Origin of the sequence: Bradyrhizobium sp., from assembly GCF_035273305.1 — a bacterium.
GTDB lineage: Bacteria > Pseudomonadota > Alphaproteobacteria > Rhizobiales > Xanthobacteraceae > Bradyrhizobium.
Window position 1 is genome coordinate 1 of record NZ_DATEPI010000104.1, and the last position, 57406, is coordinate 57406.

53 protein-coding genes and 2 tRNA genes (1 of these 55 cut by a window edge) are annotated in these 57406 nt (G+C 60.8%); 27 read left to right on the forward strand and 28 right to left on the reverse strand.

Annotated elements, in window-relative coordinates; all coding sequences use genetic code 11:
* Together VJV58_RS06740 and VJV58_RS06745 are read right to left on the reverse strand one after the other, a co-directional pair.
* The coding region (locus tag VJV58_RS06740) for an epoxyqueuosine reductase (protein WP_324136562.1) at positions 1-604 on the reverse strand (604 nt) is incomplete at its 3' end.
* A complete protein-coding gene (locus VJV58_RS06745) occupies positions 553-1245 on the reverse strand; it encodes a glutathione S-transferase family protein (RefSeq protein WP_324136563.1) in 693 nt (230 codons plus the stop codon). The genes VJV58_RS06745 and VJV58_RS06740, both read right to left, overlap by 52 nt.
* A gap of 210 nt (positions 1246-1455) precedes the next feature.
* Here VJV58_RS06745 and VJV58_RS06750 point away from each other — a divergent pair, with 210 nt between their 5' ends.
* Positions 1456-2262 carry an undecaprenyl-diphosphate phosphatase gene (locus tag VJV58_RS06750; RefSeq protein WP_324136564.1) on the forward strand — a complete coding sequence of 269 codons (807 nt, stop codon included), beginning with the start codon at positions 1456-1458 and terminating at the stop codon, positions 2260-2262.
* A gap of 36 nt (positions 2263-2298) precedes the next feature.
* Here the strand turns inward: VJV58_RS06750 and VJV58_RS06755 are convergent, their stop codons facing one another.
* Positions 2299-3267: a complex I NDUFA9 subunit family protein gene (locus VJV58_RS06755; RefSeq protein ID WP_324136565.1), complete on the reverse strand. Its 969-nt coding sequence runs from the start codon at positions 3265-3267 to the stop codon at positions 2299-2301.
* Positions 3268-3415: 148 nt separating this feature from the next.
* Between VJV58_RS06755 and VJV58_RS06760 the strand changes: the two genes are divergently transcribed.
* The 8 genes from VJV58_RS06760 to ptsN all read left to right on the forward strand — a co-directional run bounded on the left by VJV58_RS06760 (position 3416) and on the right by ptsN (position 10188).
* Positions 3416-3502 (forward strand) — tRNA-Leu (locus VJV58_RS06760).
* Between the two features lie 106 nt (positions 3503-3608).
* Complete coding sequence (locus VJV58_RS06765) at positions 3609-4223, forward strand: ribonuclease D (RefSeq protein ID WP_324136566.1); 615 nt, start codon at positions 3609-3611, stop codon at positions 4221-4223.
* A 132-nt stretch (positions 4224-4355) separates the two neighbouring features.
* Positions 4356-5105, forward strand: coding sequence for an LPS export ABC transporter periplasmic protein LptC (gene lptC / locus VJV58_RS06770; RefSeq protein ID WP_324136567.1), 750 nt, complete (start codon positions 4356-4358; stop codon positions 5103-5105).
* Positions 5102-5797, forward strand: a complete 696-nt coding sequence (locus tag VJV58_RS06775) for an LptA/OstA family protein (protein WP_414641429.1) — start codon at positions 5102-5104, stop codon at positions 5795-5797. Before lptC ends, VJV58_RS06775 begins: the two co-directional genes overlap by 4 nt.
* A 313-nt stretch (positions 5798-6110) precedes the next feature.
* Entirely contained in the window at positions 6111-7082 is a 972-nt protein-coding gene (gene lptB / locus VJV58_RS06780) for an LPS export ABC transporter ATP-binding protein (protein ID WP_324136568.1), read from the forward strand.
* Between the two features lie 113 nt (positions 7083-7195).
* On the forward strand, positions 7196-8836 hold the full coding sequence (gene rpoN, locus VJV58_RS06785) for an RNA polymerase factor sigma-54 (protein ID WP_324136569.1): 1641 nt from the start codon (positions 7196-7198) through the stop codon (positions 8834-8836).
* A 58-nt stretch (positions 8837-8894) separates the two neighbouring features.
* A complete protein-coding gene (gene hpf, locus VJV58_RS06790) occupies positions 8895-9509 on the forward strand; it encodes a ribosome hibernation-promoting factor, HPF/YfiA family (RefSeq protein ID WP_324136570.1) in 615 nt (204 codons plus the stop codon).
* A gap of 217 nt (positions 9510-9726) precedes the next feature.
* On the forward strand, positions 9727-10188 hold the full coding sequence (gene ptsN / locus VJV58_RS06795; RefSeq protein ID WP_324136571.1) for a PTS IIA-like nitrogen regulatory protein PtsN: 462 nt from the start codon (positions 9727-9729) through the stop codon (positions 10186-10188).
* Between the two features lie 308 nt (positions 10189-10496).
* Here ptsN and VJV58_RS06800 read toward each other — a convergent pair whose 3' ends face one another.
* From VJV58_RS06800 to VJV58_RS06840, 9 genes are all read right to left on the reverse strand, one after another.
* Entirely contained in the window at positions 10497-10763 is a 267-nt protein-coding gene (locus tag VJV58_RS06800; protein WP_324136572.1) for a DUF1150 domain-containing protein, read from the reverse strand.
* 50 nt (positions 10764-10813) lie between these two features.
* A complete protein-coding gene (locus VJV58_RS06805) occupies positions 10814-11239 on the reverse strand; it encodes an Hsp20 family protein (RefSeq protein WP_324136573.1) in 426 nt (141 codons plus the stop codon).
* Between the two features lie 163 nt (positions 11240-11402).
* Positions 11403-12482, reverse strand: a complete 1080-nt coding sequence (locus VJV58_RS06810; protein ID WP_324136574.1) for a sn-glycerol-3-phosphate import ATP-binding protein UgpC — start codon at positions 12480-12482, stop codon at positions 11403-11405.
* An 85-nt stretch (positions 12483-12567) separates the two neighbouring features.
* Positions 12568-13416, reverse strand: a complete 849-nt coding sequence (gene ugpE, locus VJV58_RS06815; RefSeq protein ID WP_324136575.1) for a sn-glycerol-3-phosphate ABC transporter permease UgpE — start codon at positions 13414-13416, stop codon at positions 12568-12570.
* Positions 13416-14297, reverse strand: a complete 882-nt coding sequence (gene ugpA / locus VJV58_RS06820) for a sn-glycerol-3-phosphate ABC transporter permease UgpA (protein ID WP_324136576.1) — start codon at positions 14295-14297, stop codon at positions 13416-13418. The genes ugpE and ugpA overlap by 1 nt, the downstream gene beginning before the upstream one ends.
* A 69-nt stretch (positions 14298-14366) precedes the next feature.
* Positions 14367-15680, reverse strand: a complete 1314-nt coding sequence (ugpB, locus tag VJV58_RS06825; protein WP_324136577.1) for a sn-glycerol-3-phosphate ABC transporter substrate-binding protein UgpB — start codon at positions 15678-15680, stop codon at positions 14367-14369.
* 281 nt (positions 15681-15961) lie between these two features.
* On the reverse strand, positions 15962-17167 hold the full coding sequence (locus tag VJV58_RS06830) for a CaiB/BaiF CoA-transferase family protein (protein ID WP_324136578.1): 1206 nt from the start codon (positions 17165-17167) through the stop codon (positions 15962-15964).
* A gap of 164 nt (positions 17168-17331) precedes the next feature.
* Positions 17332-17407, reverse strand: a tRNA-Ala gene (locus VJV58_RS06835).
* Between the two features lie 63 nt (positions 17408-17470).
* Positions 17471-17896: a TIGR02300 family protein gene (locus VJV58_RS06840; protein ID WP_324136579.1), complete on the reverse strand. Its 426-nt coding sequence runs from the start codon at positions 17894-17896 to the stop codon at positions 17471-17473.
* A gap of 110 nt (positions 17897-18006) precedes the next feature.
* Between VJV58_RS06840 and aroA the strand changes: the two genes are divergently transcribed.
* From aroA to VJV58_RS06895, 11 genes are all read left to right on the forward strand, one after another.
* Positions 18007-19377, forward strand: coding sequence for a 3-phosphoshikimate 1-carboxyvinyltransferase (gene aroA, locus VJV58_RS06845; protein ID WP_324136580.1), 1371 nt, complete (start codon positions 18007-18009; stop codon positions 19375-19377).
* Entirely contained in the window at positions 19374-20012 is a 639-nt protein-coding gene (gene cmk, locus VJV58_RS06850) for a (d)CMP kinase (protein ID WP_324136581.1), read from the forward strand. The genes aroA and cmk overlap by 4 nt, the downstream gene beginning before the upstream one ends.
* A gap of 235 nt (positions 20013-20247) precedes the next feature.
* A complete protein-coding gene (rpsA, locus tag VJV58_RS06855; protein WP_324136582.1) occupies positions 20248-21948 on the forward strand; it encodes a 30S ribosomal protein S1 in 1701 nt (566 codons plus the stop codon).
* 191 nt (positions 21949-22139) lie between these two features.
* Positions 22140-23120, forward strand: coding sequence for a signal peptide peptidase SppA (sppA, locus tag VJV58_RS06860; protein ID WP_324136583.1), 981 nt, complete (start codon positions 22140-22142; stop codon positions 23118-23120).
* Between the two features lie 170 nt (positions 23121-23290).
* Positions 23291-23596, forward strand: a complete 306-nt coding sequence (locus VJV58_RS06865; protein ID WP_324136622.1) for an integration host factor subunit beta — start codon at positions 23291-23293, stop codon at positions 23594-23596.
* Between the two features lie 82 nt (positions 23597-23678).
* Positions 23679-24071 carry a LapA family protein gene (locus VJV58_RS06870; protein WP_324136584.1) on the forward strand — a complete coding sequence of 131 codons (393 nt, stop codon included), beginning with the start codon at positions 23679-23681 and terminating at the stop codon, positions 24069-24071.
* A 62-nt stretch (positions 24072-24133) separates the two neighbouring features.
* A complete protein-coding gene (locus VJV58_RS06875; RefSeq protein WP_324136585.1) occupies positions 24134-24793 on the forward strand; it encodes a phosphoribosylanthranilate isomerase in 660 nt (219 codons plus the stop codon).
* Positions 24790-26007 (forward strand): tryptophan synthase subunit beta, encoded by a 1218-nt coding sequence (trpB, locus tag VJV58_RS06880; RefSeq protein WP_324136586.1) that lies wholly within the window; start codon positions 24790-24792, stop codon positions 26005-26007. Before VJV58_RS06875 ends, trpB begins: the two co-directional genes overlap by 4 nt.
* A gap of 85 nt (positions 26008-26092) precedes the next feature.
* Positions 26093-26929, forward strand: coding sequence for a tryptophan synthase subunit alpha (gene trpA / locus VJV58_RS06885; RefSeq protein ID WP_324136587.1), 837 nt, complete (start codon positions 26093-26095; stop codon positions 26927-26929).
* 124 nt (positions 26930-27053) lie between these two features.
* Positions 27054-27998: an acetyl-CoA carboxylase, carboxyltransferase subunit beta gene (accD, locus tag VJV58_RS06890; RefSeq protein ID WP_324136588.1), complete on the forward strand. Its 945-nt coding sequence runs from the start codon at positions 27054-27056 to the stop codon at positions 27996-27998.
* On the forward strand, positions 27995-29338 hold the full coding sequence (locus VJV58_RS06895) for a folylpolyglutamate synthase/dihydrofolate synthase family protein (protein WP_324136589.1): 1344 nt from the start codon (positions 27995-27997) through the stop codon (positions 29336-29338). Before accD ends, VJV58_RS06895 begins: the two co-directional genes overlap by 4 nt.
* A 6-nt stretch (positions 29339-29344) precedes the next feature.
* On the opposite strand, the gene VJV58_RS06900 is transcribed toward VJV58_RS06895, so the two are convergent.
* The 12 genes from VJV58_RS06900 to ubiE form a co-directional block, all read right to left on the reverse strand.
* Positions 29345-30409 carry an ATP-dependent DNA ligase gene (locus VJV58_RS06900; RefSeq protein WP_324136590.1) on the reverse strand — a complete coding sequence of 355 codons (1065 nt, stop codon included), beginning with the start codon at positions 30407-30409 and terminating at the stop codon, positions 29345-29347.
* Between the two features lie 69 nt (positions 30410-30478).
* Complete coding sequence (gene trxA / locus VJV58_RS06905; protein WP_138831901.1) at positions 30479-30799, reverse strand: thioredoxin; 321 nt, start codon at positions 30797-30799, stop codon at positions 30479-30481.
* 99 nt (positions 30800-30898) lie between these two features.
* Positions 30899-34366, reverse strand: coding sequence for a double-strand break repair helicase AddA (gene addA / locus VJV58_RS06910; RefSeq protein WP_324136591.1), 3468 nt, complete (start codon positions 34364-34366; stop codon positions 30899-30901).
* Entirely contained in the window at positions 34360-37509 is a 3150-nt protein-coding gene (addB, locus tag VJV58_RS06915; RefSeq protein WP_324136592.1) for a double-strand break repair protein AddB, read from the reverse strand. The genes addA and addB overlap by 7 nt, the downstream gene beginning before the upstream one ends.
* A gap of 77 nt (positions 37510-37586) precedes the next feature.
* Positions 37587-38309 (reverse strand): nucleotidyltransferase family protein, encoded by a 723-nt coding sequence (locus VJV58_RS06920; RefSeq protein WP_324136593.1) that lies wholly within the window; start codon positions 38307-38309, stop codon positions 37587-37589.
* Between the two features lie 127 nt (positions 38310-38436).
* Positions 38437-38757: a PilZ domain-containing protein gene (locus tag VJV58_RS06925; protein WP_324136594.1), complete on the reverse strand. Its 321-nt coding sequence runs from the start codon at positions 38755-38757 to the stop codon at positions 38437-38439.
* An 87-nt stretch (positions 38758-38844) separates the two neighbouring features.
* Positions 38845-40368 (reverse strand): tRNA (adenosine(37)-N6)-threonylcarbamoyltransferase complex ATPase subunit type 1 TsaE, encoded by a 1524-nt coding sequence (gene tsaE, locus VJV58_RS06930; protein WP_324136595.1) that lies wholly within the window; start codon positions 40366-40368, stop codon positions 38845-38847.
* Complete coding sequence (locus VJV58_RS06935; RefSeq protein ID WP_414641431.1) at positions 40365-42863, reverse strand: ATP-binding protein; 2499 nt, start codon at positions 42861-42863, stop codon at positions 40365-40367. The genes tsaE and VJV58_RS06935 overlap by 4 nt, the downstream gene beginning before the upstream one ends.
* 192 nt (positions 42864-43055) lie before the next feature.
* On the reverse strand, positions 43056-43514 hold the full coding sequence (gene dut / locus VJV58_RS06940; RefSeq protein ID WP_324136597.1) for a dUTP diphosphatase: 459 nt from the start codon (positions 43512-43514) through the stop codon (positions 43056-43058).
* Positions 43511-44947, reverse strand: coding sequence for a bifunctional phosphopantothenoylcysteine decarboxylase/phosphopantothenate--cysteine ligase CoaBC (gene coaBC, locus VJV58_RS06945; RefSeq protein ID WP_324136598.1), 1437 nt, complete (start codon positions 44945-44947; stop codon positions 43511-43513). The genes dut and coaBC overlap by 4 nt, the downstream gene beginning before the upstream one ends.
* Positions 44948-44999: 52 nt before the next feature.
* Positions 45000-46574, reverse strand: coding sequence for a 2-polyprenylphenol 6-hydroxylase (gene ubiB, locus VJV58_RS06950; protein ID WP_324136599.1), 1575 nt, complete (start codon positions 46572-46574; stop codon positions 45000-45002).
* On the reverse strand, positions 46571-47332 hold the full coding sequence (gene ubiE / locus VJV58_RS06955) for a bifunctional demethylmenaquinone methyltransferase/2-methoxy-6-polyprenyl-1,4-benzoquinol methylase UbiE (RefSeq protein ID WP_324136623.1): 762 nt from the start codon (positions 47330-47332) through the stop codon (positions 46571-46573). The genes ubiB and ubiE overlap by 4 nt, the downstream gene beginning before the upstream one ends.
* Before the next feature lie 92 nt (positions 47333-47424).
* Between ubiE and mutM the strand changes: the two genes are divergently transcribed.
* The 3 genes from mutM (at position 47425) to VJV58_RS06970 (ending at position 50989) form a co-directional block, all read left to right on the forward strand.
* Positions 47425-48330, forward strand: coding sequence for a bifunctional DNA-formamidopyrimidine glycosylase/DNA-(apurinic or apyrimidinic site) lyase (mutM, locus tag VJV58_RS06960; protein ID WP_324136600.1), 906 nt, complete (start codon positions 47425-47427; stop codon positions 48328-48330).
* Positions 48331-48349: 19 nt separating this feature from the next.
* The gene (ggt, locus tag VJV58_RS06965; RefSeq protein ID WP_324136601.1) at positions 48350-50029 is read left to right on the forward strand and encodes a gamma-glutamyltransferase; all 1680 of its coding nucleotides are present in this window, start codon (positions 48350-48352) and stop codon (positions 50027-50029) included.
* Between the two features lie 159 nt (positions 50030-50188).
* A complete protein-coding gene (locus VJV58_RS06970) occupies positions 50189-50989 on the forward strand; it encodes a molybdopterin-synthase adenylyltransferase MoeB (RefSeq protein ID WP_324136602.1) in 801 nt (266 codons plus the stop codon).
* A 14-nt stretch (positions 50990-51003) separates the two neighbouring features.
* Here VJV58_RS06970 and VJV58_RS06975 read toward each other — a convergent pair whose 3' ends face one another.
* A complete protein-coding gene (locus VJV58_RS06975) occupies positions 51004-52005 on the reverse strand; it encodes a D-glycerate dehydrogenase (protein ID WP_324136603.1) in 1002 nt (333 codons plus the stop codon).
* Positions 52006-52306: 301 nt separating this feature from the next.
* Here VJV58_RS06975 and VJV58_RS06980 point away from each other — a divergent pair, with 301 nt between their 5' ends.
* The gene (locus VJV58_RS06980) at positions 52307-52834 is read left to right on the forward strand and encodes an SH3 domain-containing protein (protein WP_324136604.1); all 528 of its coding nucleotides are present in this window, start codon (positions 52307-52309) and stop codon (positions 52832-52834) included.
* Positions 52835-52962: 128 nt separating this feature from the next.
* Here VJV58_RS06980 and irrA read toward each other — a convergent pair whose 3' ends face one another.
* Positions 52963-53448 carry an iron response transcriptional regulator IrrA gene (gene irrA / locus VJV58_RS06985; protein WP_324136624.1) on the reverse strand — a complete coding sequence of 162 codons (486 nt, stop codon included), beginning with the start codon at positions 53446-53448 and terminating at the stop codon, positions 52963-52965.
* Positions 53449-53806: 358 nt separating this feature from the next.
* On the opposite strand from irrA, the gene fabA reads away from it, so the two are divergent.
* The 3 genes from fabA (at position 53807) to fabI (ending at position 56542) form a co-directional block, all read left to right on the forward strand.
* Positions 53807-54337: a bifunctional 3-hydroxydecanoyl-ACP dehydratase/trans-2-decenoyl-ACP isomerase gene (fabA, locus tag VJV58_RS06990; protein ID WP_324136605.1), complete on the forward strand. Its 531-nt coding sequence runs from the start codon at positions 53807-53809 to the stop codon at positions 54335-54337.
* Positions 54338-54415: 78 nt separating this feature from the next.
* Positions 54416-55639: a beta-ketoacyl-ACP synthase I gene (gene fabB, locus VJV58_RS06995; RefSeq protein ID WP_324136606.1), complete on the forward strand. Its 1224-nt coding sequence runs from the start codon at positions 54416-54418 to the stop codon at positions 55637-55639.
* A gap of 96 nt (positions 55640-55735) precedes the next feature.
* On the forward strand, positions 55736-56542 hold the full coding sequence (gene fabI / locus VJV58_RS07000; protein ID WP_324136607.1) for an enoyl-ACP reductase FabI: 807 nt from the start codon (positions 55736-55738) through the stop codon (positions 56540-56542).
* Between the two features lies 1 nt (position 56543).
* On the opposite strand, the gene VJV58_RS07005 is transcribed toward fabI, so the two are convergent.
* Complete coding sequence (locus VJV58_RS07005; protein WP_324136608.1) at positions 56544-57140, reverse strand: glutathione S-transferase family protein; 597 nt, start codon at positions 57138-57140, stop codon at positions 56544-56546.
* 22 nt (positions 57141-57162) lie between these two features.
* Positions 57163-57406 carry the 3' portion of a GNAT family N-acetyltransferase gene (locus VJV58_RS07010; protein WP_324136609.1) on the reverse strand. It continues 221 nt past the right edge of the window, so the window shows 244 of its 465 coding nt (coding positions 222-465); its start codon lies off the right edge, out of view — the gene reads right to left on this strand; the stop codon is at positions 57163-57165.

A 57406-nucleotide genomic window follows, 5' to 3' on the forward strand; every position in this document is an offset into this window, starting at 1 on the left:
GTGGCAGCTCGAGGCTGGTGAAAATCGCGCCGAGAAACAGCCATGAACCGAACTCACGCGAGACCAGATTGGTGTGCTTGCCCTGCCAGCCCAAGCCCGCTGCCTGCGCCAGCGGCTTTTCCATCACCGCAGCGGTATCGACGAATATCTTGGCTTCGCCGCCAGAAGTAGCGACCAGCCATCGTGCCAACGCCTTGAGGCGTTTTTTGATGATATCGTGGTAGTCGTCGCCCTTGGCGTAGACCGAGATCGCGCCGCGAGTCTTTTGCGCGAGAATCGCCAGCGGATTTTCATCCGGCCCATAATTGACACCCAGCATAATGATCGAGCGCACATCAGGCCAGAGCAGGCGCGGATCGGCGCGGCGCTCAGGGCGATCAGCAAGCCAGTCCATATCGCCATGTGCGCCGAGTTCGAGAAAAGCGTGAAACCACTGACCAGCATCCGTGATCGCATCCGGCCCAGTGATCCCGAAGCTATCGAAACCGAGCGCGCGCGCTTCGCTCGCCAGCGCGGCTTTCAGCTCGGTAGCGCTAAACTTGATAGCGGAGTTCAGAAGTCCAGGTCCACGTAGGTGCGCGACGCCGGCACCCCGGCCAGCCATTCGCTCAGCAGGGGGCGGAACGACGGCCGGGATTTCACCCGGGCGTACCAGGCCTTTGCTGCTTCGTCTTCGATCCATGGCACATCGCCTAGATAATCGATCGCGGAAAGATGGGCCGCGGCGGCGAGATCCGCATAGGTCAGGCGGTCGCCAGCCAGAAAGTTCCGGGTTCGCGCCAGCCATCCGATATAGGCAAGATGATAGCGCACATTTGCCTTTGCCGCTCTCATCACCTCCGCTGCCGGCGCACCGCCGCCATCCTGCTCGCTCATGAATCGCTTGTAGATTCGCTCCGTGACCAGCGGGTTGGAGGCTTCCTGATAGAATTTCTCATTGAACCAGGCCATCAACCGGCGCACCTCGATGCGCTCGCCCATGCTGGTTGGCAACAGCCGCCGCTCTCCCATCTCGCGTCCGTGGGCCTCATCGAGATATTCAATAATGACGCCCGCGCCGGGAATCGCCGAGCGGCCGTCCGCTGTCAGCACCGGAGTAGTGCCCGCCGGGTTGAGCGTCAGAAAAGTTTTGCGTCGTTCCCAAACCCGCTCTTCCACCAGTCGCAATTCGAGGCCGTGTTCGCCAAGCGCCAGCCGGATAAAGCGTGAAAGCGGACAGAACGAATGATGAAACAGTGTGTACATGAGCCCTTGTTATTTGTGCGCTGCTTAAGAAATCATCACCGCCTTAATACGTCAGGCAAACGCATAAACCACCCAAGCAGCGCGCCAAACTACCGAAGCGCGCGAGCGAGGCAACCTGTGTTTTCGCGTTTTTTACGATTGCCGCAGAGATGCGAATAGGCCAGAAGGATTCTGGCTTTGGGGCGGAATCGATCAGAACGGATCATTGTGATGATGTCTGACGCATTGCGGGCGGTGGTCCTCGGTATCGTCGAGGGTGTCACCGAGTTCCTTCCAGTGTCTTCGACGGGACACCTGTTGCTTGCGGAAAGGTTCTTTAATCTCGGCGAGGGCAGTTTCTGGAACAGCTTCACGATCTTGATTCAGCTCGGCGCAATTCTGGCCATTCTTGTGCTCTACTTCGGGCGATTGTGGCGGATCGCGCTCGGCGCGTTCTCCAATTCCGACGATCGGCGATTCGTCTTGGGTGTGCTGGTCGCGTTCCTTCCGGCGGTCATCGTCGGCCTGATTGCCGGGAAGTACATCAAGGAACTTCTGTTCAATCCGTGGGTGGTTTGTTTTTCGCTGATCGTTGGCGGCGCCGTATTGCTGTGGGTTGATCAGCTCGATCACAAGCCGCATGAATACGATGCGACCAAATTTCCGTTGCCGATGTATCTGGTCATCGGGGTCGCGCAGTGCGTGGCGATGATTCCCGGCGTCTCGCGATCCGGCGCCAGCATCGTGGCTGCGATGTTGTTGGGCGCTGACAAACGCGCGGCAGCAGAGTTTTCATTCTTTCTCGCGATCCCAACCATGATCGGTGCGTTCGTCTACGAGTTCTACAAGAACCGGGCTGACATCAACCTCGACCACGCCGGCGTCATCGCGATCGGTTTTGTGGTGTCGTTCATCACTGCGATGATTGTGGTCAAGACCTTCCTGACCTACGTCACCCGCCATGGTTTCGTGCTGTTTGCGTGGTGGCGCGTCATTGTCGGCACGCTCGGCCTGGTCGCGCTGGCGATGGGACGCTAACACCCGCTCCAGATTACTCGGTGTCCGCGCGCAGGTCTAAGTGCGCCTGTTCGCGAACTGCCCCGTCTTGCGGAATCGCCATAGATATTGCGGAGCGATCGCTTCCAGCGAATCCGGCGCGATTCCCAGGCCTTCCAGCGTCAGGCCGCTGGCCTTGGCGGCATCCGACACGACATTGTCGGTGCGCAGCAGTGCTACCTGATCCGGTGTTAGCTTGAGAGGTCCCGGCGCGAACTGCAGAATGAATGCCTGCAACTTTGCGAGGCCAAACGGCAGTGAGATCAGCATGCGTCGGCGTTCGATGGTGGAAAGAATGATTTGCATGATCTCGCGCATGGTCAGCACTTCCGGACCGCCGAGTTCGTAAGTGGCGCCAGCTTTGGTCTTGCCGTCGACGGCATCGGCGATCGCGGTCGCGACATCGCCTACATAGACCGGCTGCATTCGGGTCATACCGCCACCGATCAGCGGCAAGGCTGGCGATACCCGTGCCAGTGCTGCGAAACGGTTGGTGAACTGGTCCTCGGGCCCGAATACCACCGATGGCCGGAAGATGGTGGCGGAGGGCGTGGCCGACAGCACCGCTTTTTCGCCTGCCGCTTTCGTGCGCCCATAACCCGATGGTGACTTCTCGTCCGCTCCAATGGCCGAAACATGCACCATGTCGGCGCCGACGGCCGCCGCGACGCGGGCTACCGCGCCGGCGCCCCGAGCTTGAACCGCCTCGAAACTTTGAGCGCCGCTCTCGGCCAGAATACCGACCAGATTGATGGCCGCATACGAACCCCGCATCGCGGCCTCGACCGAGGTCGGATAACGCAAATTGCACTGCACGGCGTGAATCTGGCCGACCCGACCGAGGGGCTGCAAATGGCCAGCTAGTTCCGGTCGGCGCACTGCCACCCGGATGCGGTAATCGCGCTTCGCCAGCGCGCGCACCACGTGTCGGCCCAGGAAACCCGATCCTCCGAAAACCGTGACCAGCGTGTCCAGATTCGATGCCATGGCGCCTGTTCCTAAGGGTCAAATTCGATCGGTCGTGCAGATATTTGGCGGTTTCGCGATACGCCATCATGCTGATGCTGTACAGCGCATTTGCCTCGCAGCGTGCCAATTTGACAAGCGCGCAACCGATCCGTACTAACCCGCCCGGGCCCAGGTGGCGGAATTGGTAGACGCGCTGGCTTCAGGTGCCAGTGGCTTCACGGCCGTGAAGGTTCGAGTCCTTTCCTGGGCACCAACTATCGTTGGATGCTCTCCCATCACCGATCAGGGTTCACCGGCTGCTCGCCTGTTCGAACTTTGGGCGGTAGTTTGGTCGGCAGCGATTCGAAGAGGTTCTGACGATGACCGTGCGCCTGCATCGAGGCGATCTGCCGGATCTGACCCGCTACACCAGTTCGGTGGCGATCGATACCGAGACCATGGGCTTGCAGCCACACCGGGACCGGCTCTGTGTCGTGCAGTTGTCGAACGGTGACGGAAGCGCCGACGTCGTGCAGATCCCAAAGGATCAAGCCAACGCGCCGAATTTGAAAGCACTGTTGGCCGATCCGAAGATCATGAAGATATTTCATTTCGCGCGGTTCGATGTCGCCGTGCTCTACAACGCTTTCGGCATCATGCCGCGCCCCTTGTACTGCACTAAGATCGCCTCGCGGCTGTCGCGCACCTACACCGATCGCCACGGCCTGAAAGACCTGGCGCGCGAAGTTCTCAACATTGATTTATCGAAGCAGCAACAATCGAGCGATTGGGGTTCGCAGTCGCTGAGCGAAGCACAGTTGGCCTATGCAGCATCCGACGTGCTGCATCTGCATGCGCTTCGCGAGCGGCTCGACGCCATGCTGGCGCGGGAGGGCCGGCTGCAACTCGCGCAAGCCTGTTTCGAATTTCTGCCGACGCGCGCCAAACTGGATCTGCTGGGCTGGGAAGCCGAAGACATTTTCTCGCATTCTTGAGATTGGAGCGGACCCTAGCAGCGCGCCCGCCCCGTTTCGGTCACACTCTAACGGCGGGTGCGGGCTGCACAATCCGCCTGCACCGGCTACAATAGGGCCGGGCATGCGCACCCCCATTGTTTTGGAGCAGCGGTGAATTCGGTTCGGAACCCCGCCTATCAGGCCGGCATGGAGGCGCGGTTTGCCATTGCCTCGCGCCACAGCCGCATGGTTCGGCTGCTCCGTATCGCCGTTCCCGGCACGGTGATCCTGGCATTGGCGGTCATTATAGCGGTTTCGATTTTCAATCCGTTCCGAATGTTGCTGCCCAAGCTGCCGGTTGACATGGGAAACCTCGTGGTCTCCGGCACCAAGATCACAATGGAATCGCCGCATTTATCCGGATACACGCCCGATCAGCGGCCGTACGAAGTTTGGGCAAAAACCGCGACGCAGGATGTGACGGCGCCCGATCACGTCGATCTCAAGGCTTTGCGGGCCAAAGTGTTGATGGCCGATCAGACAACCACGGTGACGCTCGATGCCCGCGACGGCTCTATGGATACCAAGCAACAGCTGCTTCAGCTGCATAAGGACATCTTTCTTCAATCCTCGGCCGGTTATGAAGCGCGGCTCTCTCAAGCATTTGTCGATATGGCAAAGGGCACCATCACTTCGGAGGAGCATGTCGATGTCAAACTGCTCAACGGCACACTCACCGCCGACAAGCTAAGGATCACCGGAGGCGGTGAGGTGGTGACCTTCGAGGGTAATGTGGTCATGAATTTGGATAATCTGAATGCATCCGACCAGCCCGGCAGTCCTGCTGCGGCCTCCGAATCCGCTTCAGACTATTCGGACAAGAACCGGTCTTCTTCGGTCAAGAGCAGCAACGCGAAATGAATTGCAGACGCAGCACTCTCAGCCGGATCGTAGGCGCTGTGATTGCCGCCGCGTTCACGATCGCCATGGGCGCGTCCGGTGACGCAGGTGCGCAAAGCACGATGACGGGCGTGCCGAATGCCATGCAGGGCTTTTCGCAGAATCGCGATCAACCGATCCAGATCGAAGCAGCGTCGCTTGAAATGCGCGACAAGAAAAAGGAAGCGACATTTTCGGGCAATGTAAAGGTGGTGCAGGGCGACACCACCATGACGTCAAAGAGCCTGGTGGTCTTTTACGATTCAAATTCGCCTTCCGCCCCATCGCCAGCATCAAGCGGCAAAGCGGCGAAATCAGCACCGATGCAGTCCGCAAGCCCGGGACCCGGAGGCAGCTCATCGATTCGCCGGCTGGAAGCGAGGGGCAGCGTCGTGGTGACGCAAAAAGACCAGGTCGTGACCGGAGAGACCGCGGTGTTTGACACCCGGGCCAACCTGATCACGATGCTTGGCGGGATCGTGCTGACCCAATGCAAGAACGTGCTACGCGGTGACCGGCTATTCGTGGACATGACGACCGGTGTGTCGCGGGTAGAATCCGACAGCGGCAAGGTTCAAGGCCTGTTCATACAGTCCGGGCAGGGTTGCGGGTCAGGTTCGTCGGCCTCTGGATCGCCGTTGCCCGGATTTGGCTCTTCAAATAAATCGAAGTGATATCAGCGGCTTGACAAAGTACTGCAGTCCGCAAGGTTGAAGCCTGCGGCATCCACCTGTATTTACGGCACGATCATAAGTGATCGGGAATGCAAATCCGGTTGCGCGTCGGATCGGGCTGTAAATTCTTTAAAACAGCGCGATGTCCTTTCGCCGGCGGCTCCAATCTTTTCCGATCGCGCGCCGAAGGAGTCGGTGACGGAAATCGAGGGTGTTTCGCTGGGCAAGCGACACCCATTGCTTCATGTTGCGCGAGCGAATCGAATCGCCGGGCGGGTGTGAGATCACCCCTGAAAGGCAGAGCGAAGCGAGGATGGTGGATTTACTCGGCATGTTCCGTCGCCGGCCGGCCAAACGCAGTCCGCCAGGATTTGCGCGCTCGCGTGCGGACATCACCTCGGTCCGAGACACGATGGGCGGCGTGCTGACCAGCCCGGTTCGGGACGCGCCTCCAACCGCACGCGAAGCGCCCTTGCCGAAGCCGCAGCCGCCCCGGGGCGGAGAGAGGCCGAAGCCGCGCAAGGCTAATGGAGCCAGCACCGCCTTTCGATCAGCGCAACGACCGGGCTATCTGGCGGTGCATAGTGTTGAAAAAAGTTTCGGAACGCGGCAAGTCGTTCGCGGCGTCAGCATCTATGTCCGTCGCGGCGAGGCGGTCGGTTTGCTTGGGCCGAATGGCGCGGGCAAGACCACCGTATTTTACATGATCACCGGGCTGATCAAGGCGGATCGCGGCGCGATCGAGCTCGATGGCCACGACGTCACCAGACTGCCGATGTACCAGCGTGCCCGGCTCGGAATTGGTTACCTGCCACAGGAAGCTTCGATCTTTCGCGGCCTCACCGTTGAACAAAACATTCGCGCCGTGCTGGAGGTCGTGGAGCCCTCCAAAAAGAAACGCGAGGCCGAGCTTAACTCGCTGCTGGATGAATTCAATATCGCCCGACTGCGCAAGACACCGTCGATCGCACTCTCCGGTGGCGAGCGGCGGCGCGTCGAGATCGCGCGTGCGCTTGCGACCCGGCCCAACTATATGCTGCTCGACGAGCCGTTCGCCGGCATCGATCCGATCGCAGTGGGCGACATTCAGGATCTGGTCCGCCATCTTACCAATCGCGGCATCGGCGTGCTGATCACGGACCATAACGTTCGCGAAACGCTCGGACTGACCGACCGCGCCTATATTGTCTACGCCGGTGAAATTCTGACCGAGGGCAGTCCGGAGGAAATTGTTAACGATCCGGATGTACGCCGCCTTTACCTTGGCGAAGAATTCCGGCTCTAAATGAGACTGGAAAATCGTCTCCACATTTTTCGCGCCGGTCAAGCCGTGTACATCGGCGCTGGACTGAGTTAAGCAAGAATCGGACCAACTTTCAGGTATCGGCTCTTGCCTCCATGGCGCTGACGCAGAGATTAGAGTTCCGGCAATCGCAGTCGCTGGTGATGACGCCGCAATTGATGCAGGCGATCAAGCTGCTGCAACTGTCGAATCTCGACCTGTCGGCATTCGTCGAGGAGGAATTGGAGCGGAATCCGCTGCTGGAACGCGCTGAGGGCCCCGAGCCCGCGGTTGCGGGGGAGCCGGTGCCCGAGCGCGAATTTTCCGACTCCGACCATTCTTCTGGCGACGATGCCGGCACCGAGGGCTCCCAAGGCGGATTGAACTCGGCTGACGGATTCGAAGCGGTCCAGGAAGACTGGCTTGCCCACGACCTCGGCACTCGAGCCGAAATCGAGCAGACCCTCGACACACCGCTCGAGAACGTATTTTCCGAGGAGCCGGCCGAGGCTGCGGCGCGAACCGCCCAGGATGCGGCTCCGACGGCCTACACCGAATGGGGAGGCGGTGCTTCCAACGACGATAGCTACAATCTCGAAGCCTTTGTCGCGGACGAAGTTACGCTCGGCAGCCATCTGGCTGAACAACTGGCGGTGGCTTTCAACGATCCGGCGCGGCGCATGGTCGGTCAGTACCTGATCGATCTCGTGGATGAGGCGGGCTACGTTCCTGCCGATCTCGGGCAGGCTTCCGAGCGGCTTGGCGCCTCGCAACAGGACGTAGAGGCGGTTCTCACGGTGCTGCAGAAATTCGATCCGCCTGGCGTGTGCGCGCGAAATTTGAGCGAATGCCTCGCGATCCAACTTCGCGAACTCGACCGATACGATCCGGCGATGCAGGCGCTGGTCGAAAATCTCGATCTCCTGGCCAAGCGCGACATCGCGGCTTTACGAAAACTGTGCGGGGTCGATGATGACGACATCACCGACATGATCGCTGAAATTCGCCGTCTTGATCCAAAGCCCGGGTTGAAGTTCGGATCGACGCGAACGCAGACCATGGTGCCGGATGTGTATGTGAGGCCGGGACCCGATGGCGGATGGCACGTCGAACTCAACAGCGACACGTTGCCGCGCGTGCTGGTCAACCAGACCTATTACACTGAGTTGTCAAAGACGGTTCGCAAGGACGGCGATAAATCCTATTTCAGCGATTGTCTGCAGAATGCAACTTGGCTTGTGCGAGCGCTCGATCAGCGCGCCCGCACCATCTTGAAGGTCGCGACCGAAATCGTGCGTCAGCAGGATGGCTTCTTCGCGCGCGGTGTCGCGCATTTGCGCCCGCTGAACCTCAAGACTGTGGCCGATGCGATCCAGATGCACGAATCGACGGTGTCCCGGGTCACTGCCAACAAATACATGGCGACCAATCGCGGCAGTTTCGAATTGAAGTATTTCTTCACTGCTTCGATCGCCTCAGCCCACGGCGGCGAAGCTCATTCGGCGGAGGCGGTGCGCCACCAGATCAAACAGCTGATCGACATGGAAGAACCAACGGCGATATTATCGGATGATACCATTGTGGAACGATTGCGTGGATCCGGTATTGATATTGCCCGGCGTACCGTCGCCAAGTACCGCGAAGCCATGCGCATCCCCTCCTCCGTGCAGCGACGCCGTGATAAGCAAAGCATGCTTGGTAATGCACTTTCCGCGCCCGCATCGTCAGACCGGTCCCGCGATACGCAGCCTGCCTGATTGTTCAGCCGGGTCGGGATAGTGTCGGCTCCCATTCTGGTAATCGAGGCAACAGGAAATGAGTCTGCGGATTTCGGGAAAGAGCATCAATCTCGGCGAGGCCCTGCGCGGGCGAGTCAACGAGCGCACCGATGAGGTGTTGCGCAAGTATTTTGATGGCAACTATTCCGGCCACATCACGCTGAGCAAGGATGGTTTCGGTTTTCGTACCGAATGTGCGCTGCATCTGGATTCGGGCATTACGTTGGAGGCCGACTCCAATGCACCCGACGCGTATGCCAGCGCCGATCAGGCGCTGCTGATGATCGAAAAGCGATTGCGGCGCTACAAGAGCAGGCTAAAGGACCGTTCGGCCCGCAAAGCGCACGCCGCTTCGGAAGCGCTTGCGGAGATCAGCGCGCCGGCGCTGGACGCATCAAGCTATGTCATCGAATCGCCAGCCGAAAGCGATGAAGAGATGATCGGCTACGCTCCCGTAATCATCGCGGAGACCAGCACGTCGTTGAAGCGGCTGTCCGTCAGCGAGGCTGTGATGGAACTGGATCTGACCGGCGCGCCCTGCATCGTGTTCCAGCATGGCTCCACTGGCCGGGTGAACGTCATTTACCGGCGTTCGGACGGCAATATTGGCTGGGTCGACCCGCCGGGAGGCAAGCAGGAGGATCAGGCGTGACCGGCATTGACGACCCTTGGGCCCCTCCCTATGGTCCGCGCCCCGAACGGCGCCGCCGTCAAAAGCGGTGCGGCGGGAGTTGGCAGCGGAGCGCGGTTGGAGTAGAAGCCGCGCAACCAAAATCCGGGTGTAACCCGGCCTACCGTCTCATCTTCTTGACGCCGCCCTGCTAAAGCTTATTTCTCATACTGACGGCTAATTCACCTCGGAACGCCCCATGACGATTACCGATCTGGTCGCACCCGAGGCCATTCTGCCCGCGTTGAAAGTCAACACCAAGAAGCAGGCGCTCCAGGAACTTGCCGCGCGCGCATCAGCGCTGACCGGCCAGAACGAACGCGCGATTTTCGAGGTGCTGCTGCAGCGCGAGAAGTTGGGAACCACCGCGGTCGGTTATGGCGTGGCAATACCGCATGGCAAGCTTCCCAAGCTCGAAAAACTGTTCGGCTTTTTTGCGCGACTGGAGCGGCCGATCGATTTCGAGGCGATGGATGGCCAGCCGGTTGATCTCGTGTTCCTGCTGCTGGCGCCTGAAGGGGCCGGCGCCGATCATCTGAAGGCGTTGGCGAGAATAGCGCGGCTGTTGCGCGACCAGGACGTCGCCAAAAAACTGCGCGCGTCCCGCGACGCGCCAGCGATCTATTCAGTGCTCGCGCTACCGCCCGCGAGCGCGGCGTAGACGCGGAATGTCTCCGGCAAATCGATCGCTATGCCATCGGGCAGCGTCACCGGCCCGGTGGCGTTATCGATCCTGTGATCAATTTGTAGTTCGAGCCAGCGGCCGGCGACGGCGCGGGAGCGACTTCAGATCGGAATCAAGCAGGCGCCGATCTCTCGCCCCAAAGAGAAACGCGGGCTCTATTCCGGCCAAGCCAGAACAACAACCCGCGTTCGATATCGTGAATTCTTGATTTAACGTCGCTGATGCAGCGAGCATGCGCTGCGAATCTCAGGCTTGGTTTTAGCGACGCGGCGTACCGGCAGTATTCAGTGAACGCTGACCGCTTGGAGTTCGTTGCTCCATGCGTTTGCGATCGCCGCTTCGCGGCTGTCGGTCAGCATGATCGGAGTGCCATCGGCGGCGTGGAGTGCGAACAGCTTCAGGCCGGGCGCGATCTTCGGCGCCTGCGGAAACAGGACCGGCACATCCTCGGAGCGGATCTGCTTCACGTACGCGATGGAACCCTCGCCCAAGGTCGCCAGCGACTCCGTTGAGACGGCCGCCGGTTCAAAAACAACAGTACCTTCAGTCATGGTCTCGACTCCTCTGTTGGAATAAGCGGTCGAGTCCGCTACTCGTTCCATTATTCATGTTCATTGATAGCGATTGTCTTAACGACCTTTTCCGGCTCAGGCCGGGCCAAATCGATCGACAAAAGCCCGTTTTTCAGGTCCGCGCCCAGCACCTGCATCCCCTCCGCCAGCACGAAAGTGCGCTGGAAATGACGCGCGGCGATGCCGCGGTGGATGTATTGCCGAGCCTTGTCCTCCTGCTGACGGCCCCGGATCACGAGCTGGTTTTCCTCAATGGTTATATCGAGTTGGTCGCGGGTAAATCCGGCGACCGCCAGCGTGATTCGCAGCCGTTCGGGCTGGCCGTTGGCGCGATCACACCTCTCGATATTGTACGGAGGATAGCCGTCGGCGCCTTTGACGACGCGATCGAGCGCTCGCTCGATTTCGTCGAATCCCAGAAGGAACGGACTGGATAACGAAGGAACACGAGTCATTTTTTTACAAAGTCCTCTCGAAGCGACTTTGACAGTCTGGAGCCCTTTCGGCGCTCCTGCCTACGCGGCCCGGCGGCGGCTTAGCCCTCCGGACAAGCCCAATATGGCAATGGCTTAGGCTAGGTTCAAGCGCTGCAACGCACCGTCCGGAACTCGCCCAAAGCTACAGTTTGATCCGGTTTCGACCATCGGCGCTAAATAGGTGCAGCTTGTCGCGAGGTGCGGCGGCGTGGATACGCTCGCCGATCGAGGGGGCGGTGGCGCCGGGAAGCCGAACGATGACTTCGCCGGGGGCCAGCTCGCCCGGTCTGAGGCTCACGGTCGGAGTGTCGCGTTCCTGTGAGCGGATGCCGTAGACGTATGTTTCAGCACCGACCCGCTCGATCGCCTCCACTGTCAGCTGCAATCCCAGACCGCCCGTCGGCTTTTCGCTTGTCAGTAGCAGGTCCTCCGGGCGAATACCGAGGATGCCGTCGTTGCCGGGCGCCTGAAATCCCCCCGCATCGCGTAGCGGCATCAGATTCATCGGCGGCGCGCCGATGAACGAGGCGACAAAGGTCGTCATGGGTTTCTGATAAATCTCAAGCGGATTGCCGATCTGCTCGACACGGCCACCATTCATCACCACCAGGATGTCGGCAAGAGTCATGGCCTCAAGCTGGTCATGCGTGACGTAGATCGAGGTGGTCTGCAGCCGGCGCTGCAATTTGCGGATTTCGACCCGCATCGCAATCCGCAGCTTGGCGTCAAGATTAGACAAAGGCTCATCGAACAGAAACACTTTCGGCTGCCGGACAATGGCGCGTCCCATCGCGACGCGCTGGCGCTGTCCGCCGGAGAGCTGCCGCGGCTTGCGCTCCAGCATCGCGCCAAGTTCGAGGATGCGCGCAGCTTCCTGCACACGCGTGTCGATCTCGGGCCGGGGCATGCGCCGGTTGCGAAGGCCGTACGCCATGTTGTTGTAGACGCTCATATGCGGATAGAGCGCGTAATTCTGGAACACCATCGCGATATCGCGATCGGCCGGCTCGATGCCGTTGACGATACGGCCACCAATATCAATTTCACCGCCGCTAACGGTCTCGAGCCCTGCGACCATACGCAGCAGTGTGGATTTGCCACAGCCGGAGGGACCCACCAGGACGCAAAGCTGGCCATCGCCTACCTCGAAGTCGATACCTTTGATCGCTTCGAAGCCGCCGGGATAGGTCTTGCGGACGTTGCGGAGCGTTACGTTGGCCATGAAATCTCTTTCAAGAGGGCGCTAGCTGCGAGCACGGAGCCGCGGAGAAGTGACGTTTCATTGGCCTTTCCCGTTTCCGCTGCCTTCATTTTTCAGTCTCGACCAGGCCGCGCACGAATAGTTTCTGCATGACGAGAACGATAAACACCGGCGGCAGCATGGCCAATACGGCCGTCGCCATCACGACAGGCCATTCGGTCAGCGCATCGGTGGTGGTGATCATCTTGCGGATGCCGATCTGGATGGTCTGCATGTCGTCGCGCGTGGTGATCAGAAGAGGCCAGAGATATTGGTTCCAGCCGAGGATGAACAGGATCACGAACAGGGCGGCCATGTTGGTGCGCGACAGCGGCAACAGGGTATCCCAGAAGAAGCGGAGCGGTCCGGCGCCGTCGATACGCGAGGCCTCAAGCAATTCATCAGGAACTGTCATGAAGAATTGCCGGAACAGAAGCGTTGCGGTCGCTGAGGCGATGAGCGGCAGCGCAAGGCCCGCGTAACTGTCGAGCAAGTGCAGGTCGGCGACAATCTTGTAGGTTGGATAGATACGCACTTCGACAGGCAGCATCAGCGTGATGAAGATGAGCCAGAAAATCGACATCCGGAACGGAAACCGGAAATAGACGACCGCGTAGGCCGATATGATCGAGATCGCGATCTTGCCGACCGCGATCAGCATCGACATCACAAGCGAGTTGAGCAGCATCGTACTCACCGGCTCGCGCGTCGAGCCGCTCGTGCCGACAAAGATGGTCCTGTAATAGGTCTCCAAAAAATGACCGCCCGGCAACAGCGACATCTGACCGTTGGCAATTACTGCATTGTCCTGTGTGGACGCGATGAAAGCCAGATAAACCGGAAATGCGACGATCGCGATCCCGACCCACAGAATGCCGTGAGCGACATAACGGCGGATGCCCTCGCGCTCGACCATCAGTAGGTCACCTTGCGTTCGACGAACCGGAACTGGACTGCGGTCAACACGATCACGATAGCCATGAGGATGACGGACTGTGCCGCGGAGCTGCCGAGGTTGCCGCCGAGCAGGCCGTCGCCATAGACCTTGTAGACGAGCGTTTCAGTAGCCTTTGCAGGGCCGCCGCGGGTCATCGTGTCGATGATGCCGAAGGTATCGAAGAAGGCGTAAACGATGTTTATGACCAGCAGGAAGAAGATCGTCGGCGACAGCAACGGGAAGATGATGGTCCAGAATCGTCGCATCGGACGCGCTCCGTCGATCGCGGCTGCCTCAATCACGCTCCTGGGGATTGCCTGCAGGCCGGCGAGGAAGAACAGGAAATTGTAGGAGATCTGTTTCCAGGCCGCGGCCAGGATGATCAGCAGCGCAGCCTGATCGCCGTCGAGCAGCGGGTTCCAGTCGATTCCCATCGCGCGAAGACCGTGCGCCAGAATGCCCAGCGACGGATTGAGCATGAACACCCACAGCACCCCGACAACGGGAGGAGCCACCGCATAAGGCCAGATCAGGAGCGTTCGGTAGAATGTGCCGCCGCGAAGTGGCTTGTCGGCCATTACGGCGAGCAGCAGCGCGAGGCTGAGCGAGGCGGCGGCGATCGCGAACGAGAACACGAAGGTCCTGACGATGGTGCTGAAATATTCCGGTTGGCTCAGCAGATCCCGGTAATTCTCAAACCAGACGAAGGTCGTCGAGAGCCCAAAGGCATCCTGCTGCAGGAACGACTGCAGCACCGCCTGCGCGGCAGGCCAGTAAAAGAAGACTAAAACGACCGCGAGCTGCGGCGCGACCAGCGCGTAGGGCAGCAGGCGGGACTGGAAGACGGATTGCTTCTGCATGAGAGCCGGGCGGGTAGCAGGCCGCGGGATGCGGCCTGCCGTATCGTTATTGACTCAATGTATCGGCCCTCAATGTACAGCGGTTTTTTCGAACTGGCGAAGCATCTGGTTGCCGCGCTCCACCGCTGCGTCCAAGGCCTGCTTGGCGGTCTTCTTGCCGGCAAGCGCCTGCTCGATCTCTTCCGACCATACGTCACGCAACTGGACCATGTTGCCAAGTCTCAAGCCGCGAGAATTCTCGGTCGGCTCCTTGTTGGTCAACTCTTTCAGCGGCGTCTCCAGATAGGGCTGCTCCTTGTAGAAGCCTTCCGCCTTGGCCTTTTCATAAGCGGCCTTGGTGATCGGCAGATAGCCCGAAGCCTTGTGGATCTCGACCTGACGGTCCGTGTCGGAGAGGAAAGCCAGGAATTTGGCCACGCCCTTGTATTCGTCCGCCGATTTGCCGCCCATGACCCAGAGCGACGCGCCGCCGATGATCGAGTTCTGCGGCGCGCCCTTCACGTCCGGATAATAGGGCATCGGCGCGTTCGTGAAGTTGAATTTGGCCTGGGTTTTGACGTTGCCAAAGAAGGCGGACGAGGTCAGGAAAAGGGGACATTCACCGGAGGTAAAGCGGCCTTCGCCAGCGTTGGTGCGCCCGGAATAGTCGTAGGTTTTGTCCTTTTGCAGCTCGATCAACGTCTCGAGATGCTTGACCTGGAGGGGCCGGTTGAACTCGAGCACAGTGTCGAATCCATCGAGGCCGTTGGCCTTGGTCGAGAGCGGGACGTTGTGCCACGCCGACAACTGCTCGATGTTGACCCAGGTTGCCCACGCATTGGAGAAACCGCAGGTAGCGTAACCCGCAGCCTTCAGTTTCTTGGCATCGTTGAAAACTTCCGGCCAGGTTTTCGGGATTTCGGTGATGTTGGCTTTCTTCAACGCATCGAGATTGACCCACATCACGGTGGAAGACGAATTGAAGGGGAATGACAGCATCTCGCCCTTTGAGGTCGAGTAGTAGCCGGTGATGGCCGGCAGGTAGGCCTTGGGGTCGAATTTCTGGCCGGTTTCCTGCATCAGTTTATACACCGGCTTTACTGCGCCGGTCGCCGCCATCATGGTCGCAGTGCCGACTTCGAACACCTGCATGATCGCCGGAGCATTGCCAGCCCGGAACGCCGCGATACCAGCGTTCATGGTGTCCGCATAGCCGCCCTTGTACGAAGGAACCACCTTGTAGTCGCTCTGCGAGGCGTTGAAGTCGTTGGCGAGCTTGACGACCACATCGTTGTTGCCGCCGGTCATGGCGTGCCACCACTGAATTTCGGTCACCGCGTGAGCGGGACTGGCGAGCGCGAGTGTGGCCGCCAACGTGGTGGCAAGGCCGAAGTGTCGAAGCATGGTATGAATCCTCCCCGTTGGATTTATGTACCTTAGCGCGATAGCAGCGCTGGATGACGCGCAAATGATCATATTAGACAAAGCAACGGAAGCCAGAAAATAGGCGCAAACGCAGCACCCCGCCGGGTCGATAGTTTGGGAGCATTGCGAGCTCGCGAGCGGATCGAGCCACATTCAAGTGCGGCCCTGTCCACGCGGCGTCCTCGTAGGTGGAAGTTAGATCGCCTTAAGCCAGCCGCGAGGAATAGCGCGGGGTTCGCGGAGGGACGAGAATCTTCGCCTCAGCGTTTCCGTTCACCGCCGCAAACTACGCCATCGGCTACCAGGCTGTCGATTTCGGGCTCGGAGTATCCGAATTCCGTCAGGACCTCGACGGCATGCTCGCTGAATTTCGGCGGAGTGCGGCGCAAGCCAGGTTTGCTGCGCTCAAGCCGGATCGGCGAAGCAACCCCCTTGTACCAATCCTTTGCGATGACATCGCCGCGGTGAACGGCGTGCGGGCTGGTCAGGGCCTGATCGATGGATTGCACCGGCCCGGCCGGCAATCCCGCGGCCAGCAGGCGATCGCAGAGTGGCCCGGCATCGGACTGGCTGAACACGGCGGCGAGTTCGTCACGCAGCGCATCGCGATTGGCAATGCGGTCCTTGTTGCGTGCGAAACGTTTATCGGTGGCGAGTTCAGCCTTGCCGATCTCCTTGCAGAGCTTGCGGAACGTGCCGTCATTGCCGACGCCGATAAAGATGTTGTCGGTGCGGGTGGGAAAGATTGCGTAGGGCACGAGGTTCGGGTGCTCGTTGCCGGTGAGCTCCGGAGGTTTGCCGTGCATGAAATAATTCGCGGCATGCGGATGCATGATGGAAAGGCCCGTTTCGTAGAGCGTGGTTTCGAGAAACTGTCCGAGGCCCGACTTCTGCCGCTCCGCCAATGCCATCAGAATGCCGATAGCTGCGTAAAGGCCGGTTGAAATGTCCACCAGTGGAACGCCGATCCGCATCGGGCCGCTCTGCTGCGATCCCGTCGCCGCAATCATTCCAGTCATCGCCTGAATAATGGCATCATATCCGGGATTGCCGCCGCGCGGACCGTCGCCGCCAAAGCCGGAGATCCGACAATGCACCAGCCGGGGAAACTTCGCCCGCAGCACCTCATTGCCGATTCCCCATTTGTCGAGCGTTCCCGGCTTGAAGTTCTCAATCAGCACGTCGGCGCGTTCCAGCATCTTCATCAGCACGGCGCGACCGGCCTCGGATGCGAGGTCCAGCCCGATCGAACGCTTGTTGCGGTTGATGCCCACGAAATACGCGGCGTCTTCGCCGTGGAATGGCGGCCCCCAGTCGCGCACCTCGTCGCCTGCGGGTGGCTCGACCTTGATGACGTCAGCGCCGTGATCGGCCAAAATCTGCGTGCAGTAAGGACCGCCTAGAACCCGCGTCAGGTCGATCACGCGCAACCCGGTCATCGCGCCGGAGTTAGTTTCAGTCGTCATAGGTGGTTCTTGCAGGGTTGCCGAGCACGATCACGCCATTAAGCATCACACCCGCTTCCGCGCAAATGCTCGGCCATAGGTTGGACGGTGCAATCTCGTCTGATTTCGTTGGGATCGACCGGCGCGTGCCTTGCCGCGCCGAAGCCTGCAAAGCTATCGAAGGCTGGTGGAGCCAGGCGGGATCGAACCGCCGACCTCTTGCATGCCATGCAAGCGCTCTCCCAGCTGAGCTATGGCCCCTTGAACCTGCCGCGCGGCTTGGGACGCGGGCGGGCGCACCCTGAACATAGTTCAGGGACGATCTCAAGTCTCCTCGTCGCCGCCGACGTCGCCAATGATGTCGGTGACGTCCTCGTCGCCTTCCTCTTCATCGGCGATGAAGGTGGAATCGTCGTCGTCCTCGTCTTCGATGGTCTCGTCGATTTCGATATCGTCTTCCGACTCCGGAACCACGGCCTTAACCTTGCCGGTATTCTCCTCGGCATCGGCTTCCTCGAGCGGCACCAACTCCTCTGCCTCAACCGGCTCCGGTGTTGCTTCGGCTGCGGAAGCGGCGGCCGCGGCACTGGCGCGCGCTGCGGCATCGGCGCGCGTGCGCGGCGGCGGTACAGGTGCAATTGGCACCACCTCGCCGGTGTACGGAGAGATCACCGGGTTCTTGTTGAGGTCGTAGAATTTCTTACCCGTTGTCGGGCAAATGCGTTTGGTTCCGAGATCGGATTTGGCCACGTGTGGAATCCTGGGAATTTCTGGAAAACGGTGCTTCACTTGGCTAGTTGCCGCGCCCCTGTCAATAGCGCTTTGCGGGCGAACTGCAGCGGCGTGACGCAGCCGCGCCCATGTGGTACCTGCCGCGCGCAGAGGACACAATCTTGACCCAATCCGACCAGCCGAGGCCGCTTGAAGCTCGCGAAAGCGGTGCCTTGATAGGGCAGGTTCGCATCCCCGGGGACAAGTCCATTTCGCATCGCGCGCTTATTCTGGGCGCCTTGGCGGTGGGTCAAACCACGATTTCGGGCCTGCTCGAGGGCGAAGACGTGCTGAATACCGCGAAAGCGATGCGGGCGTTGGGCGCAAAGGTCGAGCGGACCGGCGATTTCGCCTGGTCGATGCGCGGCGTCGGGGTAGCCGGGTTCGCCGAGCCGCAGGCCCCGCTCGATTTCGGCAATTCAGGCACCGGCTGCAGGCTGGTGATGGGAGCCGTCGCAGGCTGTCCGATCACTGCCGTTTTCGACGGAGATGCCTCCCTGCGCAGCCGACCGATGCGACGGGTGCTGGACCCGCTGGAACTGATGGGCGCGCGGGTCAGATCCAATGGAGACGGCGGGCAATTGCCGCTCACGCTCATTGGTGCGCGCGATCCGCTGCCGATCGTCTACCGCACGCCGGTGGCGTCGGCGCAAATCAAATCGGCTGTGCTGTTGGCCGGACTGGCCGCGCCGGGCACCACCACCGTGATCGAAACCGAGGCCAGCCGCGACCACACGGAACTGATGCTGAGACATTTCGGCGCCGAGATCGTTTCGGCGCGGGAAGGCACGCATGGCCGCAAGATCGTCTTGCGGGGCCAGCCTGAGTTGCACGGGATCGACATCGTAGTACCGGCCGATCCCTCATCGGCCGCATTTTTCATAGTGGCTGCCTTGATTGTCGAGGGCTCCGATCTTGTCCTGTCGGACGTCATGACCAATCCGTTGCGCACTGGGCTGTTCACGACGCTGCGCGAAATGGGCGCCGCGATCGAGCAAACTGAAAAGCGCGGCGATGCCGGCGAGCCAATGGCACGGTTGCGGGTCCGGGCGTCAAAACTGCGCGGCGTGGAAGTGCCCGCCGAACGCGCCCCATCGATGATCGATGAATATCTGGTGCTGGCGGTCGCGGCGGCCTTCGCCGAGGGCACCACGATCATGCGCGGCCTGCATGAATTGCGAGTCAAGGAATCTGACCGACTGGAGGCAACCGCGGATATGCTGCGCGTCAACGGCGTAAAGGCGGAGATCTCCGGTGATGACCTCATTGTAGAAGGCAGGGGCCATGTTCCCGGAGGCGGGCTTGTCGCCACCCACATGGATCACCGCATCGCGATGTCGGCACTGGTGATGGGACTCGGCGCCGACAAGGCGGTCCGGGTCGATGATACCGCTTTCATTGCCACCTCATTTCCGGACTTCATCCCAATGATGCGCTCGCTCGGCGCGGAGTTCTCATGATCATCGCCATCGATGGACCGGCGGCTTCCGGCAAGGGCACACTCGGCAAGCGGCTCGCCCATCACTATGGTTATCGCCACCTCGATACCGGGGTGATCTATCGCGCGGTCGCCAAGGCGCTACTGGATTCTGGCGCCGATCTCACCGATGAGGCGCGAGCGGTCGCAGCCGCCCTGGAGCTCGACCCCGAAAAGTTCGGCGATCCCGTCCTGAAAACCCAGCGGGTGGGCGATGCCGCCTCGGTCGTCTCGGCGATTGCCGAGGTCAGGCGGGTACTGGTTAATTTTCAGCGACAGTTTGCGGCCGATCCACCCGGCGCAGTCCTTGACGGCCGTGATATCGGCACCGTGATCTGCCCGAATGCGGATGTGAAAATTTTCGTGCTGGCCGATCCCAAAGTGCGTGCCCGCCGGCGAACACTGGAGGCGAAAGCGCGGGGCGAGGACGCCGACGAAGCCGAGGTTCTGGCCGATATCCTCAAACGCGACGAACGAGACCAAAACCGGGCCGCATCGCCTTTAAAACCGGCTGCAGATGCTTACTTGCTCGATAACTCGCAGTTGGATATAGAAGGCGGCGTCCGGGCCGCCATCGAAATTGTCGAGGCCGTCCGAGCGGGCCGGCAGCCGGTTTGAAACCGCTGCCGTCATTGGAGGAAAGCCCGCTCCAGGTCTTGAAATCGATATGCCGAGGCGAATTGCCTCGTTCAGGCTCCGGACAAAACTCAACGTATCGAACGTGCAGGCATGCTGCCGGTCCGCGATCGCGATTTTTCGTGGTTAGCGGTTGTTAGGGTTTGCGGACCCTCACACCTCGCGCGCGATACGCCCCTTAACCCGAATGGCCGGCGATACCGCATCTGGAGAACAAATGGCTTCGACTACTTCTTACAATCCTTCCCGCGACGATTTCGCCGCCATGCTGGATGAATCCTTTGCCGGCGGCAATTTGCAGGAAAGCTCGGTTATCAAGGGCAAGGTGGTTGCGATTGAAAAGGACATGGCCGTCATCGACGTCGGCCTGAAAACCGAAGGCCGCGTGGCGCTGCGCGAATTCGCAGGGCCCGGCCGCGAAAGCGAACTCAAGGTTGGTGATGAGGTCGAGGTGTTTCTCGATCGGATCGAGAACGCGCTTGGCGAGGCGGTGTTGTCGCGCGACAAGGCGCGCCGCGAGGAAAGTTGGGGCAAGCTCGAGAAGGCGTTCAACAATAACGAGAAGGTGCACGGCGTCATCTTCAACCAGGTCAAGGGTGGCTTTACCGTCGATCTCGATGGTGCGGTCGCCTTCCTGCCGCGCTCGCAAGTGGATATTCGTCCGATCCGCGACGTCGCTCCGCTGATGAACAATTCGCAGCCGTTCCAGATTCTCAAGATGGATCGCCGTCGCGGTAACATCGTGGTGTCGCGCCGCACGGTTTTGGAAGAAACACGCGCCGAACAGCGCCAGGAACTGGTGCAGAATCTCGAAGAGGGTCAGGTCATCGACGGCGTTGTCAAGAACATCACCGATTACGGTGCGTTCGTTGACCTCGGCGGCATCGACGGCCTGCTGCACGTCACCGATATCGCCTGGCGACGGGTGAACCATCCGACGGAAGTGCTGACGATCGGCCAGACCGTCAAGGTCAAAATCATCAAGATCAATCACGAGACCCACCGCATCTCGCTCGGCATGAAGCAATTGCTGGACGATCCATGGCAGGGCATCGAGGCGAAGTATCCGCTCAATGCGCGCTTTACCGGCCGCGTCACCAACATCACCGATTACGGCGCGTTCGTTGAACTGGAGCCGGGGATCGAAGGGCTGATCCACGTCTCGGAGATGTCGTGGACCAAGAAGAACATGCATCCCGGCAAGATCGTTTCGACTTCTCAGGAAGTCGAAGTACAGGTGCTCGAAGTCGACTCGGTCAAGCGCCGGATTTCGCTCGGCCTCAAGCAGACCATGCGCAACCCGTGGGAAGTTTTCGTCGAAAAATTCCCGGTGGGATCGACCGTGGAGGGCGAGGTCAAGAACAAGACCGAGTTCGGTCTGTTCCTCGGGCTCGAGGGCGATGTCGATGGCATGGTCCATCTTTCGGACCTCGACTGGAAGCTGCCGGGCGAGCAGGTGATCGACAACTTTAAAAAGGGTGACATGGTCAAGGCCGTGGTGCTCGACGTCGATGTCGAAAAGGAGCGCATCTCGCTCGGCGTCAAGCAGCTTGAGGGCGACCCGTTCGCCGAGCCGGGCGATGTCAAGAAGGGTGCGGTCGTAACTTGCGAAGTGCTGGAGGTGAAGGAAGGCGGCATCGACGTAAAGATTGTCGGTACCGACTTCACGACCTTCATCAAGCGTTCCGAGCTGGCGCGCGAGCGCGCCGATCAACGCGCCGAGCGTTTCGCCGTGGGCGAAAAGGTCGATGCGCGGGTGATCCAGTTCGACAAGAAGGCCCGCAAGGTGCAGGTCTCGATCAAGGCGCTGGAAGTCGCTGAAGAGAAAGAGGCGATCGCGCAGTACGGTTCCTCCGATTCGGGAGCGACGCTGGGCGACATTCTTGGCACTGCGCTCAAGCAGCGCACTGACAAGTAAGCCTTGGTTTCTTTGTCTCGATCAATTGGGCCCCGGTTGCGACCGGGGCCTTTTTTGCTGGCCCCGCCGCTGCATCTGCCTCTTGTTTTCTCCACATTGCGCCGCAATTGATGTAAGTGGGAGATCGCCTCTTGGCGGTGTGCAGAGAACACGATGCGATCTCCGGGAGCCGCTCGCGGGAGAATTTTTCTATGTCGCTTGAATCAGATGTGATCGTGGATCGCCGCAGGATTCGCCGCAAGCTGACGTTTTGGCGCGTGATCGCCGCTTTGCTTGCGATTGCCGCGGTGGTTACAGCCGGCGTGCTTGCCATGCCTGGCGCACCTAACACGTTCAGTACGTCCGGCTCGATCGCCCGCGTTCATATCGATGGCCTGATCCGCAGCGATGCCGAGCGCGTCGAGGCCCTGGAACGGCTTGAAAATTCTCGCTCCGCGGCGGTCGTCGTTCATATCAATTCGCCGGGCGGCACAACCGCCGGCTCCGAGCAGCTTTATGACGCGCTGGTGCGACTGAAAACCAAGAAGCCGCTAGTGGTGGTCGTCGAAGGGTTGGCGGCATCGGGCGGCTATATCACGGCGATCGCGGCGGATCATATCGTCGCCCAACAGACATCGCTGGTCGGCTCGATCGGCGTGCTGTTTCAATTTCCGAACTTTACCGATCTTTTGAAAACCGTGGGCGTGAAGGTCGAGGAAGTAAAATCGTCTCCGCTGAAAGCCGCACCCAATGGTTATGAGCCCACCACGCCGGAGGCACGCGCTGCGCTGGATTCGCTGGTGAAAGATTCCTATGCGTGGTTTCGCAGCCTGGTGAAGACGCGGCGCGGCATGGATGACGCGCTGCTCGATAAAGTCGCGGACGGGCGGGTCTTTACGGGCCATCAGGCGCTCGATCTCAAGCTGATCGATCAGCTTGGCGATGAGAAGACCGCGGTAGCATGGCTGGTGGCAGAAAAGGGCGTCAAGGGCGGTCTGCCGGTCCGCGACTATAAGCTCTCGCCGCGGTTCGGCGACCTGACCTTCCTGCGAACGGCGGCTTCGATCACACTCGATGCGCTAGGTTTGGCTTCGGTGGCGCGCCAAATTGAACAGGCCGGCCTGGCGCAAGCCGTCGATCGTTTAAGCCTCGATGGCATGCTGGCATTGTGGCAGCCGCCCGGCAGCAAATGAACCGCCTGGCTGCGGTCTTTCGATCCTCATTGTGCGTGGCGGGGAAGTCACAATCCCCAATCCACCGCTTTGTCACGTATTTTCGGGCCGCCCAAAATTGATTTAGCGTCTTGACAGTTCAAGGCATTTTCACGGAAATGCACCTCCGTACGTTCCGGGTCGCAGTCTCGATGATCAAATCCGAACTTGTTCAGCGTATCGCCGAGCACAACCCGCATCTTTACCAGCGGGATGTCGAGAATATCGTGAACGCTATTCTCGATGAAATCGTCGCAGCCCTGGCGCGCGGCGACCGGGTGGAGTTACGAGGTTTCGGTGCATTCTCGGTCAAGCATCGTCCGGCGCGCGCTGGCCGCAATCCGCGCACCGGCGCGCATGTCCCGGTCGACCAGAAGAGCGTTCCGTTTTTCAAGACGGGCAAGGAAATGCGCGAGCGGCTGAACCGCGACGACGGAGCTCCCGAGTCCGGCGGCTGAAGCCTTTTTGACCGCGCGCCGTCTGCGGTCGTACCGTATTCTGCAGAGCATGCCACCGGTCTCCAGCAACGCGAGAGGGATCATGCGCAAGTTTGTTACCGCTGTGGTCCTGATTCCCCTGGGCCTGATCTTTCTTGTCTTCGCGGTTGCCAATCGTCATTTGGTGACGGTCTCGTTCGATCCGTTCAATTCGGCCGATCCGTCCATTGCGGTCACACTCCCCCTGTTCGTCGTGATCATCGCCGTGGCGATCGCAGGGGTGGTGACGGGCAGCACAGCGACCTGGTTCCGGCAGCGTCATTGGCGCCGCGCTGCACGCCAGCACGAGTCGGATGCGCGCCGTACGCGAGAGCAACTAGCCGAATTGCGCGCTACCGCTGCGGCCGCTAGGTACGATCAGCAGCGTTTATCCGGGCCGATGCCGCAGCGATCCTACGGGTCCGCTGGGCGAGACAAGCAGGGCGCGACGTTGTAGAACGCGCCGCAGGCGCCTCGGCCGTTCCGGCCTGTCGCAATCGCCTTAACCGTGCGTTGACCATGTCCTTGATCGTGAAAATTTGTGGCCTATCCACGCGCGAAACGCTTGCTGCGGCGCTGGATGCCGGCGCCGACATGGTTGGCTTCGTGTTCTTTCCGCCGTCGCCACGGCACCTGAGCCTTCTGGCGGCGCGCGACCTCGGTAACCAGGTACAAGGCCGCGCAGCAAAGGTAGCGCTTACGGTCGATGCCGACGATGCGCTGCTCGGCAACATCGTCGAGGCGCTGCGGCCTGACATTCTACAACTCCACGGCAGGGAACCGGTGACGCGGGTGCGCGACATCAAGCAAAAATTTGGATTGCAGGTGATGAAAGTGATCGCGGTCGAAACCGCGGCCGATCTCGGCGCATTGCCGGGTTACGGTGACGTTGCCGACCGTATCTTGTTTGATGCCCGCGCGCCTGCCGAGGCCACCCGGCCCGGCGGCCTCGGCGCGGCGTTCGACTGGCGCTTGCTCGAACAACTCGAGCTCCAACGGCCGTTCATGGTCTCAGGCGGTCTCGATGCCCGGAATATCGCGGACGCCATTCGCATCACACGCGCCGGCGGCGTAGATGTTTCGTCAGGCGTGGAGCGCTCGCCGGGCATCAAGGATCCCGAGATGATCCGCGCCTTTATTCGCGCGGCCCGTGCAACAAAAGAGCTACTGGTTCGATGAATTCAGCACTGCCCAATTCCTTCCGCAGCGGTCCCGACGAGCGCGGTCATTTCGGCGGCTTCGGCGGCCGTTTTGTCGCCGAAACGCTGATGCCGCTGATCCTCGATCTGGAAAAAGCTTACGCCGAGGCCAAGGAAGATCCGAAATTCCAGGCCGAAATGGACGGCTATCTCAAGCATTATGTCGGCCGACCTTCGCCTTTGTATTTCGCCGAGCGCCTGACCGAGCATCTGGGCGGCGCCAAAATCTATTTCAAGCGCGAGGAGCTGAACCACACCGGCTCGCACAAGGTCAATAACGTGCTCGGCCAGATCATGGTGGCGCGGCGCATGGGCAAAAAGCGCATTATCGCCGAGACCGGCGCCGGCCAGCATGGCGTCGCAACGGCTACACTCTGCGCGCGCTTCGGACTTGATTGCTTCGTGTACATGGGGGCGGTCGATGTGGAGCGGCAGCAGCCGAACGTCATCCGCATGGAAATGCTGGGCGCCAAAGTGATCCCCGTACAGTCGGGTACGCGCACCCTCAAGGACGCCATGAACGAAGCGCTGCGCGATTGGGTCACCAATGTGCACAACACGTTTTACTGCATCGGCACGGTGGCTGGCCCGCATCCCTATCCGATGATGGTGCGTGACTTTCAGTCGGTGATCGGGACCGAGACGCGCGCGCAGATGCAGGAAGAAGAAGGCCGCCTTCCGGATTCGTTGATCGCCTGCATCGGCGGCGGGTCCAATGCGATGGGATTGTTTCATCCCTTCCTTGATGATCCCGGGATTGAAATCTTTGGTGTTGAGGCAGCCGGACACGGGCTGACACAGCTGCACGCCGCCTCCATTGCGGGGGGTCGGCCCGGCGTGCTCCACGGCAATCGGACCTATCTTCTGATGGATGACGACGGCCAGATTCAGGACGCGCATTCGATCTCGGCAGGGCTGGATTATCCGGGCATTGGTCCGGAGCATTCGTGGCTGCATGAAACCGGCCGGGTGACATATCTGTCGGCAACGGATGACGAGGCGTTGGCCGCGTTTCAGTTGCTGTCGCGGTTGGAAGGTATCATTCCGGCTCTGGAGCCGGCGCACGCCATCGCCAAGGTCATGGAGTTGGCGCCGAAACGGCCGAAAGATCATTTGATGGTCGTCAATCTGTCCGGCCGCGGTGACAAGGACATTCCGCAGGTGGCGGACATCTTGCGGGGGAAGAAAGCGTGATATCGAACCGTCGCCGGATATTTCACATCTCACCGCCGGGAACAGGTCGGCTGCGGAGCGGCCGTCCATGGAGCGGCCGTCCATCATGAGCACGCGCATCGATGCCCGCTTTGCTGAATTGAAGAAGCAGGGCCGCTCGGCCTTCATCACCTTCCTGATGGCCGGGGATCCCGATCCCTCGACCTCGCTCGAAATTATCAAGGCACTGCCAAAGGCCGGCGCTGATATTATCGAGATCGGGATGCCTTTTACCGATCCGATGGCGGACGGTCCGGCGATCCAGGCGGCGGGGCTGCGCGCGCTCAAGGCCGGCATGAGCCTGAAAAAGACCCTCGCGATGGTGCGCGAGTTTCGAAATCAGGACGCTACTACGCCCATCGTCCTGATGGGCTATTACAATCCGATTTACATCCATGGCGTCGACAAGTTTCTTCTCGACGCGAATTCGGCAGGGGTGGATGGACTGATCATTGTCGATCTTCCGCCAGAGGAAGACAACGAACTGTGCCTGCCCGCGATGAAGGCGGGACTGAATTTCATCCGGCTGGCGACGCCGACCACAGACGACAAGCGGCTGACTGCGGTGCTCGCCAACACATCAGGGTTTGTGTACTACGTCTCGATCACCGGGATCACCGGCAGCGCCAGCGCTGACACGGCCGAAGTCGGCGAGGCCGTGGCGCGCATCAAGCGGCATACAAACTTGCCGGTTTGTGTCGGCTTCGGCATCAGGACGCCAGCGGCAGCCCGCGCCATCGCGCAAAGTGCGGATGGTGCGGTGGTTGGCACCGCGCTGGTCGACGCCTTGCGAGGGAGCCTCGATTCGGAGGGTCGTGCGACGGCCAAAACCGTCGATGCGGTCGCTGATCTTGTCTCATCATTGGCGCAAGGAGTCCGAGGCGCCAAACAGGCCGCGGAATAAGCCACGATTGCGATGGAAATACCGGTGCTCGGCGGCTTGTTGGCCAGTTCGCGAGCCGCCATATGCTGAGAGCGCGATGCGCTTTAATCTGCAGTAAGCGAATCGATTGCATTCGGAGCGAAACATGAATTGGCTCACCAACGTCGTCCGGCCGAAAATCCGCAACATCCTGCGGCGCGAAACGCCCGAGAACCTTTGGATCAAGTGTCCGGATTCCGGGCAACTCGTGTTCTACAAGGATGTCGAGGCCAACCAGTTCGTGATCCCCGGCTCCAACTACCACATGCGGATGGGCGCGGTGGCGCGACTGAAATCAATCTTTGACAACGAAACCTGGTTCGACGTCGCATTGCCGGAGGTCACCGCCGACCCGCTGAAATTCCGAGATGAACGCCGCTATGCGGACCGCATAAAGGATGCGCGGGCCAGGACAGGACTGAATGACGCGATCAAAGTCGGCTACGGCAAGCTAGAAGGCGCCGCTGTCGTGATCGCGGTGCAGGATTTCGATTTCATGGGCGGCTCTCTGGGCATGGCAGCTGGCGAAGCCATCGTTCGTGGGCTCGAACTCGCGGTCGAGAAGAAGTCTCCGTTCATTGTGTTCGCGGCGTCTGGAGGCGCGCGGATGCAGGAGGGCATCCTGTCGCTGATGCAAATGCCGCGCACGACCGCCGGCGTGCAGATGCTGCGTGAAGCGCAACAACCCTACATCGTGGTGCTGACCAACCCGACCACGGGCGGCGTCACCGCGTCGTATGCCATGCTCGGAGATGTGCAGATCGCCGAACCCGGCGCGCTGATAGGTTTTGCCGGCGCGCGCGTGATCGAACAGACCATTCGCGAAAAATTGCCGGAGGGATTTCAGCGAGCGGAATATCTCAGAGATCATGGAATGGTCGATATGGTGGTGCATCGCCATGAGCTGCGACCAACGCTGGCCCGCCTCTGCCGCTTGTTGACCCGATCGCCGCCGCTGCAAACTGCCGCGAAACCTCCGTCGCAAGCAAAACCGCCTGTGGTCGAGAGCCTATCAAGTGCCGATGTGGCGCAGGCAGCGCCCCAGGCGTGAGTTCGCCTGCGGCAACACCGTCCGGTTCGCTCGAAGCCTTGCTTGCGCGCCTCTCTGCCCTCCACCCCGAGCGCATCGAACTCGGCCTGGAGAGGATGCAACGGCTGCTGGCGCGGCTGGATCATCCAGAGCGCGCTCTGGCGCCGGTGATTCACGTCGCCGGCACCAACGGCAAGGGCTCCACCATCGCTTATCTGCGGGCGATCATGGAAGCGGCGGACCTACGCGTGCACGCCTACACATCGCCTTCGCTGGTCCGGATCAACGAGCGCTATCGATTGGGCCGCCGTGGTCGCGGCAGCCTGGTTAGCGATGATGAACTGTACGCAATGCTCGAACGCTGCGAGCGGGCCAATGCGCGTGAGCCGATTACCATTTTTGAAATTGAAACCGCCGCGGCGCTTTGCTTGTTCGCGCAGCATCCGGCCGATGTAGTGCTGCTGGAAGTTGGGCTCGGCGGGAGGCTTGATGCTACCAATGTCATCGAGAAGCCGCTGGCGAGCGTTATCGCGCCTATCAGCATGGATCATACTGAATTTCTCGGCGAAACGGTGAGCACGATCGCGCATGAAAAGGCCGGGATCATCAAGCGCAATGTGCCGGCGATTTGCGCGGAGCAGCCGCCTGAGGCGATGGCTGTGATTGAACAGCAGGCCAGCCGGATGAAGGCGCCGCTCCATGCCGCGGGGCAGGAGTGGCATGTCAATATCGAGCGGGGGAGGTTGGTGTACCAGGACGACCGAGGATTGATGGATCTGGCGGGGCCCAGATTGTTCGGACGCCATCAGTTCGAAAATGCCGGGCTCGCGATTGCGACACTGCGCGCGCAAGATTCGTTCAGAATTGAAACAACGGCAATCGAGGCTGGCATCGTCAATGCCGAATGGCCGGCGCGGATGCAGCGTCTGGCCTCGGGGGAGCTGTTGAGCCGGGCGCCGCATGGTTGCGAGATCTGGCTGGACGGCGGACATAACACTGCGGGAGGTCGGGTCGCGGCAGCGGCTTTGGGCGATCTTGAAGAGCGGGTATCACGTCCACTCGTTCTCATTGTTGGCATGATGGGCAATAAGGATGCCGGCGCGTTTCTCGCAAATTTCGCCGGGCTTACCCGTCACATCATCGCGGTGCAGATCCCTAACCACGACGGCTCGATGCCGGCAAACCGGCTTGCGGACGCGGCGCGGCAGCTTGGCATGCGGGTAGAAACCGCGGCCAGCGTCGAAGCAGCTTTGTCCTCGGTTGCGAGATTGGCCTACGAGGTGCCGCCGCGCATTCTGATCACGGGCTCGCTGTATCTTGCCGGCCACGTGCTAGCCGCCAACGGCACGCCGCCGGGATAGCTGAGTTCATGCCAACATCTTCATCGGATCGGCGGTTTTCTGCTTAAGCTGATCGAACGTGCACTGGTTGGGACTCTTGTCGGGCCGCCAGCGCAGGATGGAGGTGCCGTGGCGGAATCGATCGCCGCTGAAGTGGTCATAGGCGACCTCGACTACCAGCTTCGGCTTTAGCGGGCACCATTGCGCGGAACGCTCGGTCGACCAGCGGCTCGGGCCACCGGGCGCGTTGCCAGTGAATCCAGGTTTGGCGATCAAAGCTTCGAGTCGTGCCGTTAGCGCAGGTTTTTCCTGCTGCTTGATTGCCGAGCTGAAACCGACATGGTGAAGCAATCCACGATCGTCGTAGAGACCGAGCAGCAGCGAACCGACAACCTTACTGCCGTTCAGCTTGTTGGTCGCGTAGCGGAAGCCGCCAACCACACAATCGGCGCTGCGGAAATTCTTGATCTTCTGCATGCCATCGCGATTGCCGGATTGATAACAAAGATCGAGCCTTTTTGCGATCACGCCGTCGCAACCGCCGCCGGCTCGCGCGAGCCATTTTTCAGCGGTCGCATAACTTGTCGACGCTGCCGACAATCGAAACGTACGGTTCGACTTGAATTGTACTTTTGCAAACTGCTCGAGCAACGGCCGCCGCTCTCGAAGCGGTTTTGCCGAAAGCTCCCCATGCTCCGAGGTCGCCAGCAGATCGAACGCGAGATACAGCGCCGGCGTTTCCCTGGAAAGTTTTCTCACGCGGCTCGCGGCGGGATGAATCCGCTGCAGCAGATCATCGAAAGAGAACGCTTTGCCATGCGGGACCACAATCTCGCCGTCGAGCAGGAACACGCTGGCTTTCAATTCTAGCGCCGCCTCGACCAGTTCGGGAAAATAGCGGGTGAGGTCTTCGCCGGATTTCGAGCGCAGATCGACGTGCCCGCCGTCTCGGTAAAGCAAACAGCGGAAGCCATCCCACTTCGGTTCGTATTGCCATTCGCCGCCGCGCGGAATGGCATCAACCGAGCGGGCTTCCATTGCCGCCAGCGGCGGTGATTGCGAGGGAAGGCTGTTTCTGCGGAGCGGCGGCATGGAAGCTCAACGCAAACGGCCGGCGAATCGCCGGCCTCCTTGGGAAAATAATTCCTCGAAAGTCGCCGATCAGACCGCGGCAGATATCCATTGCTGCAGCTTTTGCTTCGGCGCGGCACCGACCTGGCGCGAGGCCATCTCACCACCCTTGAAGATCATCAGTGTCGGGATCGACATCACGCCGTATTTCGAGGCCGTCTTCGGGCTCTCGTCGACGTTCAATTTGACGATCTTGACCTTGTCGCCCATTGCGCCGGAAATCTCGTCAAGCGCAGGCGCGATCATCCGGCACGGGCCGCACCATTCGGCCCAAAAATCGACCACGACAGGGCCGGTCGCCTTGAGCACCTCGGCTTCGAAATCGGCGTCAGAAACCTTGCCTACGGCCATCGATGTACCTCTTCAGTTCGGAAGAAAACGGCGAGGGAATCGCCGTCCGCATTATGCAGATCAACCTATGAACGAGGCATTGCCCGGTCAAGGCTCCGGTCACGCCGAGATGATGGATGCGAGCTGCGCGTCCAGCGCCGAAGCGGAAATCTCCATCAATTCCGGCGTTTCGGTCCACAGCAGGGCGGCGCGGATCGGCAAATGGGGATAAAGCTTGCCCAGCACGGCCCGATAGAGCGCGAGCTGGCGCACATAGGCCTGGGGCGCCCCGCCGGGGACGCTGGGGGGACCGTAATTGGTTTTGTAATCGATAATCAGCACCTCGGTCGGCGCGATCACCAGCCTGTCGATTTGGCCCGAAACCACGGCGGGCCGCTGCCCCGGTCGCTCCAGTCTGCCAGCGATCGACACCTCGGGACGGCTGCCAGGACCAAATACCGGCGCGAAGCGACTGTCTTCGATCAGAGCCACAACCCCCGAAGCCAAGGCTTGCTGTTCGCCGACCGCCCAGTCGCCGGCGTTGCGGGCGAGGTAATTAAGCGCGGCCTGCTGCCGACGATCGCTGGGCAGGTCGGGAAGAGATTGCAGCAGCCGATGCACGAGCGTGCCCCGCCGCAACGCTTGTCCGCGCATTTGGATCGCTTCGCCACTCCGAACCCGACGAGTTTCATCTTCGGCACCATCTGAAGGGCGCAGCAGCTTGTCAGAGCGGGCTTCCGGGGGCGCATCTATCCGCAGCCACGGTGGCAGCTCGACGTCGGCCTTGGGCTGTGGGGTGGCAGCAACGCCCTTTGCAGAATCAAGTTCGTCGGCCCGCGTGTAGCGTTTGATCGGTCCATCGGGTCTCTCGATCGTCTGCTCCTGCAATCCGGAATTGACGAGACCCGCCCGAACAAGATCGTACCATGAGTATTTGCGGACACTATTTGCGTTACCGGGCATGCAGCCACCGACGATCAGGCGATCGGCGGCGCGCGTCATCGCGACGTAAAGTAGGCGGCGATATTCGTCCTCGATCTCAGCCAGCATGGCCGCGCGCCCGGTCGCGACCACGGCCGGATCGTCGGTCTTCTTGCCGGCCCATACCATCACGCCCCCCGCCAGGCGAATGAGTTTTGGGCGCTGCGTATCCGATGGCGAGGAGGTGGTGTCCACCAGGAAGACCACGGCTGCTTCCAGGCCCTTGGCGCCATGCACCGTCATGACGCGGACTTCATCGCGCGAGATTTCCATGTCGCGTTTGACTTCGGTATCGGCCGCACGCAACCACGCCATAAAACCCTGCAGCGTTGCGGGCGCCTTACGTTCATAGTTCAGCGCCAGCTCAAGGAACTCGTCGAGCGCGTCATTGGCTTCATGACCCAGCCGCCGCAGGATGCGCGCACGGCCGCCATCGCCGCCGAGCAGCCACGCAAAGAATGTAAACGGCGTCTCGGTATCGAAGCGGCGCTCACATTCCGACAAACGAGCTAGCGCATCCCGCAATCTGCCATCGGTCGAGGCGTGCATGCTCAGCGATTGCCGTAGCGAGCCCTGGCGTTGCCATGCCAGCGTAAAAAGATCATCGTCGTTAAGGCCAAACAGCGGACTTTTCAGAGCCACGGCCAGCGCGAGATCGTCGCGCGGCAACAGCAGCGCGTCGGCAAGGTTCATCAGGTCGATGATCGCGATATGCTCGGTCAGCTTCAGCCGGTCGGCGCCGGCTACGGGAATATTGGCGTGCTTCAAAGCCTGGATCACGGCATCGAAAGCGTTGCCGCGTCGTCGCACCAGCACCAGCATATCGCCATACCGCAACGGTCGCCGCTTTCCCGCGCTGCCGGTCAGCGTGCCGCTGTCGACCAATTGCTTGATCTCCGACTGAATCCGCCTGGCAAGCTTTACCTCGGGACTTGTTTGCGACAAGCCGTCAAATGGCGCCCGCCAGCCTTCGATGTCCTGTTTGATTTCCGGCTGCTGCAAGTCCCAAAGATCAATCAGGCTCGGTCCGGCATCAGCGAGAGAATTGTGAAGCGGGTATCCGCTCTCGATCGAATGAATGCTGCGATAGATCTCTTGTTCGCGAAAGACGTGGTCCACCGCCTGCAGGATCGCGGGTCCCGAGCGGAATGAGTAGGTGAAAGAGATCGGATCGAACTTCAGTCCGGCATCTAAAAATCGCTTTTGCAGCAGCCGACGGCGCGCATCGAATTCGCGAGGTGCTGCGCCTTGAAAGGAAAAGATCGACTGCTTTTCGTCCCCGACCGCAAAGATCGTGCGCAAGACATCATCCCGGGCCCCTTTGCCCGACGTGAAATCGGAAATGATATGGGCGACGATGTCCCATTGTTTGGGACTGGTGTCCTGCGCTTCATCGATGAGCACGTGATCTACGCCGCGATCGAGCTTGTAATGCACCCAGCCCGAGGAAATACGGGCAAGCATCTCCAGGGTCTTATCTATCAAGTCGTCGTAATCGAGTAGGCCGCGTTCCTGCTTTTCGCGTCGGTAATTGGCGGCGGCTGCCGTTGCGATCTGCAACAGCGCCTGCGTGCGGTCGCGGATCAGCACCGCCCGTCGTCGCTCGATCAGGTCGGCGATCCGAACGCTTTCCGCATCGAACGCACGTGCAAGCGCCGGATTGTTTTCGCAGAATTTCTTGGTCAGTACGGTCTTGCGGGGCGTGCGCTCATCGGTGAGAAATACGTCCAGATATTTCTCGGCCTGTTCGCTGCCGGTAAATATCAGCGCTTCTCGCAGCCGCGCTGCGTGATCGATCTCGGATTTGACACCGGTGTCGAGAACGAGCGCGATTTCTTTCCAGCGCGATCGTGGCAGATTGGGCCCATCGACGATTGCGCGCTCGATATTCTCGACACTATCGGTGGGGCTGATGCCGAGCGCGGCCGTTACCTCAGCGACCGCGGCCTCGAGACTGCCGGCTCGGTCGGTCCAGGTCACGAATCGGTCGCGGCTCAGGCACGCCTCGCGTAGCACATCCTTGAAGGTAACGTCTGCCGCGCTGGCCATCGCGGTATTGAGCGCGCGGCCGGCGGCGCTATCCGCGTCTCCCGCTGCCTCCAGCAGCACGTCCAGATTGGCCCTCTCCATCATCTCGTTCTGGTCGCGTTCGTCCATGACGGCGAACCGCGCGGGTACGTTGGCCTCAAACGGAAACTGCTGGAGCAGGCGCGTACAAAGCGCATGGATGGTTTGTACTTTGAGGCCGCCCGGTGTTTCGAGCGCGCAGGCGAACAGCTTTCGAGCAGCCATCCTCAAGCGCGGGTCGGGCCGCGCGATGCCGGCGTCAACGATCGCGGCATCGAGCATTGCATCGTCGAGCGTAACCCAGTGCCCAAGCGTCGAGAACACCCGCTCGGCCATGTTGGCGGCGGCGGCCTTGGTAAAGGTGATGCACAAAATCTTCTCGGGGGCGACGCCGTCGAGCAAGAGGCGGATCACCCGCTGCACCAGCACGTGCGTCTTGCCCGACCCGGCGTTTGCCGAAACGAATGCGGAAGATGCCGGGTCCGAGGCGCGCGCCTGGGTGGCGCGGACGGCCGGTGGAATTGGCCGCGCCATTACCATTCTTCCAGTCCGAGTCCGCCGGCCGCCGACCACTCCTTGATGCGAGCGAGGTCGTCGTAAGGACCATAGCGCTTCGCCCACATTGAAAGATTCAGCGAGGTGTAAGGCCGGCTCTCATCATCGAAGGCGCGGATCAGAGTTTCCAGTTTCTGGCGCGCTTCGTGGGCAGCTTGATCGGGCGGTTGCGCGGCATCTCCCGTTTTGAGCTTCAGCTCGAGAGGCTTCTGTTCTCCCGGAGGATTGTTGCCGGAAAGCCTGACATAGCCGAGTTCGCTGACCGAGCTGCCTGCCGGAATACGTTCAAAGCCGCCCTCCCTGAGAATGGCCGCCTCCAACGTGAGCTGTGGTGACAAACCCATTCGCACCTGTTTACCGGTCGGCGGTTGACCGGTTTTGTAGTCGAGGATGGCAAAGCTGCGGTCCCGTCGTCCTTCGATCCGGTCAGCGCGCGCCGAAAGCACAAATGAGCGCTCGGCATCGAGTGGGATTTTGATTTCGCCGCGGATTTCCGCATCGATACGATCGAGGTTGCTGCGCCGCCCAGTTTCCCAATCCGCGAACCATTTGGCGATGCGCTGAAAGCGTGGCCACCATAGCGCCCTCGCCTCGGGCCGTTCCATCAGCGGCGCAAAATATTTTTCGCCGATCACGCGCAAGGCCCGCGCCGGATCTTCTGGAAGCGCGGCTGAGAATGTCTTCGTGAATTCGCCCAGCGCCTCGTGGATGGCAGAGCCTCGATCGGCCGCGGACAATGGCATGTCGACGGGGTCGAGCGGATTCAGGCGCAAAATGTGCCTGGCATAGATCGTATATGGATCGCGCAGCCAGTCCTCGATCGCGGTCACCGACAGTTTTAGCGGCCTTGCTGAGCGCGGGGGTCTAGGCTCGGGCTGCGGGATCGGTTCGACCTTTTCGGGCCGATCCAGTTCAGTTGCGAAGCGGGCATATTTTGCCCCAGCTGATTTGGCGGCGGTCCAGCGCTTCTCGCCGGCCACCGCCTCGAGCCGGTGCAAAAATCTTGAAGCTACTGCCGGCGCGCCGCCTACTTTGGTAGCGTGACTGAGGATGACGTCATCCGCACCGAGCAATTGCGCAAAATCATGCGCGGACAATCCGATTCTTCGCTCCGGCAGGTCGAGGCCGAGTTCATGTCGCATCGGCCGGCTCAGCCATGGATCGACGCGCGGTGCCGGCGGCCACACGCCTTCGACCAATCCGCCAATAATAATTCGGTCGGATTGCGTGAGCCGCGCCTCCAGGGGTCCATAGATCTTCAACTGAACGTCGGCGGCCTCCGGCCGCCGCACCATTCGATCGGCAAACGCGGTCTGAAACACGTCGGGGTAGTCGCCTAGGGCAACCAGCAATCCGCTCTGGGATTCTCCGCCGAGAATGTCGTCGAAGGCGGTGGCGAGCGCGCTGCCGTCCTGGCCATCGAAAGCGAGTGCCACGCCATGCTCATCGCGTGTGAGATCCAGCAGAGCACTGCGATGTCGTTCGGCAAGTTCGACCAGATCGTGCGGTTTGGAGTGGACGACAAGACTCTCGAGCGGCGAGAGAGCCGCCTGCAGGCGCTCGATCAGTATCTGCGCTCCGTCGAGTTCGCGATCAGCAAGCCTGGTCCGGGGTTCGGAACCATGTAGCGATGAAGTCTCGCCACGCCGATGCTTTGCAAGCTCACGGCGGAAGCGCGAGAAGTCGTTCGCAAGCCCACTAGTTCCAGTTTGTGGGCGCGTCCCGCGAAGCAAAGCCAGTTCAAGCGTCTCCATGTCATGATGGAATGCGCCCGGCGAGCCGCCTAACCGGCAAAGTGGATGTTTCAACAGCGCCAGCAGCGTGGGCGGCTCAAGTCGGTTGGCCGCTGCCTCTGCGATGAGCCGCGCGAAGATGCCAGCAGACGTTTCCATCAGCGCGTCGCCACCGGAATTGTCGAAAGCGAGATTCCAGCGCCCCAGCGCCGCGATCACTCGACGCGCCAGCGCGCGATCCGGTGTCACCAGTGCAGCCGACTTGCCGAGATGCCGGGCCTCCCGCATCGCTATCGCGATCGAAAGCGCCTCCATCTCGGGATTTTCGGCTTCGATCACAGCGAGATTTGCCATCCCGCGCGAAATCTTTTCCGCTATCTCTGGTTCGGCCAGCCGCTGATGCCATCGCGCGGTCACACTCGAAGGCCGCATCGTTTCGGATACCAGCACTTCGCGTCCTTGCGGCGCGCTTTGGCCCAACGTCTGGACATCGTCACGCTTGATACCAAATCGACGCAGCAGCGCGTGCATCGCGAACTGCGGATGGTTCGAAACCGGAGCAGATGTGAATTCTCCTCGCGCGTTTTTAACCCCGCCCAGGACTTGCCACGCCTCCTCTTCAATAGCCGTATCGAGCCCCGGGAGGACCACCACGCCTTGGGGAAGCGCGCTGACGGCGTGCAGGAATTTCGCTGTGGCCGGCATCGACCCGGTCGATCCCGCCGCGATCACCGGACCATCATGATTAGCACTGAGACGTTTGGCTTCCGCTGAAATCAAGAGATCGCGCCTGAGCGCGGGCTCGATTTTTCCGATTTCCTGGAGATGCGCGGGCCACGCCTGCCGCGCAATCCGCAGGAATTCGAGCGAGTGCTGCCAGTACTGATCGAGCTGATCCGGAACGAGTCCGTCGAGTGCCTCCCAGCCGACGCCACGGGTGACCATGTCGTCCATCAGGCGGGCCAGATCGCCGGCCAATGCAAGTGTGGAGGCTGGTCCGCCGACCACCAGCGGCGCCAACACCGGCCCATTTGCCCATGCGGCAACCAGCTTGGCGAGCGTGAGTTTGCGTTCGAGTTCGCCTAGTCTCGGTGGAATATCCAATGGCGCCGCGCCACCGAATTGCTCGGACTCTTCGGCAAATGCAAGCTCGTCCTCCTCGATATCGCCGAGCGCAACGATGCGCGGTAGCAGCACGGCATCTGCGCGCATCTCGTCCAGAAATATTTCGCGAGCCAAGCGTCCTGCGCGACGGGTCGGCAAGTACAGGGTCACCTGCGGCAGTCTCTGGGGGTTGCTGCGCGCCTCGAAACCATCCACCAGGCGGCCGTCGACCAACGCGGCGATTACGGTACGCAGAAAGGGCACAGAAACTGGAACGCTGAAAACGCGCATGGGCTGCCTGATTCGGGATCAGGCGACATCATGGCACGGCCGCATAGCCGTTGCTAATTGAACTGAAGCGACTCGCGCTACGCGACGCTTGCGAGAAATGCCTCTTCCGCCGCATCCACCGCGTCAGGAGTTCCCACATGCATCCACATGCCGTCCAGCCGGAGCCCGAATAGCCGCTCCTGCTCGTTGGCCCGGTCGAATATCCTGGTAAGCGAAAATTCGCCGGGTGGCGCGCCGGCGAATACGGCCGGCGACATGATCGCGGCGCCGGCATAGACGAATGGAACCACTTGGTGTTCCCTGCGCTTGCGCAAGGCGCCATCGGCGAGCATGCCGTAGTCGCCGCGTCCGCTGTAGCCGACGCTGGTTGTCGTTGGCGCCATCAGCAACAGTATGTCCATGCGCGTCGGTTCGAACGATTCCGCCAGACGCGCCAGGTTCGGTCGTACGCCGTCGATCCAAAGCGTGTCCGCGTTGACGTGAAAAAACGGTGCGGTCCCGAGCAAAGGCAACGCCCTCACGACACCGCCGCCAGTGCCGAGTACCTCGTCGCGCTCATCGGAGATGATAACGCGGGGCCGCTTGCGCTTGGCGACATGGTTGATGATCTGATCTGGCAGATAATGCACGTTGACCACGGCTTCGTCGGCCCCGGCATCAGCGAGCTTGTCCAGAACATGATCCAGCAGCGGACGGCCGGCCACACGAACCAATGGCTTCGGCGTCCCGTCGGTCAGGGGGCGCATGCGCACGCCGAGTCCGGCTGCGAGTATCATGGCTTTGGTGGGTCTGACGGACATGTCGGGGTTATCTAAAGGGGATCTATCGGTTGCATTTAAGAATCATAACACGTCAATTCGCTTCGCGCATGGCCAGTCTCGGTGCAATAACCGGACGAGATGACGGTTATACGACCGCTGTGGCGGATTAAACTTCCGCGCCCAACGGTGCGCGTTTTCCGCCCTTCTTTTTCTTGTCGCCCGTTTTCAGGAAATTGACCCCGATCTGGTCGCCATTGACCCACGCCAGTTCACAGCGGCGATATGCAAGACCGGTGGATGAAAGCAAGAGGAAGAATTCCTTTAGATGCAAACCTTCGACGGAGCCTTCTACGCTGAGCTTGGCGCCGGTTTCCGAAATGTCTTCCATCATGCACTCGCGTCGCCAAGTGCCATCAATACCCATCATTTGGGCGGGAACACCGCGCTCAAATGTGACGCGCTCGCCCTTGCGCCTTTCTGCCGCCATTGATCCGCTCCAGCCCACACATCCGCGCCCCGCGCAGATGTCAGGGTACAGCCCACCATAAAAGCGCGGGCGCTAATAACTGGTAAACTAAGCCTGCGGAGGAGGCACGTTGGTCGCGTACCAATCCCTGACGCGCTCCAGCGAAGGATGTGCCAGCGAACGAATGAGATAGGTCCAGATTCGGGGCTGATGGCGCAAATATTGCGGCTTGCCGTCGCGCCGGTTCAGCCTCGCAAATGTGCCGAGCAGCCGAGTATTCCGTTGCGCCGACATGAGCGCATAGAGCTCGGCGAACCCGGCAGCGTCGAACGTATTGTCGAAGGCGCGCCGCGCCTTGATGTACCGCGTCAACAACAAAAGCTCGAGCTGCTCCGGCACATCGATCCGCGCGTCCTGCAACAGCGATACCAGATCGTAGGAGGTCGGACCGAGCACGGCGTCCTGGAAGTCGATGATTCCCACCCGCGCGATGCCCTCCCGTTCGCCGAGCCAGATCAGGTTGGGGGAATGAAAATCTCGCAGCACCCAGGTTCCGGGAGCGGAGCTGGCCTCCCTCAACAGATCGCGCCATATGGCGGTGAATTCCGCACGCTTGTCGCTATTGAGTGCGACGCCACGATCCGGCAGGTACCATTCGGGCATCAAGCCGAGCTCCACCAGCATTGCACCAGTGTCGAATGCCGGGATGGTGTAGGTGAGCTGCGAGCCCAAAAAGAGAGTTTCAGGCAGCGTTTCACGATGCAGTGCCGCCAGGGCGTCGGTCGCGGCTTCATACCGTCGGACGATCGGCCGAGGTGGGTTGCCTTCGATAATACCTTCGCTGCCGAAGTCTTCAGTGATCAGGAATCCAGCATCGAGATCGGCGTGATGTATGGCCGGCGCGGAGAAGCCGCGCTCGCGCAGGCCTCCGGCCATGGCGACGAACGGCTTGACGTCCTCTGCCAGGTGCACGGCGGCGCTATATGACTTTCCATCATAGATCGGGGGACCGTCCGGTCGCCGCGGCGAGTTCATCAGTATGGCAGCGCCATCATCGCGCAACAGGCGGGCGTAGGAACGCGTCGAGGCATCGCCGGTCATGCGCTGGCGTTTCGCAGCTGTATAACCCGAAGCGTCGAGAAAGCTCAGGAGCGCTTGCAATCTGGCGACCTGCGCGGCGGCCTTGCCGTATCCAGTAATCTCAGCCGCGCGTGCTGTTGATCCCAAGGCCGGACGGTGAGCGAGCGCGATATCAATGCGGTCCGAGGGCAACGCCGACGGGGCGCGCTCCGGCCATTCGATTAGCGCGACAGCACCTTCTGGCAAGGGCGATAGGCCAATCTCTTCCAGTTCGATCGGATCGTTGACGCGGTAAAGATCCGCATGGAGCAGCGGATACGGCGGCAATTCATAAACCTGCACCAAAGTGAAGGTCGGGCTTGGGACCTCCAACGCATCGTCACCGGCTAGATAGCGGATCATGGCCCGCGCCGCTGCGGTTTTGCCGGCGCCGAGGTCGCCGGAAAGCGTGATCAGGTCGCCAGGACCAAGCAAAAGGGCCAGATTGGCCATCAGATTTGCGGTCGCGGTTTCGTTGGATAGCGCCACCGACAATGTCGTCGGCTCGGTCATTCCGCGGCGTTGCGATGCGCGGACTGCTCGATCGGAAAATCGCAGGTCACAGTCGTGCCCTTGCCGACGATGGAATCGACTCGCACCTTGCCTCCGTGCAGTTCGACAAAGGAACGAACCAGCGACAGCCCGAGCCCGGCGCCGCGATGGCGGGAACCGTGCGAGTGACTTTCGAACCAGTCGAACACTTTATCTTTAACATCGGGCGGAATCCCCGGGCCGGAATCGGTCACCGTGAACGTAACGCTATGCTCGGTGCGTCGGGCGCTCAAGCCCACCGTAGCATCGTGGGGCGAGAAACCGACGGCGTTGGCGAGCAGATTATATAGCACTTGCACGACACGGCGCTCGTCTCCGATGAAGCTGCCGATATTGTCGTCGATATCGACCTTGAGTTTGATGCGATCGGTCGCCAAACGGTCCTGGATGCCTTCGGCGGCGGCCTCGATCGTTTTGCGTATGTCGACAATTCCCAAATTGAGCGACATCGCGCCGGCATCGATGGTTGCGAGATCGAGGATGTTGTTGATGATCGCAAGCAGCGCGTTAGTGGACGTCGTGATGTAGGCCAGATATTCGGCCTGTTTTGCGGTCAGCGGGCCGGTAACGGGGTCACTCAGGAAATGCGCAAATCCGATGATGGTAGTCAGGGGCGAGCGCAGCTCATACGAAACGTGATGGACGAAATCGACCTTCATCTGATCGGCGGTCTCAAGCGCCTCGTTGCGCTCGCGCAACGCGCGCTCGACATTTTCGGCGTCGCTGATGTCCTGGAACGTCAGCATCGTGGCGCCGTCGGGCAGCGGCATGGTCATGCAATCGAGCACGCTACCGTCACGCCGCTCCAGCTTGAGCGGCACCTGCACGCGATTTTCAATCGCGGTAATCGCTTCGCGGATCGTGCGCCACGTGTTCGCTTCATCGAACAGCGGCCGACACCAGGCTTCAACGGCTTCGATATGAGGCTGCTCGCGGAGGGCGTCGGGTGACAGCTTCCACATTTTCGCAAAAGCCGGATTGAATAATTGCGCTCGGCCGTTGCTGCCGAACACCGCAACCGCCTCGGCGAGATTGTCGAGGGTTTCACGCTGCACCCGGATCAGGCCGTCGAACCGGCGGGCGAGGTCGAGGCTTTCGGTAACGTCATCGAACAGGTAGGTGACGCCGCCTTCCGGGTTGGGGGTGGTGACGACGCTGACAGCGCGGCCATCCGGGAGGTACCAGGTATCCTTGGTGGGTTCGACCGCGCGGTAAGCCTCATGCAGCTTGGCTTTCCAGGCGCGGAAATCCGGCTGCTCCGGGAGTTTGCGTGCCGCGCGTAGCCGATCCAGCACGCTGGAATCATCGGGATTGGCGTCGAGAAACGTCCGGTCGAGATCCCACAGGCGGCGATAGGAATCGTTGTAGAACGCGAGGCGCCGAAGTCCATCGAATACGGCGACACCGGACGACAATTGATCGAGCGTGCGGCGATGAGCCTCCGCCATCCGTACCAGCGCTGCGCCGAGCGCGGTGGCTTCGCTGGCGTCGATGGCGATACCGGCGCTTCCGCTGTCGAGCTTGAGCGCATGCACGTCATAAACGCGGCGCTCACCGCCAACTACGATCGGCAGCCGCCCGGCGAATTCCGACTGGTGACTGAGCGCGCGGCTCATGATTTCGCGCTGGTCGGTTTCGAGCAATTCGAGGTCGCGATCAATCGCGTCCGCGGTACTTACGGCTTCGGTGGCTTTCGCATAGGCGGCGTTGGCATAGCGCAGCCTGCCTTGGGCGCCCTTGGCCCAAATCGGCCAAGGCAGGGCGGCGGCGAAATCGCGCAACAGCTCGGTTTCCTCCAGCAGTGCCTTATATCGCAGATTCGATTCCGCCAGCTCGCGGCGGACACCACCCAGTTCGCGAATCCGAACAATGGCTTGCCCGCCGATCGCCCGACCCATGGCCTCGATCGCGCGTCCATTTGACGTGCTGAGATTAAGCAGGAAGCCTTCGCCGGCCTCGCGCAGTGCGTCGAGCGCGTGGTCCATTTGCAGGGCCGGTTCGGGCGGCAACCAGGTTCCGAACGCAAGGATGCGCTGCGGTGGATGTTGCGCGGACTGCTGCGGCATCAGTAGAGACGTGTCGCCGCTGATTTCGGGACGATCGTCGCCGGCCGCCCACGATATCAGGATCTGCGGCTCCGCGAACAACAGCGCCCGGAAGCGGTCGGCCTGCGCCTGCAGTTCGCCGACTTCCGCTCTGAGCCGAGCCTCGTTTTTGGCGGCGCGGAGGCGGGTTCGCATTAACAGGATCGCCGCCAGCACCGAAAACCCAAGCAGCGCGAGCGCGGTGGTAAGCACCGCGAATTCCTGCCGATTGAGATCGAGATAGCCCGAGAGGGCTTCTATAACAGACGATTCATCAGCCTTGGCGGATTTAACCGAGACGAATGCCGCGGCCACAAGTGCGACCACGCCGTGGCGTGCCAATGTTGTGCACGACAGCAGGGTCCGACGCATCGTAACGATCACGCCTGACATATTTGCCCCAAACCACACGAATTTGCGCCCGGTGACCCCCCACCGTGCGCGAATCGATTGACAATATCCTCTTCCGGACTCGAGGGGTAAGAGTCCAGATCGTGAACGCGAATCCGCTCGCCCAAAAATGGGTATTAACCTGTGCGTGCTTGTTGAGTAGCTGTTGAGAAATCAGCGTCCGGTCGAACCAAATCCGCCGCCGCCGCGTTCGGTCGAGGACAGCGACGTCGTCGCAACCAGTTCCGCCCTCACCACGGCCGCGATTACCATTTGCGCGATCCGCTCGCCCCGCCGAATCGCAAACGGCGCGTCGCCGTGGTTGATTAGGAGAACGGTTATCTCGCCGCGATAATCCGCATCGATCGTGCCGGGGGCATTCAGCACGGTGATGCCGTGCTTTGACGCGAGTCCCGATCGTGGACGAACCTGCGCCTCGGTGCCTCCGGGCAAGGCCACCGAGATGCCCGTCGGCACCAATACGCGCTGGCCCGGCGACAGAGTTATCGGAGAGTCCTCCGGGACGGCAGCGAGCAGGTCGAGTCCGGCGGCGTGGGCGGTCTGATAGGCTGGCAGCATCAGGCCCTGGCCGTGCGGCAGCCGCCGCACCTCGACTTTGATGGCTGAACTCACGATTTTCCTCCGACGGTCTCGGCGATGCGCGCGACCAGCGCCGTGGCAACTTCCTGTTTGGTCATCACCGGCCAGGAGTCGACTTTGATTTCCCCATCCACGCGGCTCAGCAGATGGACCGTATTGCGGTCGCCGCCCATAACACCCGTATCTGGTGAGACATCGTTGGCGACGATCCAGTCGCAGCCCTTGCGGGCCAGCTTTGCTTTGGCATTCTCGATCAGCATTTCGGTTTCGGCGGCGAAGCCGATCACGAGCTTTGGGCGGCCGTCCTTCAATTTTGAAATCGTTGCGAGGATGTCTGGATTTTCGATCAGTTGCAGTGGGGGCATGCCGGCGGAAGTCTTTTTTAGTTTCTGCTCGCCCTGCTCCGCAACGCGCCAGTCAGCGACAGCCGCCGCGAAGATCGCGATATCCGCGGGAAGAGCGGCTTCCACTCGCCGCAGCATGTCGCGCGCGGATTCCACATGCTGGACTTTAACGCCAGGGGGATCATCGATATCGACCGGACCGGAAATCAGCGCGACCTCGGCTCCGGCAGTAGCTGCCGCAGCGGCGATCGCAAACCCCTGTTTCCCGGAAGAGCGATTGGCGATGTAGCGTACCGGATCGATCGGCTCGTGGGTGGGCCCTGCGGTAATGAGAACGCGCTTTCCCGCCAGCGGTTGCGGCTGCGCCCGATGCAGCAGGCGCTCTGCTGCGGATGCTATCTCGATCGGTTCTGCCATCCGCCCGAGGCCCGCCTCCCCCGCTTCTGCCATTTCGCCAGTGTTGGGTCCGACCAATGCGACACCGTCCCGTTCGAGCTGGACGACGTTGCGGCGGGTAGCGGCGTTGTTCCACATCAGAGGGTTCGTCGCCGGCGCGAGCAGGATCGGACGATTGGTGGCGAGCAGAATGGCACTTGCGAGATCGTCGGCAAGACCATTTGCCATCTTCGCCATCAGATCCGCGGTGGCCGGCGCCACGACAATCAGATCGCACTCGCGCGCCAGCCGGATATGGCCCGCGTCGAACTCGCTTTGCGGGTCGAACAAATCTGTGTAGCAGCGCTCGTTCGAGAGCGCGCTTGCGGCAAGCGGAGTTACAAATTGCTGCGCCGCTTTGGTCAGCACGCACCGGACGCGGATTCGCCGCTCTTTCATCCTGCGGATCAGGTCAAGGGCCTTATAGGCGGCAATGCCGCCGCCGATGATCAGTGTAACCCGAGCCTTGTCGAACACGTCAGGGCGGCTTGGGCCGCGCATAGATGCCTGGACAGGGCGTGGAATGGCTTGCGGCTGCGTGGCTTCGAATTCGTAGGGCACACCTTCTATGGTTTGCCGCAGGATTACCCGGACCTCCTCCTCGACAGAACGGCCATTCTTGGCCGAACGAAGCCGCAGATAGGTCTTGATGGTCTCGTCGAGCTTGCGGATCGTTATGCTGGCCATCGGCAGGGTCCAAATGTGATATCAATGATACCACATTTTGCAATCATTGCAATCAAAGCTGGCGCACCGCAAACAGGATAGCGATGAAGGTCGCGGCGATCACCCAAAGCGCCAGCGTACGCCACCGGCTCTTCCGGCCCTCGGTTCGTCCCATGGCCGCAATCGTTTCGGGCGCCAGTCTGAGACCCTCGCGGCTCATGGTCTCCATCTGCTCGATCACGGCAACCGAACGCGCCGCAATGGTCGGCAGGCCGCTCATGACGCGGCCGAGTTCGCCGGCGCCGGACAGCGCGCCTTGAATGCGGCCGACCGGCCCGAGGTTGCGCTCGATCCATTCGCGAACCACGGGATCGGCGATTTTCCAGATATCAAGTTTCGGGTCGAAGCTGCGGGCAACTCCCTCGACCACGACCATGGTCTTTTGCAACAGGATCAATTCAGGCCGGGTGCGCATGTCGAACAGGCCCGTGACCTCGAGCAACAGCGTCAGCAACTTCGCCATTGAGATATCTTCGGCAGTGCGGTTGTGTATCGGCTCGCCGATCGCGCGGATCGCCTGAGCAAAATTCTCGACCGAATGATGCCCCGGCACATAGCCGGCCTCGAAATGCACCTCCGCGACGCGCCGATAGTCCCGGGTGATGAACCCGAGAAGAATCTCTGCGAGGAAGCGCCGCTCCTTGCCGCCGAGTCGGCCCATAATGCCAAAATCCACCGCGACCAGGCGGCCGGCTTCATCAAGAAACAGATTGCCCGGATGCATATCGGCATGAAAAAAGCCGTCGCGCAAAGCATGGCGCAAGAAGCTCTGGATCACCTTGCGCCCGAGGTCCGGCAGATCCACGTTCGATTGTGCCAGGCGCGCATGGTCGCTGAGCGCGATGCCGTCGATCCACTCCATGGTCAGCACGTTGTGGGTAGTGCGATCCCAATCGACGGCGGGCACGCGAAAGTCCGGGTCGTCGCGCGTATTCTCCGCCATTTCCGAAAGCGCCGCGGCTTCCAGCCGCAGATCCATCTCCATCGCAACCGAGCGCGACATGGTGTTGATGACTTCGACCAACCGAAGCCGGCGCGCCTCCGCCGAATAAGTTTCGGCGTTGTGCGCGACAAAGAAAAAGTCGCCGAGGTCGCGACGAAAGCGTGCGGCAACGTTGGGCCGAAGCACCTTGACCGCCACCGGTTTGCGCACGCCATCCTGCTCGGTTTCAGCGCGATGTACTTGCGCGATCGAGGCCGCGGCCACGGCAGGACCAAGGCTTGCAAATGACAGGGCCAGCGGTCGCTCCAGCGACTGCGCGATGACGGCCTCGGCCTCGCTTTGCGAGAACGGCGGCAGCCGGTCCTGCAAGCTTTCCAGATCGCGCGCCATCGCCACGCCGACCACATCGGGGCGCGTGGCTAGAAATTGGCCGAGCTTCAGATAGGCTGGCCCTAGCCGCGTCAATGCGCGCGACAGCCGCGGGCCGGATTTCGCGCCGGGACGCTCGATAATACGCGCCAGTCGCAGTGCCAATTGCCCGGGCGGAGGCACCAGTGACGGATCGACAACGCCGAACACGCCCTCGCGCGCGAATACGAAGCCGGCGCGGGCCAGCCGCGCGATGTGGGTCAACGCCGAGATCACAAACGCCAGCCCGAATGCAAAGCCACAATGCCGCCGCTGAGCCTTTGCCAGCTGACACGGGAAAGGCCCGCTGACCGAATGATCTCGGCGAAGGCGTTCGGCTTGGGAAACTTGCGGATGGATTCCACAAGATAGCGATAGGATTCGGCATCTCCGGTGACCGCGCGGCCGAGCGGCGGGATCACCTTGAACGAAAACAGATCGTAGATCCGTTCGAGCCCGGGCACGTCGACAGTGGAGAACTCAAGGCAGAGAAATCTGCCGCCGGGTCTGAGAACCCGAAACGCTTCTCTCAGGGCGAGATCGATGCGCGGGACGTTGCGAATCCCGAACGCGATCGTGTAGGCGTCAAAACTTCGATCGGGAAAAGGAAGGGCCTCCGCATTGCCTTCGACGAACGAGACCCGCTCGGCCGCGTGCCGTGCAGCGGCGCGCTCACGGCCGACATTCAGCATATCGCAATTGATATCGCATACGGTTGCGCGAAACCCAGCTCCAGCATCCTTCGCGGCGCGGAATGCAATGTCACCGGTACCACCGGCGGCATCGAGAAGTGCAAATGACTGGTCCCCACGTGGCGGATTCAGCGCGGTAATCATTGCCTGTTTCCAGAGGCGATGCATGCCTGCCGACATCAGATCGTTCATCAGGTCGTAACGCTGCGCCACGCTGTGGAATACGTCGTTCACCAGCGTCTGCTTGTCGCCTGACGGGACGTCCCTGAAGCCGAAATGCGTGGTGTTGGCAGGCTGATCTATCACTTTACGCCCTCGAACTGGCAGCTTCCGGACCATAGCGCGCCCGCCGCAATGTCGCTATCACGTCAGCACCACAAGGTGAACGCCCATCCATGCCTGAATTACCCGAAGTCGAAACCGTCCGCCGCGGGCTGCAGCCAGTGATGGAGGGTTACCGGATTGTAAAAATGGAAGTCAGGCGCAAGGACCTGCGCTTTCCATTTCAGCGGGATTTTGCATCGCGGCTTACCCGGCAGACCGTGACCGGGCTCGGCCGGCGCGCGAAGTATCTCCTGGCGGACCTTTCCTCCGGCGACGTACTCCTGATGCATTTGGGCATGTCGGGCTCGTTTCGCGTCATGAAGGATGAGGAGGAAAAAACTCCAGGCCAATTTCACCACGTTCGAAACGCGGATCGCGCGCACGATCATGTGGTGTTCCACATGTCATCAGGTGCTTCTGTCGTGTTCAACGATCCGCGCCGGTTCGGCTACATGAAGATCATCGCGCGTCGGGCACTCGATCAGGAGCCGCTGCTCAGCGAGCTCGGCCCCGAGCCGCTCGGAAATGAATTTGACGCGACTATGCTGGCGCGCTCATGCGCCAACAAAAAGACCAGCTTGAAAGCGGCGCTTCTCGATCAGCGCGTGGTCGCGGGTCTCGGCAACATCTACGTCTGCGAAGCACTGTATCGCGCGCATCTGTCGCCGCGTAGGCTGGCCGCCACGCTCGCGACGAAGGCCAGACAACGGAACGGTATTCCGGGCGGCGAACCCACCGATCACGCCAAGCGTTTGGTTGCGGCGATTCACGCGGTGCTGAATCAGGCGATCAAAGCCGGGGGCTCGTCATTGCGCGATCATCGCCAGACCTCGGGCGAACTCGGGTATTTCCAGCACTCATTTCAGGTCTATGACCGCGAAGGTGAGAAATGCCAGACCGCTGGCTGCGACGGCATCGTGAAACGATTCGCCCAGAACGGACGCTCGACGTTCTGGTGTCCGAAGTGTCAGAAGTAGGCTGAACAAAGGAGGGCCGATGCCCCGGAATTGGCGAGACCGCGCTGCTGCCGTTTTCGAGTGCCAGAAGAGCCCGGCATCGGGCAGCCGCGGCATGGTAGTCAGTAATCATCCGCTCGCCTCGGCCGCGGGCGCGGAGATGCTGGCGGCTGGCGGCAACGCCATTGATGCCGCCATCGCCACACTGTTCACGCTGACCGTGGTCGAGCCGATGATGGTCGGCATCATCGGCGGCGGCATGGCGCATATCCGCCTCAGCGATGGCAGCCATCGCTTTATCGACGGACAGAGTACAGTTCCGCTTGCGGTCCAGCCTGATACGTATCGTCCCAAGCCGGGTTCGGCGCCTGAGGTGTTCGACACAGTCAATGACGAAAATCTCAGTGGGCCGAAAGCAGTCGCTGTGCCCGGATCGCTGAAGGCCTGGTGCGAGACGCTGAGCAGATACGGAACGATGTCGCTGGCCGATGTCATGCAGCCGGCGATCAAGCATGCGTCGCGCGGCTTTGCGGCCACGCCGTACCTTCACGAATGCATCGTCGACTCGGCCAGCGAAATGTCAAAAGACAAGCCGATCTCTGCGGTCTATCTACCGAACGGATCGCCGCTCAAGCCCGGCGAGCGCGTGCTGCAATCGGAATATGCGGAGACGCTGACGTACATATCGCGTCAAGGCGAGGCGGCGCTGTATCGGGGAGCTCTGGGCGATGTTTTGGTCGATTACATGAAGGCGCATGGCGGTTTCATCAGCCGTGAAGATCTCAGGGCATACAAGACAGTTGAGCGATTGCCGATCCGGGGCGATTACCGCGGCTGGGAGATACTCGGCCCGCCTCCGCCCGCCGCCTCCGGCGTTCACATCGTCCAGATGCTGAATATTCTCGAAGGCTACGACATTGCCGCGAAAGGTTTCGGCAGCGCCGAGACCATCCATTTGCTGGCCGAAGTTCTGAAGATTGCCTTTGCAGATCGAGCGGTCGCGAGCGGTGATCCTGAGTTCGTCGCGGTTCCGGTCGAGCGGCTCACCTCAAAGGATTATGCCAGAGAGCGCCGCGATGCGATCGTTGCTAACAAGGCCAATCGCTGGGGCGCGGGCGTCTCGCAACTTGAAAGCGCTCACACCACGCACATGACGGCCGCTGATGCGATGGGCAATGTGGTCGCGACCACACAGACCATCAACAACCTGTTTGGCGCGAAGTTCATGATACCCGGCCTTGGCGTTGTGCCGAACAACTACATTAACCTGTACGACCCACGGCCTGGTCATGCGCTGTCGCTCGCTCCCGGGAAGCGCGTCACTACTTCGATGTCGCCGATGATGGCGCTGCGCGGCGGCAAGCTGGTTTATGCGCTGGGCCTACCCGGCGGAAAGCGTATCTTTCCAAGCGCGCTGCAGGCACTGATCAATCTGATCGATCACGGCATGAGCCTGCAGGAAGCGGTCGAGGCGCCACGGGTCTGGACCGAGGGCAATGCGCTCGAGGTTGAACCGGCCGTTCCGGATCGCATTCGCGACGAACTGCGGTCAATGGGTCACGAGGTGCAAGCCGTAGCGACGGTTGCCGGCGGCATGAATGGGATTCAATTTCACGGCGATGGCATGCTGACCGGCGCGGGCTGCTGGCGCGCTGATGGCACGCCCATAGGCTTGGCCGGAGGGCTGGCCAGATCAGGCGTTCGCTTTGCGTTGGCATGAGGCGAGGGCCTAAACTGGGGTCGGCATCGATTGTGAAGGCGCAGGGAGCGTTGAAGTTCGGCCAACGAAGCACATCTGCGTGTGGCGCTCCGGTTGAAGAAACAGCACCATTATCGCACGATGCTATAGTCGTCAGCGCGGGAGAGGATCGACCCGATCATGTTAAGTGCCGACGAGCTCGAACGATACGCCCGGCATATTGTGCTGCGCGAAGTCGGCGGCCCCGGTCAGGCCGCGTTGAAGGACGCTTCCGTGCTGGTAATCGGCGCGGGCGGCCTCGGCGCGCCGGCGCTGATGTATCTTGCCGCAGCCGGTGTCGGTGCACTTGGCGTCGTTGATGACGATGTCGTGTCGCTATCCAATCTTCAAAGACAAATCATTCACACGACGCCGGACATCGGCCGCCGCAAAGTGGACACTGCGGCGGAGCGAATTCACGCGCTGAACCCTCATGTGCAGTTTGCGGCGCACGCGACGCGGCTCAGCGCCGGCAATGCGATGACGCTGATCGGCGGTTATGATCTTGTGCTCGACGGATCAGATAATTTCGAAACGCGCTATCTGGTATCCGATGCGTGCTTCCTCGCTGCGAAGCCGCTGATCACCGCAGCGCTTGGGATGTTCGATGGTTCGCTGACCACGATCCGCGCTCACGAAAAAAACGCCGAGGGCCAGTTCAACCCAACCTATCGGTGCCTTTTCCCCGAACCTCCGCCAGCTGGCACGATTCCGACTTGTGCCGAAGCGGGAGTTATGGGCGCTCTCGCCGGCGTCCTGGGCTCAATGATGGCGCTGGAAGCGATCCGCGAAATCGTCGGCTTTGGTGAGGGACTGGTCGGGCGATTATTGATGGTGGATGCGCGTGCGATGCGGTTCGAGACCCTGCGATACGCGCGCGATCCGCTCAACCCATTGAACGGCGATGCCCTGATCATTACTGACCTCAGCGGACACGCTTAAAGCCCGCTAAAATCCTAAAGCATGCTCGGCAGCACGCGATCCGGCGGCTTGTGATTGTCGAGGAAGGTTCGGATGTTGATGATCACCTTCTCGCCCATCTCGACACGGCCTTCGATGGTCGCCGAACCCATATGGGGCAGCAAAGTCACCTTGCCGGCCTTTGCGAGCCGCACCAGTTTCGGATTGACCGCAGGTTCGTGCTCGTAAACGTCGAGACCGGCGCCGGCGATCTCACCGGTTTCGATCAGCTTGGTCAGCGTTTCCTCGTCGATGACTTCGCCGCGCGCGGTGTTCACGATGTAGGCGTCCTTGCGGATCAGCTTCAAACGCCGTGCGGACACCAGATGGAAAGTTGCCGGGGTGTGCGGACAGTTCACCGAGATGATGTCCATCCGCGCCAGCATCTGATCGAGGCTCTCCCAGTAGGTCGCGCCTAGTTCATCGGCGATGCGGGGCGCCACCGGGCGTCGGTTGTGGTAATGAATTTGCAAGCCAAAGGCTCGCGCCCGGCGCGCGACCGCTTGGCCGATACGGCCCATGCCGATGATGCCGAGTCGTTTTCCGCCTATGCGATGACCGAGCATCCAGGTTGGCGACCAGCCCGGCCAGTTCTTGCCTTCGGTCAGGATCGAAGCGCCTTCGATCAGCCGGCGGGGCACCGCCAATATCAACGCCATCGTCATGTCGGCGGTATCTTCGGTCAGAACTTTCGGCGTGTTGGTCACGGTGATACCGCGCGCGTGCGCCGCCGCGACATCGATGTTGTCGACGCCGTTGCCGAAATTGGCAATCAGCCGCAGCTTGCACTCGGGCTGTTTGAGCAGCTCCTCGGTGATTTCGTCAGTGACAGTTGGGACCAAGACATCGGCGGAGCGAACCGCGTGTGTAATCTGCTCCGTGGTCAATGGCGTGTCATCGAGATTGAGGCGCGCATCGAACAGTTCGCGCATCCGGGTCTCGATCGAGTCCGGCAGCTTGCGCGTGACGACAACGAGAGGCTTTTTCTTAACCGACATACCTTGCTCTCGTAAGGTCGTTCAGACCTCATTAACCCGGTTGTTCGACACTGCCGCTACCGCGCCGCGCCGGCGTTTCCTGGGTTCCCCGCTCGTTCCCTTCGAATTTCAAAAGGGAGCATCGGGCTTGGTTGTTTCCCTGTTCTGCCCTCTCTAGCAGAAGGCCGCGCCAAGACAAGAACCCCGGCAAAGAGCTACGGCGCCACAAGCCGAGAGGCATTCCAGGCGTGGTATGGGGGTTTGGGCGTTGGCGAGGATTTCAGCTCGAGGGAGTTGAGCTGTTCTCGCGGGAGACGAGTGGATGGCGTTGCGGCGTTTTTGTTTTCTGGTGGGGCTTGCGGGTAGCATACTGGGCGCGTCGGTCAGCTCAGGATTTTCGGCAAAGGATTCGGCCGCCACATCGAGCGGCTTGCCGGTGCCGCGCTATGTCAGTCTCAAATCCGATCATGTGAATGTCAGGGCCGGACCAACCAAGGACAATGACGTTGCCTGGGTTTACACGCGCTCTGGCCTCCCCGTCGAGATCACGGCGGAATTCGAGAACTGGCGCCGAGTGCGGGATTCGGAGGGTTCGGAGGGCTGGGTCTATCACTCACTGCTTTCGGGACGTCGCACGGCGGTGATCACGATGAAGAGCAAGGGCGACCTCGCGGCGCTGTATGAGCGCGCCGATCCCGGTAGCGCCGTCGCGGCCCGCCTGCAGGCTGGCGTCGTCGCCCAAGTCAAGCGCTGCTCCGCAGGTTGGTGCCACATCACCGGTAACGGTTTCGATGGATGGATTGAGCAACAGCGGTTGTGGGGTGTGTACGCCGATGAAAAGGTGGATTGACCTTCCAGCCGGCGGCCGATAACCAGCTTTTTGGACCGCAACCACTGCGCAGCAACCCGCGATCCTAGCCGCGCTGCCAAAACAGGCGCGGCCGTCCAATTATCATGTCGCTGGTTGCGGTGAGGGGTCTAGCGCTTCTTGCGCAGCCGCACGACCATGTCGACGCGGGCGATTTCATAGCCCTCGGGCACTTCCGGCATCTTTTGCAGCACCAGATGCGGGTCGGGAATGTCGACGAGCTCGTGTTTGTGCTCGAGATAGAAGTGATGGTGCGCCGAGACGTTGGTATCGAAATAGGTCTTGGTGCCATCGACGCTGACCTGGCGAAGCAAGCCTGCATCGGTCAGTTGGTTGAGCGTGTTGTAGACCGTGGCGAGCGAGACCGGAACCTTGGCCAGCGTCGCCTCCTCGTAGAGCATCTCCGCCGTAAGGTGGCGCGCGCCCTTGCCGAACAGGAGCCAGCCCAATGCCATGCGCTGGCGGGTCGGACGTAGGCCGGCCGCCTGCAACATTTCGTTCACATCGTGCCAAGGACAGCCGGTCAACGCCGGTTGCCGTCCGGCGTCGCGGGGAGCGGCAGCGTCATCGTTCAAAATCGAGGCGTCGAAACTCATTTCTACGTCGGGCACCGCGGTCCCTCATTGTGCACTATCATAGTGGAATATAAGGAGGAAAGCCGTCAGATGCAAGTTTTTCGCAACTAGAGCGGCTGCAGGAAGAAATGATGCGCGGCGCCCCGGGCCGCCTCTGATAGGCTGCGTTTTGCTCGCTGATGCTTTGCCGGCTGAGGGACCCTGTGATAGAGAGCGCGCGGACTTGGCTTTGCAGCTTCAGCAAAGCGAGAGGCGGTAGCCGCAGGGCATCCTGACTGCGGTAAGCGCGCCGGCTGTGCACAATCGGCGCACTTGCCATGCGAAACGGGTCCATTTCGCTCAAGAACGCTCCATCGGGAAATGAGAGAGGCCAAGCGATATGCTGGATCGGCGCGGCGGCTATGAATACGAGGATCTGCTGGCTTGCGGGCGCGGGGAAATGTTTGGCCCGGGCAACGCGCAATTGCCGTTGCCTCCGATGCTGATGTTCGACCGCATCAGCGAAATCAGCGAGACCGGTGGCGAATACGGCAAGGGCGTGGTTCGGGCCGAACTCGATGTGAAGCCGGACCTGTGGTTTTTCGGCTGTCATTTCAAGAACGATCCGGTGATGCCGGGTTGTCTCGGACTCGACGCGCTCTGGCAAATGATCGGCTTCTATCTCGGCTGGACGGGTGGCGAAGGGCGCGGGCGGGCGCTTGGACTTGGCGAGTTGAAGCTCGCCGGCCAGGTGATGCCGAACGTCCGCAAGATTGTATACAACGTCGACATCAAACGGGTCATGCGCCTAAAGCTCTGGCTAGGTATCGCCGACGGCTGGCTTTCGGCCGATGGCGAGATTATCTATCGCGCCAAGGATTTGAGAGTGGGACTCCTGAAACAGGGTGCCGCATTGCAATCGGAAACATAGCCTCACGCCTCCGCCGCGAGGCGGCTTTGGGATGAATATGGCCATCACACAAACAGCGAACGAGAGGACGAGGCGATCATGAGGCGGGTTGTGATCACGGGGATGGGCATCGTCTCATCGATCGGTAACAACACCCAGGAAGTGCTTGCGAGCCTTCATGAGGCAAAGTCCGGAATAAGGCGCGCCGAAAAATACGCCGAGTTGGGCTTCCGCTCACAGGTGCAGGGTGCTCCGACCGTCGATCCCGCCGCCGTCATAGACCGACGCGCGATGCGCTTCCTGGGCGAAGGCGCCGCATGGAATCACATTGCCATGGAACAGGCGATCCAGGACTCCGGTCTGGAGCCGAGCGACGTTTCCAATATCCGCACCGGGATCATCATGGGTTCAGGCGGCCCTTCGGCACGCACGATTGTGGAAGCGGCCGATACCACGCGTGCCAAGGGGCCGAAGCGGGTCGGCCCGTTCGCGGTGCCGAAGGCGATGTCCTCGACTGCGTCCGCCACGCTCGCTACCTGGTTCAAGATCAAGGGCGTGAACTACTCGATATCTTCGGCCTGTGCCACTTCCAATCATTGCATCGGCAACGCTTACGAGACCATTCAGATCGGCAAGCAGGACGTCATTTTCGCGGGTGGCTGCGAGGAACTCGACTGGTCGCTCTCGGTGCTGTTCGACGCGATGGGCGCGATGTCCTCGAAATACAACGACACGCCCGCGACTGCTTCGCGTCCTTACGACATCAGCCGCGATGGCTTTGTCATTGCTGGCGGCGCGGGTGTGGTGGTGTTGGAAGAACTCGAGCATGCCAAGGCGCGCGGTGCGCGCATCTACGGCGAAATCGTCGGATATGGAGCTACCTCCGACGGTTACGACATGGTTGCGCCATCGGGCGAGGGCGCCGAGCGCTGCATGAAGATGGCGCTGGCGACGGTCGATTCCAAAATTGACTACATCAATCCGCATGCGACCTCTACGCCGGCGGGTGATCCGCCCGAGATCGAAGCGATCCGAAAAGTATTCGGCACCGGCGACAAGTGCCCGCCGATATCGGCTACCAAGGCGCTCACCGGCCATTCGCTCGGTGCGACCGGTGTACAGGAAGCCATTTATTCGCTGCTGATGATGCAAAATGGCTTTATCTGTGAGAGCGCCCACATCACCGAGCTCGATCCTGCATTCGCGGACATGCCCATCGTGCGGAAACGCATCGACAACGCGAAACTCGGAACTGTGCTTTCGAATTCCTTCGGCTTCGGCGGCACCAATGCCACGCTGGTGTTCAAGCGCATGGATGCCTGACATCGCCGATTCATAATCCAGGAAGCAACCAATACGCCGTTAGCTCATCCGCTTGCGTGAGCCACGGCACGGGAAGTGAGTGGGGCAGGGGGAGCGATGCAGGATTTGATGAAGGGCAAGCGCGGTTTGATCATGGGCATCGCTAATGATCATTCGATTGCTTGGGGCATTGCCAAAGTCCTTGCAGCCCACCGAGCCGAACTGGCCTTTACTTATCAGGGCGAGGCGGTCGGAAAGCGCGTCAAACCGCTGGCGGAACAGCTTGGGGTTCGCACGGTGCTGCCCTGTGACGTCGAAGACATCGCCAGCGTCGATTCAGCATTCGCGACCTTGCGAGAAAAATGGACGCACCTGGATTTTCTCGTCCATGCGATTGGTTTCACCGACAAGAACGAGCTTCGTGGCCGCTATGCCGACACCACGCGCGAGAACTTTTCACGCACAATGGTGATCTCGTGCTTCTCGTTCACTGAACTGGCCAAGCGCGCAACGGAGATGATGCCGGAAACGGGCGGCTCCATTATCACGCTGACGTTCGGAGGTTCGACTCGGGTGATGCCCAACTACAACGTCATGGGCGTTGTGAAGGCGGCGCTGGAAGCCTCCGTACGCTATCTCGCCTTCGATTTTGGCAGACAGAAAATCCGGGTCAACGCGATTTCAGCGGGACCGGTCCGTACGCTCGCTGGTGCCGTGATCGGTGACTCCCGCGCGATGTTTGCGTTTCAGCAGAAGCACTCGCCGCTCGGGCGCGGTGTTTCGCTCGATGAACTCGGGGGGGCAGCGCTATACCTGTTATCTGATCTGTCGACCGGCGTGACCGGGGAAATCCATTATGTGGATTCCGGCTACAACATCATTTCGATGCCGCGACCGGAAGATCTCAAGAATGTCGCAGAATAAGTTATCCTGCCGCAATCGCGCTCGCCCGTTGGAATGCCGGTCGCGCCGCGCAGCGATCAATGTAGCGCTCGAATGATGGGCGCGACGGCGCCATCTTGAACAGCCGCACCGCGAAATTCAGTCCCGATCCAATCGCGACATCGGCGGCCGAAAAAGTTTCCCCGAGAATCCACGGACCTTTCTGCAGAGCGGCGTCAAGCACGTCAAACACCCGCTGCGCGTCACCCCAGCCAGCCGCCACCGGATTCATTTCGATCTTGGTCGTGAGCTGCACCATGGCAGGCTCGACGCAGCTAGGTGCGAAAAACAGCCAATAAAGATATTTGGCGCGCAGAGGATCGCCCAGCGGCGGGGCCAGCCTGGATTGCGGATAGCGCTCCGCCACGTAAGCACAGATCGCCGCCGCTTCCGCAAGCGTCGCTTCACCGTCCCGAAGAGCCGGCACCTTGCCCATCGGATTGATGACGAGATATTCGGGCGTCTTCTGGGCGCCCTTGAAGACATCGATTAGCACGCGTTCGTAGGGTTCGCCGGTTTCTTCCATCAGCCATAGCGAGGAGAATGAACGCGTGCGCGGCGACCAATAGAGCTTCATCATCGCGAGTTTGCCTCCTAGAGATTCAACTGAGTGCGCTGGACGATTTCCAACGATAGTACTTCATCGTAAATCCGGTCATCGGCTCGACGGCTTCCTTTTCGAACGCAAACCCTTCACGCTCGTACCAGCGCCATGCCTTCTCATTCTCGCGCACGCAACGCAACGAGATTTCGTCGGGCAATTGCTGACGAGTGAACGCGAGCAGTCTGCGGCCGATACTTCGGCCCTGATATTCCGGCGCAACGAACAGCTGGTCGAGATGATGC

Coding starts and splice junctions, on each gene's coding strand:
- VJV58_RS06745 (WP_324136563.1), bottom strand. CDS start 1,245: ATGTACACACTGTTTCATCATTCGTTCTGTCCGCTTTCACGCTTTATC.
- VJV58_RS06750 (WP_324136564.1), top strand. CDS start 1,456: ATGATGTCTGACGCATTGCGGGCGGTGGTCCTCGGTATCGTCGAGGGT.
- VJV58_RS06755 (WP_324136565.1), bottom strand. CDS start 3,267: ATGGCATCGAATCTGGACACGCTGGTCACGGTTTTCGGAGGATCGGGT.
- VJV58_RS06765 (WP_324136566.1), top strand. CDS start 3,609: ATGACCGTGCGCCTGCATCGAGGCGATCTGCCGGATCTGACCCGCTAC.
- VJV58_RS06775 (WP_414641429.1), top strand. CDS start 5,102: ATGAATTGCAGACGCAGCACTCTCAGCCGGATCGTAGGCGCTGTGATT.
- lptB (WP_324136568.1), top strand. CDS start 6,111: ATGGTGGATTTACTCGGCATGTTCCGTCGCCGGCCGGCCAAACGCAGT.
- rpoN (WP_324136569.1), top strand. CDS start 7,196: ATGGCGCTGACGCAGAGATTAGAGTTCCGGCAATCGCAGTCGCTGGTG.
- hpf (WP_324136570.1), top strand. CDS start 8,895: ATGAGTCTGCGGATTTCGGGAAAGAGCATCAATCTCGGCGAGGCCCTG.
- ptsN (WP_324136571.1), top strand. CDS start 9,727: ATGACGATTACCGATCTGGTCGCACCCGAGGCCATTCTGCCCGCGTTG.
- VJV58_RS06800 (WP_324136572.1), bottom strand. CDS start 10,763: ATGACTGAAGGTACTGTTGTTTTTGAACCGGCGGCCGTCTCAACGGAG.
- VJV58_RS06805 (WP_324136573.1), bottom strand. CDS start 11,239: ATGACTCGTGTTCCTTCGTTATCCAGTCCGTTCCTTCTGGGATTCGAC.
- VJV58_RS06810 (WP_324136574.1), bottom strand. CDS start 12,482: ATGGCCAACGTAACGCTCCGCAACGTCCGCAAGACCTATCCCGGCGGC.
- ugpE (WP_324136575.1), bottom strand. CDS start 13,416: ATGGTCGAGCGCGAGGGCATCCGCCGTTATGTCGCTCACGGCATTCTG.
- ugpA (WP_324136576.1), bottom strand. CDS start 14,297: ATGCAGAAGCAATCCGTCTTCCAGTCCCGCCTGCTGCCCTACGCGCTG.
- ugpB (WP_324136577.1), bottom strand. CDS start 15,680: ATGCTTCGACACTTCGGCCTTGCCACCACGTTGGCGGCCACACTCGCG.
- VJV58_RS06830 (WP_324136578.1), bottom strand. CDS start 17,167: ATGACGACTGAAACTAACTCCGGCGCGATGACCGGGTTGCGCGTGATC.
- aroA (WP_324136580.1), top strand. CDS start 18,007: ATGTGGTACCTGCCGCGCGCAGAGGACACAATCTTGACCCAATCCGAC.
- cmk (WP_324136581.1), top strand. CDS start 19,374: ATGATCATCGCCATCGATGGACCGGCGGCTTCCGGCAAGGGCACACTC.
- rpsA (WP_324136582.1), top strand. CDS start 20,248: ATGGCTTCGACTACTTCTTACAATCCTTCCCGCGACGATTTCGCCGCC.
- sppA (WP_324136583.1), top strand. CDS start 22,140: ATGTCGCTTGAATCAGATGTGATCGTGGATCGCCGCAGGATTCGCCGC.
- VJV58_RS06865 (WP_324136622.1), top strand. CDS start 23,291: ATGATCAAATCCGAACTTGTTCAGCGTATCGCCGAGCACAACCCGCAT.
- VJV58_RS06870 (WP_324136584.1), top strand. CDS start 23,679: ATGCGCAAGTTTGTTACCGCTGTGGTCCTGATTCCCCTGGGCCTGATC.
- VJV58_RS06875 (WP_324136585.1), top strand. CDS start 24,134: ATGTCCTTGATCGTGAAAATTTGTGGCCTATCCACGCGCGAAACGCTT.
- trpB (WP_324136586.1), top strand. CDS start 24,790: ATGAATTCAGCACTGCCCAATTCCTTCCGCAGCGGTCCCGACGAGCGC.
- trpA (WP_324136587.1), top strand. CDS start 26,093: ATGAGCACGCGCATCGATGCCCGCTTTGCTGAATTGAAGAAGCAGGGC.
- accD (WP_324136588.1), top strand. CDS start 27,054: ATGAATTGGCTCACCAACGTCGTCCGGCCGAAAATCCGCAACATCCTG.
- VJV58_RS06900 (WP_324136590.1), bottom strand. CDS start 30,409: ATGCCGCCGCTCCGCAGAAACAGCCTTCCCTCGCAATCACCGCCGCTG.
- trxA (WP_138831901.1), bottom strand. CDS start 30,799: ATGGCCGTAGGCAAGGTTTCTGACGCCGATTTCGAAGCCGAGGTGCTC.
- addA (WP_324136591.1), bottom strand. CDS start 34,366: ATGGTAATGGCGCGGCCAATTCCACCGGCCGTCCGCGCCACCCAGGCG.
- addB (WP_324136592.1), bottom strand. CDS start 37,509: ATGCGCGTTTTCAGCGTTCCAGTTTCTGTGCCCTTTCTGCGTACCGTA.
- VJV58_RS06920 (WP_324136593.1), bottom strand. CDS start 38,309: ATGTCCGTCAGACCCACCAAAGCCATGATACTCGCAGCCGGACTCGGC.
- VJV58_RS06925 (WP_324136594.1), bottom strand. CDS start 38,757: ATGGCGGCAGAAAGGCGCAAGGGCGAGCGCGTCACATTTGAGCGCGGT.
- tsaE (WP_324136595.1), bottom strand. CDS start 40,368: ATGACCGAGCCGACGACATTGTCGGTGGCGCTATCCAACGAAACCGCG.
- VJV58_RS06935 (WP_414641431.1), bottom strand. CDS start 42,863: ATGCGTCGGACCCTGCTGTCGTGCACAACATTGGCACGCCACGGCGTG.
- coaBC (WP_324136598.1), bottom strand. CDS start 44,947: ATGGCCAGCATAACGATCCGCAAGCTCGACGAGACCATCAAGACCTAT.
- mutM (WP_324136600.1), top strand. CDS start 47,425: ATGCCTGAATTACCCGAAGTCGAAACCGTCCGCCGCGGGCTGCAGCCA.
- ggt (WP_324136601.1), top strand. CDS start 48,350: ATGCCCCGGAATTGGCGAGACCGCGCTGCTGCCGTTTTCGAGTGCCAG.
- VJV58_RS06970 (WP_324136602.1), top strand. CDS start 50,189: ATGTTAAGTGCCGACGAGCTCGAACGATACGCCCGGCATATTGTGCTG.
- VJV58_RS06975 (WP_324136603.1), bottom strand. CDS start 52,005: ATGTCGGTTAAGAAAAAGCCTCTCGTTGTCGTCACGCGCAAGCTGCCG.
- VJV58_RS06980 (WP_324136604.1), top strand. CDS start 52,307: ATGGCGTTGCGGCGTTTTTGTTTTCTGGTGGGGCTTGCGGGTAGCATA.
- irrA (WP_324136624.1), bottom strand. CDS start 53,448: ATGAGTTTCGACGCCTCGATTTTGAACGATGACGCTGCCGCTCCCCGC.
- fabA (WP_324136605.1), top strand. CDS start 53,807: ATGCTGGATCGGCGCGGCGGCTATGAATACGAGGATCTGCTGGCTTGC.
- fabB (WP_324136606.1), top strand. CDS start 54,416: ATGAGGCGGGTTGTGATCACGGGGATGGGCATCGTCTCATCGATCGGT.
- fabI (WP_324136607.1), top strand. CDS start 55,736: ATGCAGGATTTGATGAAGGGCAAGCGCGGTTTGATCATGGGCATCGCT.
- VJV58_RS07005 (WP_324136608.1), bottom strand. CDS start 57,140: ATGATGAAGCTCTATTGGTCGCCGCGCACGCGTTCATTCTCCTCGCTA.